The sequence below is a fragment of the Nocardia sp. NPDC051990 genome (genome assembly GCF_040680755.1).
GTDB lineage: Bacteria > Actinomycetota > Actinomycetes > Mycobacteriales > Mycobacteriaceae > Nocardia.
In genome coordinates this window covers 1-56,649 of sequence record NZ_JBFAXH010000028.1, presented here as the reverse complement: position 1 = coordinate 56,649, position 56,649 = coordinate 1, and the positions used below count along the sequence as shown (strand labels likewise).

Sequence of the window (56,649 nt, the reverse complement as noted above, 5' to 3'; positions counted from 1 at the left end):
GTGCGCGCCGTTTCTGTGCTTCGGCGCCGCGTTCGCGTGCTGTCGCGGCGATTTCGGGTCCGCGTTCTTTAGCGAGTTCGGCGAGTTCGGCGCCGCGGTGCTGGGCAATTTCGGCGAGGTGCGCGCCGCGTTCCCGTGCCATCGCGGCGATTTCGGGTCCGCGCTCTCTGGCGAGTTCGGCGAGTTCCGCGGTCTTCTCGGCCCACTTCGCACCACGCTCCCTGGCCAGCTCGGCCCATTCCGGCCCGTGTTCCTTGACCGTCTCCGCGATTTCGGAGCCCCGCTCCTGGGCGACCGCGAGCCGCACCGCCGCGACATCGCCGAGTTCGCGGGCCCGCACCGCGGCATCGAGTGCATGGCGTCGCAGTGCCTCGCTGGTGGCCGAATCCGTTGCGGTGAACGGCAATGCGGCCGAAACCGCCGCCGTGGCATTGCTGGCGGCCCGTCGACCACGCCAGCCGAGCGACGGTCTGCCTTCGGTATCCGCGCTGGCGATCATCAGACCGCCGAGCAGGCTCACATCCTTGAAGAAGGCGGTGCGTTTGGCCGCCTTGCGTTCCGGATCCTTTTCCGCCCAGAAATCCTGTTCGGTCACCGTCGCCGGAATCACCGTCGCGGCCAAGGTGAGCGAAGCCAGGCGCGGATACTTACCGAGGGCAAGCAGCACACCGGCCGAGACCTGGGTGAGCGCATTGATCCGCACGAACGTTCCCGGCTCTGCTGGCAACTTGGCGGCAATATTGTCGGGCAGCGCTTGCTTACCCTGCTGAACCAGGGCCGATGCCGCCTGGGCGCGCGGCTCGGGGTGGATCAGCGCGTCGACCCCATCGGCGACGAACGCGGTCGCCAGCAGTGGTCGGGCAAATCGGCGTAGCAACATGACGTCCCTTTCCTCGATGGTGAGGTTCAGGTAACCGCGTTCGGTGCCGTCAAACAACAAGATCAACACCCGGAATCAGGGTTTGACCGGGTGTTCTGTCGCGCCGAACGGCCGTACCTCCGGACTGGACAGAAAGGTGGTGATGATGTTCGTTACGGTCTCTGGATCCTCCACCATAGGCAGGTGACCGCATTCCGTGAGCTGAATTCGAGTGTGCGGATGCAGTGTCTCGTCGAGCCGGGCGCCGGCGCGGGCGGACAGGATGCGGTTCTGCTCGCCCAGATGGTGCAGATCGGCGGGAAACCGGGCCGGGTGTGAAAACATCGAGGTCGGCATGGGTCGGGAAGTCCTGCCCCAGGCCGTGCAGCGCCGGCAACCGGCCCATATCACCCCAGTGCGCCATAGTGCGGTGTGCGCCGCCGCCCGGCTCTCGCTGAGCTGGTCGGCGACGATCCGGGAGATGACCGCATCCCGTAGTGCCAACCAGCGGGCCACCGGAGCCGGCGGGAGCCTGGCATCGACCCAGGCCAGTCCGGACTTGCGTCCGCCGCGCATGGTGTTCCAGATCAGCGGGCGGACGGTACGGCCAAGTCAGGTACCCGCCCGGAGGAAGCGACCCGTGCGGCGGGTGCCGAGGACCGGAGCCGCCACCCCCGCGCCGAAGACGTACTCACCGGCGACGAGTACCGCGACCACCGTGGCGTCATTGCGGTTGACCATGCGTGCGAGATTGTCGAATATGGCGATCGGGGCCTCGGCATACTCCTCGACGGACTCGTCCAGATGTGCTGGATCGATGACGACCACATCCGCGCGGTCGCCGGGACGCAGGTGCCCCGCGTCGATGCCGTACCAGTCGGCGAGTTCACCGGTGATGCGATGCACCGCACGTTCGAGTGACAGGAACGGACGGTCCGCGCGTTCGGCGTCGTGCACCCGGCGCAGGAACCGCAGCCCGAAGTTGTAGAAGGCCATATTGCGCAGATGCGCGCCCGCATCCGAGAAGCCGAGCTGCACACCGGGATCGGCGGCGAACTTGTCCAGTACCCGCGGTCGGTGATTGGAAATGGTTGTGCGCCAACGCACTTTGCCACCGTATTCGACGACAAGGTCCAGGAATGCGTCCACCGGATGCAGGCCACCGCGATCCAGCCCGACCTGACCGAAGGTCTTCCCGATCACCGAAGCGTCCGGACACTCCACGATTTCGGCGTCGAAGAAATCGCGATGCCACACTCGCGGCCCGAACTTCTTGTCGTAATCCTTGCGGAATCGGCGTCGATAGCCTTCGTCGCGCAGTAGCTCGCGGCGCTGCTCCAACTGATTGGACAGGTGCAATGCCGCCGCGCCCGAACCGAATTCCTCGAAGACCGGCAGATCGATACCGTCGGAGTAGACCTCGAACGGCACCGGCAGATGCTGCCAGCGGAAGTCACCGCCCAGCCGATTGAGTACCCGCGCGATCAACGGAAAGATCTGGGCGACAGCGGGAATGGCCTTGATATCGGCCGCAGACAGCAGGCTGACCTTGAGCGGCTTGCGGAAGATACCGAGGCTGCTCGCCGCCATCGCGACCAGACTCTGCGGCCGGGCCACGTCCGGACCGCCCTGCAATGCCCGGCCGCGGCGGCGCAGGATCGCATTGAGCCTGCGGCGTTCCCTGGTGGTCGCATAGGTCGATGGCAGGGTGCGTGACCGGCAGACTTCACCGTCGAGCTTGTCGAATAACAGCTGCTGGGAGGACATGCCGACGAAGCCCGCGTCCAATGCCTCATCGAGTTTGGCCGCCATGGCGGCCAATTCGGCATCGGTCGGGCGAATCTCCTTGCGGGTGGCGCGATCCAATCCCATCTCGGCAGCCCGAATATCGGAATGCCCGATGAAGGCGGCCAGGTTCGGTCCGAGCGGGAGTGCCTCGAGTGCCTCGACATATTCGTGTGCCGAAGTCCAGGACTTGGTTTCGGTCATCGCCGTGAGCACATGTTTGCGCGGAATGGCCTCCACTCGGCCGAACAGATCACCGGCGTCCGAGGCGTCGACATGCACCGTCGACAATGAGCACGATCCGAGCAGCACGGTGGTGATGCCGTGCCGAATGGATTCGGCCAGCGCCGGACTTTGCAGTACCTCGACGTCGTAGTGGGTGTGGATGTCGATCATGCCTGGTATCACCCACTTCCCGGCGGCATCGATGACGTGCGGGCAGTCGGATTCATCGAGGGGCTCGGCCGAGACGATGGCGATCCTGCCATCCCGGATACCGAGATGGCGGATGGCCGACGGCGAACCGGTGCCGTCGAACCACCGTCCGCCTTTCACAATCGTGTCGAACATGACTTCACTCCGATGCGGAATCGGTTAGGGCTTCGGCGATCCCGGCGCGCACGACCTTGCCGGTCGCATTCCGGGTGAGGGGTGTCGTGGTGATGCGCCACCGTGCGGGCACCTTGTAGTATGCGATGCGCTGCTTCGCAAACTCGGCCAGATCCTGTTCGGTTGTGGCGGAAGGACTTTCGACAACAACCAGGGCGCCGACCACTTGGCCGAGATCGGCGTCGGGCAGTCCGACAACGGCGGATTCGCGCACCGCGGGATGTTCGTCCAGGCACTGCTCGACCTCGGTCGGGTAGACATTCTCGCCACCGCGCAGAATGAGATCCGAACGCCTGCCGGACAATCGGAGTCGGCCCTGCTCGAGGACACCGATATCGCCGGTGCGCAACCAGCGGTCGGACGTGATGGCGGCGGCCGTGGCTGCCTGGTCCGCCCAGTAGCCGAGCATGACATAGGGGCTGCGCACCCAGATCTCACCCTCGACGCCCTCGCCGACGGGTTCGCCGAGCTCGTCGCGGAGCTGTAGTTCGACCCCGATGACCGGGCGGCCGACGGTATCCGGGAAAGCGGCGAGTTCGGCCGGTGCCGCAATGGTCGCCGCGGTACCGCATTCGGTCATGCCGTAGCTGGTCACCAACGCAGCCTCGGCGACCGGAAGTTGTTCGCGCAGTTGCTGTTGCAGTGCGGCCGACGACGGTGCCGAGTTGAGCGAGAAGGCCGCAAGCGAGGTCAGATCGTAGCTGGTCAAATCCACTTCGAGCAGGCGACTCGCCATGGTCGGCATCGCACCCCAATTGGTGATCCGCTCCCGTCCGATCAGCCGCAATATCCGATCGGCATCGAATGCGCCCTGGTAGATGACGGTGGTATCGCCGGTCGCCATGCGCGGTAGCACCAGATTGTGCAGGCTGGCGATGTGGAACAGCGGGGAGGTGAGCAGGAAGCGGCGGCCCTTCGGACTGCCGTCGTCGGTGCCGCCCTGGAAAATGGCGGCGAGTGCGTCGTTGAAACGATGATAATCGATGACCGCCACCAGGTTTCGATGCGAATGCACCGCACCCTTGGGGCGGCCACTGGTGCCACTCGTGTAGAGGATGACCGCGGGATCGTCCTCGTCCACCGGAGTATCCGGTAGCTCGCCGTCGCCGAATTCGGCGATCAGCGCGGGCACATCGTGCTCCATGGTGAGCACGGGAACCCGAATATCGAGCGCCGCCACCTGACCCGCGCGTTTCGCATCGACGATCAGGACCGCGGGGCTGGTGTGCTCCAGGCCGTAGGCGATTTCGCGCGGCATCCACCAGGCGTTGTATCCGACCGTGATCGCGCCGAGCGTCTGCGCCGCCCAGAACGCCACCACCCATTCGGGAGTGTTGGCCGCGAGAATGCCGATCCGATCGCCCTTTTCGACGCCGTATCGGTCTCGCAGCGCGCGAGCAAGCGCGCCGACGGTCGCCACATGCTCGGCATAGGACATGCGCCGGTCCTCGGTGACCAAGTAGTCGCGATCACCCAGGGTGGCCGAGGCCGCGAGCACCTCGCGCAATGAGTGGATCCGGTCCTTGACCACCGGAATCGGCGCGCCGAGTACATCTTCGACCGTCATCTCGAATGGTCCGCCGGGACCGGTCAGCCGCGCAACGGCCTGTGCGGCCACTGCCTGTGGATCGAAAGGCTTTGTCATGGAAGGTATTTCCTCATGGGTTCAGGGCACCAGGACGGCGCGGCCGGTAATGAGCCCGCGCTCCAGTCGGTCGAGGGCTGCGCGGCCGTCCGCCAAATCGAAGCGTTCGATTTCGACGGTGAGGCGGCCGGACTTGGCCAGGGCAACGGAGTTGATCAGATCGGATTTGGTGCCGCCATACGACTTTCGGATCGAAGCTCCCCACGGCCAGCCGGGACCGCCCGCCGGTCCAGCCGTTATTTCCGGTGCGCCGCCGCCGAGTCCGATCATGCGGTACGCGCCATTGGGGGCTACGGACTCAACCGCGAGTCTGGCGGTCGCATCCACACCGACGAAGTCGAAGACCGCATCGGCACCACGGCCATCGGTGCGGTCCAGGATTTCGCGCGCGGTATCGGCACCGGAGAGCAGGCCCTCGGCCGCACCGCAGCGGGCGGCCAAGGCGAGTTTGTCCGGGCTCACGTCGACGGCGATCACCCGCGTTGCGGTGGTCGCGGTGAGGATCTGCACCCCGACATGGCCGAGTCCGCCGATGCCGATGACCACCGCGACGGAACCGGGGTACAACTGTGCACGCGCGCCATTGATGGCGTGATAGCTGGACAGCGCCGCATCGGCCAGCGGCGCGGCCTGCAGAAAATCCAGCTCCCCGATGGGTACGAAGGAGCTTGCGGGGATGCGGATGTACTCGGCCATACCACCGTCCGGACCGAGGCCTGGACAGGGCGGCATGGCGGTGCGTCCGGCGGCGAGGCAGACATTCTCATTGCCGCTCACACATTCGCGGCAGACACCACAAGACCAGCACAGGTAGACAATGCCGCGCTCACCGACCACCCGACCGTCGACCGCACTGCCGACCGCCTCGATGGTGCCCGCGACCTCGTGCCCGAGCGTCAGCGGATCCTCGCGCATCTTGAACGGAATATGCAGCACATGCAGATCGGAATGGCAGATGCCCGCGGCACCGACGCGCAGCAGCAGATCCGTCGGTCCGATCGCGGGCACCGCGACCTCGCGCAGTTCGAGCACACCAGGTTCGGTGAGCTGTAGTGCCCGCATCATGCTCTCACCACCGAAAACACTGCGCGCAGATAGGCATTCGCACGATCGGAGCCGATGAGTCCCGGAGCCATTTTGTTCATGGTGTAGGCGAAGGTGACTCGATGATCGAGGTCGTTGACCACGATGGCACCGCCGAGTCCGGCCCACCAGCAGACCTTCCCGTCCGGCACCTCCGGCGCGGTCTGCGATTGCGGCAGGCCGTAGCCGAGGCCGAAGCGCAACGGCGCCAGCAGCGCCAGATCCGGACCGTCGGACTGCTGTTCGAAGATCAGATCGATTGTTTTCTCAGACAACAACCTTCGACCGTTCAGCTCGCCCCCGCAGGCGACCAGCGACTGTACCGCCGCCACCGAATGCGCGTTGCCGTGCCCGTTCACCGCACCGATTTCGGCCTCGCGCCACGTGGCACTATTGGCCTCCGGAAGATCGACCAGAGGACTGGTGAACGTCTTGACCAGGACGCTGTCGTGATCGAGTGTGGCCATATCGAATTGCAGCAGCGGCGGCGGGACGAGTGGTGCGATGCGGTGATGATTTTCGGGTGCGGTGCCGATATGGAAATCGGCATGCAGCGGTCCGGCGAGTTCCTCGGCGAAGAACTGGCCCAGGGTGCGGCCGGTAATTCGACGGATCACCTCGCCGATCAGATGTCCGTAATTCAACGCGTGATAGCCCGATGCGGTGCCCGGCTCCCACCACGGCGGCTGGGTCGCTAGCCGTGCGCTCGCCGCCTCGGTGTCGTAGATATCGGCCAGCTCGATCGGCCGCTCCCAACCGGAGACACCAGAGGTGTGCCCGAGCAGATGGCGAATCTCGATATCGCCCTTGCCATTCGCGGCGAATTCCGGCCAGTAGTGCGCGACCTTCTGCTGCACATCCAACTCACCGCGGTCCACCAGCAGCAGCGCCGACAGCGCGGTCATGGTCTTGCTGATGGAGAACACATTGACCAAGGTGTTCTCGGTCCATGGCACGGTCCGCTCGGGATCATGATGCCCGCCCCAGATATCGACGACCGGTTTGCCGTCGACGGTCACGCAGATCGCTGCGCCGAGCTCCGCGCCCGTAGCGATCTGCTCAGCCAATTCCGTTCGCACACCGGCGAATTCGTCCGCACAGAATCCTGATGTCGTCATGGTTGCCCCTCACGCATTCTCGAGTGTCCTGGCGGGCACCGGCAGCGCATTGCCGGCGGCGGCGGCTCGCTTTGCGCCTCTTGCCATTTCCCGGGTCATATCGCGCACGTAGGGCTCGAACTCGACCTGGATCGTGTGCCGGGGCGAGTTGTAAAACTGTTCGGCGCGGCGCTGTTCGACCGCTTCGATCTCGGCATTCATCTCCGCTGCCGACGGCGGCAGGTACTTGCCCGTCAGATAGGCCGCGACCAATTTGCTCTGCTGTTCGGCGAAATTCACCAGCGTCGGCAGCGATTGGGCCAGGCCGAGGTAGAACAGATTGTCCACACCCGGCTTCATCATCTGCTTGAACAGCGGAATGCGATTCTGCGTGTCCGGCACCAGCTTCGGATCCGAGAAGAACGGGAAGCTGATGTGATAGCCAGTGGCACAGACGATGACGTCCACCTCCTCGGTGCTGCCGTCGGCGAAGCGCACCCGCGAGCCCTCCAGCGCGGTAATAGCCGGTTTGAACGCGATATCGCCGCAGCCCGCGCGATATAGGAACTCCTCACTCGCCGACGGATGTGCCTCGAACGGTTTGTGATCCGGCTTCGGCAGCCCGTAGAACTCCATATCGCCGCGGAACTTGCGCACGAAGCGTTGCCTGAGCTTCAGGCCGACCTTACGCGGCATCCACGGCGGTATACTCCGTCTGTCGCCTACGGTGCCGTGCACATACTTCGGCAGCACCCAGACCCCGCGCCGCGCGGAAACGATGAGCTTCTCGGCGACGTAGCGCTGTGAGAGTTCCGAGGCGATATCCATGCCGGAGTTGCCCATGCCGACCACCACGACCTTCTTACCGCGCATATCCACCGGGTCGAACGGATCGTTATAGGCGTGGGCGTGCATCAGCACACCGTCGAATTCCCCCGGATAGTCCGGAATGTTCGGATCCCAGTGGTGGCCGTTGCAGACGAGCAGCGCGTCGTAGGCCCGGGTGCGGCCGTCGCTCGCGGTGATCAGCCAGCTGCCGTCGGCCTTGCGCTCGGCCGCGGTGACCTTGGTGTTGAACAGGATCTTGTCGCGGAAGCCGAAATGGTCGACGTAGTCCTTGAAGTACTGGAACAGCTGCGAATGGTGCGGGAAGTCCGGCCATTCCTCAGGCACCGGATAATCCTCGAAGGCGAGCCGGAACTTGCTGGTGTCGATATGCAGCGACTGGTAGCAGGCGGACATGCCATTGGGATTCTTGAAATACCAGTTGCCGCCTACCTCATCGCTCGCCTCGAAAACCTCGAAGGGAATATCGAAGTCCTGCAGGCGTTTTGCGGCGGTGATTCCGGAGGGGCCCGCGCCGATGACGCATACCCGGGGATGGTTGCTGTGAGTCAATTTCTGTAGTCCTCGTCCGAAGGATTGCCGTCATGTGGGCGGCACCGGATCCGGTGCGGCGAACCATCCCGCGCCGCCTGCGGCACGTGGAGTGACGTAGGCAACAAATTAGCACCGGCTAGACGTGCTGTCTAGTGAAATGACATGATGTCTACCATGCCGACCAAGTCGAACCCGACCGGACTGAGCCTGCGCGACGAGCAGAAACTGCAGACGCGCGCCAGACTGATGGACTGCGCCAAGGCGCTGTTCATCGAACGGGGCTATGCGGCGGTCCGGGTCGATGACATCGCCACCGCCGTCGGCTGCAGTCGCGCCACCTTCTACCTGCACTTCAGCGGCAAGTTGGAGATCCTGCGCGCCATCGCCGAACAGAGCACCTTGCCGACCGCACTGCACTTCTACGAGGATCTGGATCGGGTGCTCGACACCGGTTCCCGTGCCGAATTCGTGGACTGGGTCACCCGCGCCATCGCCTGGTTCCACGAATACAAGGACCTGCTACCCGCGTGGGATGAGGCCACGGCATTGGAGCCGGAATTCCGCGAAGTCGTCCGCCTCGGCATCCTCGCCCTGCCCAATGTCATGACCGCCTACATCGCCCGCTGGCCCGAAAACCGCCGCGACGAGGCTCGCCTACGGGTGGAACTCCTTGTCGCCCAACTGGAACGCTTCTTCACCCGCTGGGCCATGCAGGGCACCATCGATGTCTCCACCGACCAAGCCGCCGAAGTGCTCACCGATATCTGGTTTCCCGCCCTGCAAGCCCCCGACCGTACTTAGCGGCGACTACGGAAGGTGCGGCGCAGATCCTGGGTCCACAGGTCCGGGATTTCCCAGGGAATGAGCGGTACGCCGGCGACGTCGACGAGGTAGTTGTCATAGGCGTTGATCGCGGCCTCGGCCTTGCGCCAGTCGTATTCGTGCAGCCAGTACTCGACGAGTTCTTACAGGTAGCCGGGGTCGACGCCGTAGTACCCGTCGCCATTGCCCACATCGTCGGGCCAGCGCGTCAGCGCGAGCCGCTGGCGCAGATCGGTGAGCACCGCATCGGGTACGTGAATCGGTGTCTGCTGGAGCGGGAACGGGTCGGCGTGGCTCAAAGATCGTCTCCTGCAACCGCTTCGCGAATTTCGAATGTCCCGACCGTAACACTGGCGAAATCGCGAGCGGAAAGTCAACCCTCGGGAGGCGAATCCTCATGGGGCGTCTCGGCGCCCACCTTGGTCGGCACCGAGACCGGCCGCGACAACACCATACCGAGAATGAAGGTCGCAAACAGCGGTGCGTTGAAGAAACTGAACAGCGTCTGCAGATAATCCATCATATTGCTGAAATTGCCTACGATGAGCGCGGTTCCGGTGGCCGCGATCGTCGCGCCTACAGTGGCGAGCCGACCGACGCTCAGGTAGTACCCGTCCGGCCGATCCCGCCGCACATGCTGCCGCCACAGGTCATAGCTGCGGCACAGCGTCGTCCCTCCGGGAGGCGATGAAACCGGGCGTGCGCGTTCTACAGTGCGTGACTGTGCCGTATCCGCGCGGCACAATCGCGCACAAAGAGTGAACAGTTGCTCAAGCGATGCGGTGCGCACCCGCGCCGGGAACGACAACGAATGTGCGCGGTACCGCGAAACCCGATCGCGCGAACCGATTTCGCACCGCGTCCGCGACCGACGCGGTGGCGTCCCGATCGACCAGCGCGATTACGCTGCCGCCGAACCCTCCGCCGACCATGCGCGCGCCATACGCCCCGGCCTCGAGTGCGGCGGATACCGCGGCATCCAGCGCCGGTGTCGAAACCTCGAAATCATCGCGCAGCGATTCATGCGCCGCGGTCAGGATCGGTCCGATCTCGCGCGGATCCGCACCACTGCGCAACTTTTCGGCAACCGCGAGCACGCGCATATTCTCGGTCACCACATGCCGTGCTCGCCGCCATAGCACCGCATCGCCGATCCGGTCCACGGCCGCCACCGATTCGATGTCGCGCAGCGCGGGCACCCCGAGTGCCGCGGCGGCCGCCTCGCATTGCGCGCGCCGCCGCGCGTAACCACCATCGATCAGCGCGTGCGGCTGTCCGGTATCGATCACCAACAACTCCAGCCCGAACCGATCGAGATCGAACGGAATCTGTTCGTGCCCGACACCGTCATGCGCGCCCAGCCGACGCACATCGAGGAACAACGCATGCCCCGCGGTGCACAGAATCGATGCGGACTGATCGAGCAGTCCGGTCGGCACCCCGGCGTAGTCGTTCTCGGCCGCACGGGCCAGGTCGATCAACTCTCGATCGGTGACGGTGGGCGCGAACAGATCTCGCAGCGCGATACCCACCGCACACGACAGCGCCGCCGAGGACGACAGTCCGGCGCCGATCGGCACCGCACCGTCCAACTCCAGGTCGACGCCGTCACGCACATATCCGCGCCGGGCGAATTCGGACACAACGCCCAGCGGATACCGCGACCATCCGGGAACCCGATCCCGTTCGGCGGCAAGCTCGCTCACCGCGACCAGCACCGTCTCACCCGGCCGCTGCCGCGAGACCACCTGGACCCGGCCGTCGATTCGCGGCTCCGCCCGACACTCGACCACCAGAGGCAGTGCGATGGGCAGCACGAAACCGTCGTTGTAATCGGTGTGTTCACCGATGATGTTGACCCGCCCCGGCGCCACCCACTTCGGCACGAATTCCTCACTTCGTCGCAATGCCAGTGCACACATGTCATCCCAGCAACCCTGGGCACCACACCCTACGAGACACGCCGCCGGACCACGTCTTTCGGCCGACGCGGATGCGTGATCGATCGTCTTGACGCACAGTCGAATTTGACGCAATACCGGCCTAAAAAATCCGGCCGACGGCTTCGGGAGGGCATTATGATTCTGACAACCCAACGCGGCGGCCTGCTCGGGCTGCAGTGGATCGATCGACTGCTCCCGCCCATGGGCAGGCCGGACCGCGGCGATCAGCGTGACTCCGGAGCTCCACTGACGATCGAGATCGGCGCGGCGACGGGGGTCGGCCCGACGGCTATGTCGGCTTTCGATGCGGCACTGCGTGACCTGGGAGTAGGTGATGCCAACTTGATCCGCCTGTCCTCGGTCATCCCGCCGCGAGCCGTCCTGACCCGGACCGGTCGCGTCCGCAAGCCGATCCCCTGGGGTGATCGGCTCTATTGTGTCTACGCCGCGCAGCATGCGGACGCGGTGGGCGAGCGCGCGGGCGCTGGCATCGGCTGGGTGCTGCGCGACGACGGTTCCGGCGCTGGACTTTTCGTCGAGCACGAAGCCGAGACGGCCGCGCAGGTCGCGGCACTGATCCGCGCCAGCCTGACCGATATGACCCGCAACCGGCCGGAGCGATTCGGCCCGATTCACCTGTGCACCACCGAGGCCCGCTCCGATGGCACGCCGACCTGCGCGCTGGTGCTCGCGGCATATCACACGACACCATGGGGACGACAATGACGGCATTGCGCAGTGATTCGATGGGCAGCGGTGGTCGGGTGACCGGCGGGCCGCCCGAACTCACGGTCACCATCGAATCGACCATTCCGGACGACCGGATCGACATGTTCCACCTCCTGTACGAGGAGGCCTTCGGCCCCTTGCGCACCAAGGCCATTGCCAGGCAGGTCCTACACCGATCCGAATTCCGCGCGGAGATGATCGACCCGAGGGTAGTCAAACACGTCGCGCGCACCGCGACCGGCGACCCCATCGGCGTGACCACGCTGACCAAACATCTCGAGACCGTCCCGTGGATCAGTCCGGAGTATTTCGCCGCCCGCTATCCCGAATATGCGGCGCGCGACGCGATCTACTACGCGGGTTTCACGCTAGTTGCGCCAAGTGCGCGACAGGGGGCCGCATTCCATGCCATGATCAAATCAGTTGTCCAGGTATTGGTGGCCGAACGCGCTGCGGTCGGTTGGGACATCTGCTCGTACAACAACACTCGGTTGTCCTTCGCCGACAGCCTTCGAGCGGTGCTCGATGAGCAGGAGGCGCAGGTCGAAGTCGCGGTGGAAGATTCGCAGACCTACTACGCGGCGCGGTTCACTGGGGATGGAGCGACCAAGGGGGGCTGATGACCGTCCGGGAAGGGCAGCCGACGACCATTCGGTGCCGCCGCGAAATACGGTGGTGCACAGTACTTCTCGTACTCACCGCGATCGGTCTCACGGTACTGCTCTGCCTTGATGTCCGGCCGTTGTCGCTGTTGACCATGGCCGCCGTGGTGCTCGGCACGCTCACCATGATTTGCATCGGCCTGCGGCGATATCGTCCCGAGCGGCCGCTGCCTTGGTACCTGCTCTCGGTCTCGGCCGTCCTGTTCGCCGTGGGTACGGCCACCCGCGAGATCGACAGCCACGCACTGCACCCGATCGACGACCTGTTCACTCTTGCGGGCTATTTCGGCACGGGCGTGGCCGCGGCGCTGTGGTTGTGGCCACGCCAGGACAGGCCCAACTACGATCTGCTGCTCGACTCGGTGCTCATCGGACTCGGGGCACTGCTGGCCTCGTGGACCTTTCTGATCTCACCGATCCTGCAGTCGCACCGCACCATCGCGAATACCCTGGTGGCCGCGAGCTATCCGGTGCTCGACGCCCTGCTGCTGACCTTGGTCGCGCATTCGATGGCCACCGCGACCCGTTCGGAGACCTCGCTGCGCCTGCTGCACGTCGGGTTGATCGCCGTGCTGATCGGCGATCTCGGCTACAGCCTCGATACCGTCGGCCGCGCACCTTTCGCGCATGAGCTGCTGTTGGTGCCACTGCTGGTGGCCTATCCGATCGTCGGCGTCGCGGCGCTGCATCCGACCATGGCGAGTCTTGGTGCGCCACGGCGCATCCACCCGCACCATTCGCGGCAGCGGGCCAGCTTCATCGCGGTCGCGTTGATCGTGGCTTCGTTGATTCCGGTGGTCGGCTCCAGTCTGGATACTCTCGATCGGGTAGTGGTCTCGTCACTGTGCGCGCTGCTGCTCATCGGCGTGCTGGTGCGCAGCGAACGCGCCATCGTGCGCAGTGCGCGCAGTGAACGGCGCGCGCAATACCAGGCGGACCACGATATGCTCACCGGCTTGCTGAATCGGTCCGCGCTGCTGCACGCGTTGAATCGCAATCGTGAGCACTGGATCGAGCGGCCGCTGTGTCTGCTGTTCATCGATCTCGACGGCTTCAAGATGGTCAATGACAGCTACGGCCACGCGGTCGGTGACGAGCTGATCGCCAATGCGGCATCCCGGATCCGGCACCTCATCCGGCGCGATGATGTGGTGGCCCGCTACGGCGGCGACGAATTCGTAGTGCTCGCATCGCTCGACCGGGAGGAGGCAGCCACGCTCGCGGAGCGACTACTCGGCGCCTTCGTTCGGCCGTTCGAGCTGAGCGCGGGCGAAATTCCGATTACCGCAAGCGTCGGCCTGGCCTGCGGCAGCGCGCGCAACTCCGACGACACCATCTACGACCTCATTCGGGATGCGGATTCGGCGATGTACCACGCGAAGGAGTACTCGCTCGGCTACGCCTTCCATGACGATCTGCGCCACGGTGCGGAGCCACGGCACAGCACCGCCGACTCGGGACGCCGGATCTGGCGCCCGAGCGGCCGGTCCCATAACGCCAGCGGCAGATCCGCCAGCACCGCTGTCTAGTCCGAGAGCTCGTCGAGCAGGCGCCGCGCTTCTTCCAACTCCGCCTGCAACTGCTGCACCTTGGATTCCTGGACCACTCGGGCCGCCTCCAGGATTCCGGCCACCACCTCGGCCACCTCCGGATGCAGCACCTTGGCCGCCTGCGCCACCGCGGAACTGGTCACCGGCAGACCGCGCACGGTCTTCTTCTTGCCGCTGACCACCTCCACCGACCACTCGCCATCGGCGGTACCGGTGAGCGTCACCGTGACCTCAGGTGCCTTCGCCTTGGTCCGCGCGGCGGCCGTGGTCTTTGCCGCGGGCTTCGCGGCACCGGCGGGCGCCGCGGGCTTGGCCGGCTCCGTCGCTGGGGCAACGGGTTTCGGGGCCGCCGCGGTCGGGGTGGGGCTCGGGGCCGGCGGCGCGGGGCTCGTCAAGGTCGACGGCTGGGTCACAATGGCTTCCTTCCTGGTTGTCGACTTCGGCTGGGCAGAGCTTGCGGTTGCCGCCTTATCCCGCGGCGGCTTGGTCAACGTCACTTCGGTCGGAGAAAAGGACAGTACATCCTTCGACCCGGTCGGCTTGACCCGCAGGAAGTCACTCTCGGATCGATCACCGATCTCGACCACCTTGCCGGACCGTCCCTCCGGCACGCCCACCGCGGCCGCGGTGAACCACACCATCGGCGGGCGACCGCCAGCGATCTCCGTGGCGATCTGCTGAATCTCAGTGTCCGACAATGGTTGTAGCTTTGTTCGTGGGGACGACATGGTGGCACTCCGAGCGGTATTCGTGGATGGCTGCGTGCACAGATGATGCCGCACACCACCGACAGATTCACAAGCCGCCACCGAATTCGCCCGCTATCGGACCAGACCCCGAACCGCAGCGAACATTCAGCAACGCTCCAATCGCCCCTGGCTCACCCGTTAGCCGAGAATGTATTGGTGGCGCCGAATATCGACTTGGGTTCAGGGGTGGATGCAACAGGGTTGTCCGGCGAGTGAAATCTTCCCAGTGGTGGGGATATTCTCGACCCTCGAAGCCTTGCTATATGGACATATATTTGACGTGTCATTGGGTGGTCTGCCTGCTATAGCAGCCCCGAGCGACAAGATGGCACGGGCGGTCGATGTGCCGCGACCATGGCATGGGTGCGGACATTCGTTTCGAATGGCAGGTAATACAGCGATGAAAGTTGCGATCACCGGAGCTGGGGCTTCCGTCCCTCCGCTGATTATGACCAACGAGCGGTTGCTCGGCATGTTTCCTGGACCTCGGAAGATGCCGTGGACACCGGAAGAGTTCGAGAAGAAGACCGGAATTCGAGAGCGGCGTTTCAGCTTCGACTTCGATGACGCTGCCGGGCGCCCGGTGTTTCCCCCTGGATACGGTGATGCACCGGGTCCCGCTGGGCTGCTGGCGGAGGAGGCGCTTCGGGAGTCGCTGCTGGTGGCCGGTCTCGACGCGAGAGACCTCGATGGTCTTGTGGTCGGCTGTAGTACCCCGGACAGGCTCGGCTTCGGCAGTGACGCGCAGTTACTCCATCACCGGGTCGGAATGCGCCCGGACGCCGCTGTGCTTCAGGTCGACGCCGGCTGCGGAGGCTCGGTCTTCTGCCTGCAGTGGGCCAAGGAAATGATTCTCAGCGGTGTGCGCAAGAAGGTTGCCGTTGTGATGGTTCAATTGGTGTCGCCGCTGCTGAGTCGCGACCTTTACACCGGGAGTGTCGTCTACGCGGGTAAGGAGAACGAGGCATTCCTGACCGCGCTGCTCTTCGGCGACGGTGCCGGCGCCGTGATCCTCCAGGCTGTCGATGACGACAGTGAGTCTCGAATAGAGTCGTCCGCGACGATCAACGAGTACCACGAAATCGTAGTTCGGCCGGCTGGTGGAAACCTGCGTCCACCTGGAATGCCGGGCATCGCCCTGTCGGATCATGCACATCACGTGATCGGAAGAAGGGTTGCGGATGCCTATGCACCCACCATGAAAAAGATGATAGACCATGTCCTCGCCGATGCCCGCATGGATATCGGCGACATCGAACGGTTCTATCCGCACCAATCGAATCTCCGACTCATCGAGCAACTGATGGATATCGCCGGTCTCCCAGAAGACCGGACGGCGATAAATGTCGAGCGCTACGGAAATACTTCGGGTGCGAGCGTGTTCATCCTACTCGCCGAGGACATCCGCAATCAGAAGGTAACTCTCGGCAGTGGGGATCCGGTCGTGATTGCGGCGATCGGCGCCAATCTCCAATACGGAGCTCACGTGGTCCGGCTGTAGCAGTCGGCAGGTCGGGCAGTCCCGAGCCGCCTCCGTCGACACCGAAGGCCCTGGTGCCGGAACAGCCTGAGCTGCACCGAAACCAGGGCCTGATGCGACTGGAATCACAGATCGAAAATCTGGCGATCACGACAGAAATTCATCTGTTCTCGCAGGTCGGATTACTTCCCCTGGAAAGGCGAATTGACGGTGGTGAGGTATTGGATCGAGGCGCCGATCGCGACCGGGGCGGTCACGAGGATCTGGCCCGCTAGTACGCCTAGTGCACCGACAGCGACGATGCCGCCGAGGCAGCCGATGGCGGCGGCGGGAATGAACGGACCGAAGAGGCCGACGATGGTGGCCGAGGCGACCGTCGCACCCGCGATACCGCCGAGCACGCAGCCGATGGCGCCGCCGCCGATGCCGCCGACCAAGGTGCCGATGGTAGCGCCCATGCTGATGGTGCTGGTCATGCGGGACCAGGCGGCTTGTTCGCGATCGTATTCGGTCTTCCAGGGGGCCTTGTCCTCATACGGCAGTGCGGCCGGCTTATAGGTCGCATGTGCGATATCGAACTGTGGCGTGAGAGTTGCGGTGTTATCGGCGATTTCGGCCGCGAGCGGGAATTCGAAGTCGTCGACGCGGAAGGTGAGCGGGGTGCCCGCCACGGTTGTTCCGTTGGCGGCCTTGATCTTCAGCGCGCCGTCCTCGACGACCATCGATCCGGAATCGGTGGTGATGATCGACTGGGTGTCGGTGGCCTGGGCGGTGAAGTTGATCGGGGCGGCGGCCTCGATCGGTTCGGCAGAGCTCGCACCGGCGGCAATCCCCATCGCGGTCGCCATGCACGCGGCGGCGAGGGCGAACTTATTGATCTTCATGAGATTGGTGAATCCTGTCTTTTCGGGGCATGGCGATACAACGGCCATACCTTTGACGTTCGTTGGGGCGAATTGGTAAGCGCCGGAGCCCCTCACGCCCCGGCGGTTTCAATTGGCAACTAGGCCGTGGCGCGCTTGCGTGTCACCAGGCCGACGATGACGTCGACGACGAGAAACGCGAGCAGGCTCAGCCCGACCAGCGGCACGAACCAGCCGACAACCAGCGCGGCCGCCACCATCGGCACCGCCAGCCACAGTGAGGTCTGGCGCAATGCACCGCGACGTGGTGCGCGTCCGACGGCGAACCGCGAAGCACCACGGGTCGGCCGCCGCTGCCACCACATCAGGTAGCCGAGCACGAGCACGATGATCAGTCCGATCATCACCACGAGCAGCAGCAACTGGTTGAGCAGCCCGAACATCAGGCCCATGTGGAATTGGATGCCCCAGTTGGAGAGCTTGGCCATGATCGGCCAGTCGGCGTAGGCGAGCTTGTCGGTGACCCTGCCGGTCGCGCCGTCGACGGCGACCGCATCGACGGTGTAGGTGCCGGACATGCGCCGTTCCTTCACCGCGAATGCGACACCGGGCTTGGCCGGAATGGCGATTTCCGAGCCCTGGGTAATGCCATTGGCGCGGGCTGCCGCATAAACCCCGTCGAGCTGCGCGATCCGGGTCGGGATGTCGACCGGCGCGGGCGCACGATCGCTGCCACCATGGTGTTCGCCCCCGGAGTGTTCCGGCGTGGTCGCCCCGGGCAGTGCGGTGCTCACCGCGGGTGTGGTCCAGCTGAGCTGTTCGCGCAGTTCGGTGATGTTCTCGCCCGCATAGGTCGACCAGGTCATCCCGGTCGCCGCCATCATCAGGATCACCGGCATGATCCAAACGCCAACGGCACCATGCCAATTCATCGAACGACCGCGTCCCTGCCAGGAACCATCCGGTGCCAGCAGCCAGGCTGCGGAGTTGCGGTTGCGCCGCCCACGCACCCGACGGATCCACAGCATGAGACCGGCCAGCGCCACGACCCACAGCCACGACGCCGCGAGCTCGCTGTATATGCGACCCGGTTCGCCCAGGTGCAGATCCCGGTGCAGGCGATCGATCCACGTGCGCATCGGGAGCGCACCCGAACTGCCGTAGACCACATCGCTGCCGACCGGCTGCGCGGTATACGGATTCACGAAGACCGCACGCCGTTCGGACTCACCGAGGGACGGGTCGTCGAACAGCACGCGGGTGGTGTCATCGGCTCCAGGGGCCGGCGCTACCGCGACCGGCTGCAGATTCGGCTGGGTGGCGACGGCCGCGGTGACCTGTTCGGACAGCGGCCGCATTCCGCCATTCGCCTCGACCGTCAACAGGTCGTGCGAGGTAATCGATTCCAAGGTCGGGGAAATGGCGTAGAGCGCTCCCGTGACCGCGGCGATCAGAACGAACGGTGCGACGAAGATGCCCGCATAGAAATGCAACCGCATCACGAGGGGATAGCCGCCGTTGCGCGACCGTATCCTCGTTTCCTTTGTCGGAGCCGATGATTCGGCATCCGGCGGACTGGTGTCCGTAATACTCATGATTGTTCGTTTCTGGAGTTCGGAAGAACCCGGAAGATCGTCGGCCGTCCGTAATCGGCGAGTGCTCGTCGAAATCCGCTGGACGCCCGTCATCGCGACTACGCCGAACAGCGGATCCCGGCGTTCGCCGGGCGAGCAGAGCTCCGCGCAAAGATGTTGCACGGCAACGACGACGCACGAGCACGGCCCGTGCGCCGGGTAATGAATATCAGTGACCGAACACCAGCGGCGGACCGCGCGTGCGCAGCGATTCCGTGGCGAATATCCGCAGCACTACCCGATCGCGGTGGGTCAGGCGCAGTGGCACCGGCCCGGGTATCGCGGGCGGGTGATACCGCATCGGCAGCACTCGCGACAGCACCGCACAACCGATCCGATACGTGGCCTCCGCACCCTGGATAACCACCGCCGCGAGCCCAGCAGCGACGACGTGTGCGGTAGCCATACCGGGCGTGAGCTGGGCATCGCCGTGATGCATCTGCCCTGAACTCCAGCCCATGGTGACGTGTCCGAGCAGCTGTCCTGCGACGAGCGCCGAGATCAGCCCGATCGAGGTGTCGCGCAGCGGTGCGAGCCCGGCTACCAGTGCGCCGACAACGGCGGAAGCGGCGGCGAGGAGCACGAGCGAGGAACTGTCCGGCGGCATTCCCGCGGACGCCCACCCATGTGCCGCAACGGATATGGCACCGGAGATCGAGCCGGCACATGCGCCGCGCACCCGCGCGACGGCGCTGCGTTGCCCCGCAGCGGCCGGGCCGAACTCGATACTCACGCGCTGATGATAGCTGATGAATTACCCGCCGTTCTCACCCCGAGCGGGCGGCCAGAATTCATGGGATGCATCGGGTTTCCGAATGGAAGACCTGCGGCCCGGCCGGAAATCAGTCCGCGTCGCTTTCCATCTCGATCAACGGCTTGCGCAGCAACTTCCCGGTCGCATTGCGCGGCAGCTCATCGAGGAAGATCACCTCGCGGGGTACCTTGTACCGCGCCAGATTCGCCTTGACGTAATCCTTGATCTCCTGTGCATCGCGCTTGGACTCCGGTCCGGGAACGACGAAGGCGCGCAGCCGCTTTCCGAATTCGCGGTCATCGATGCCGACAACGGCGGCCTCGAAGATATCGTCGCGGCCCGCGATCAGGTTCTCCACCTCGAGCGGGAAGACGTTCTCGCCGCCGGAGACGATCATGTCGTCGTCGCGGCCGTCGATGTAGAGCAGGCCCTCGGCGTCGAAATGCCCGACGTCACCGCTGGACATCATGCCGTCCACGATCTCCTTGGTGCGGCCGTCGGTGTAGCCGGTGAAGGCGAAACCGTTGTCCACGAAGATGGTGCCGGTGATACTCGGCTCGGTGATCGGCTTGTGGTTCTTGTCCAGCAGCACGATCCGGATGCCGACCGGCGCCTTGCCCGCGGTGGTCGGGGCCTTGCGCAGTTCCTCCGGGGTCGCGACGGTCATGACCGCGCATTCGGTCGAGCCGTACAGGTTGTAGAGGCTGTCGCCGAAGTAGTCGAGGGTGCGGGTGACAACATCGGGTGCGATGGCCGAACCCGCGGCGAAGATCACCTCGAGGCTGCTCGGGTCGTACTTGGCCAACACCTCGTCGCCGAGATCAAGGATGCGCTGCAACATGGTCGGCACCACGATCAGCGAATCCGCCTGGTAGCGCTGAATATTCGCGAGCGTCTTCTCCGGATCGAACCGGCGCTGCTGGAAGATCACCCGGTTGCCGAGGGCAAGACCCAAGGTGAACTGGGAAAGTCCGGTGGCGTGGAAGATCGGCGCGGCCATGATCATGGTCCCGTTATTGGGCAGCGGCACCCGGTCCAGGAACTGGGCCGAGGCGAACGGGCTGACCCGGTCGCGCGGCGCACCCTTCGGCGTGCCGGTGGTGCCACTGGTCAGGATGACCATGCCGCCGGGCTTGGTGGGTGGGGGCACCGGTGCGGTCGAGCGGCCCTCGATCAGCGATTCGATGGTCGGGACCGACGGATCGGAATCGTCCTTCTCATCCACCCAGGTGAGCACCCGGGGAATCTCGGCCGGGATCGCGCTCATCAGGTCGAGGAATTCGCTGTCATGCAGTACGGCCTTGATGTTCTCGCGCGCGGCCACATCGGCGAACTGCGGTTTCGCGAAGCCGGTATTCATCAGCACCGTGCGCACGCCGAGCTTGCCGGTCGCGAGCAGGCTCAGCACCATGCCACGATGGTCGCGCGCCAGCAGCGCGACCACATCACCGGGCTGCAAGCCCTGCGCCTCGAGCCCACGGGCCAGGGCGCTGGACTGCTCATCGAGCTGGCCGAAGCTGACCTCACCGCGCTCGTCGACGATGGCTGCCGCATCCGGTCTGGTTTGCGCCGCGTGCATGACGACACCGGCGAACGGGCCGAACTTGAGCACATTGAATGCGGACCGCACCGCGTGATCGGGTCGGAGCGGATTGAACAAGCGCCGCTTGACCATGACATTCACGCCTTGGGCGAAATCGCCCGCTTTCCGGATGGAGTCGTTCAGCGCAGGTAGGGATAGAGACATTCGACAACGCCTTCCGTGATCCACCCACCGGGACCGGGGGTGGTGTGGACCGCAACTTCGAGATCCAGTACTGCAGCAAACAGTAGCAAGCGTCTGTAACTCGCTGTTTCATGTATCTCAGTGGTCCAATGGCTGCCCGGATCTCTGCGTGACTTCGTACTCGACGAGCACCCGGCGCAGCAGTTTCCCGGTGGGGTTGCGCGGGAGATCGTCGAGGAAGACGACCTCGCGCGGCACCTTGTAGCGGGCCAGATTCTCCTTGACGTAGGCCTTGATCTCCTCGCTGCCGGGACAGTGACCGGTCTCGGGGACCACGAAGGCACGCAGACGCTTGCCGAATTCCGCATCGTCGACGCCGACGACGGCCGCGTCGAACACATCCGGCCGCTCCAGCAGCAGGTTCTCGACCTCCTGCGGGAAGACGTTCTCACCGCCGGACACGATCATGTCGTCATCGCGGCCGTCCACCATCAGCAGGCCGTGCTCGTCGAAGTGGCCGACATCGCCGCTGGACATATAGCCGTCGATGATCTGCTTATGTCTGCCGTCGGTGTAGCCCTCGAACGGCGCACCGCTGCGGATGAAAATGCGCGCGGTGGTGTTGATCGCGCTGACCTGCCTGTCGTTCTCGTCGTAGAGCCGGACCTCGCAGGTGATCGGCGCCCGGCCGACTGTGCCGGGTGCGATGGCGAGATCGTCCGGATTCGCGACGGTGGCGACGGCGCATTCGGTAGAGCCGTAGAGGTTGTACAGCACCGGGCCGAAGATCTGTGTGGCCTTGACACACAATTCCGGCGACAGCGCCGAACCCGCCACCAGAATGCATTTCAGCGACGTGGTGTCATATTTGGCACGGATCTCCGGCGCCAATTCGGTCATCCGGTGCAGCATGGTCGGCACCGCGACCAGCATTTCGGCCTTGTGATCGGCCACCATCTGCAGCGTGGCTTCCGCGTCGAAGCGGCGGCGCACCACCACCTTATTGCTCATCGCCGAGGCGACCAGGTAGGTGCCCAGGCCGGTGCTGTGGAAGATCGGCGACACGATGACCTGCGTTCCCCGGACCGGGAACGGAATTCGGTCCACCATCTGCGCGGTGGCCAACGGGGTCACCTTGCTGCGCGGTGCGCCCTTCGGCAGGCCGGTGGTGCCGCTGGTGAGAATGACGAACCCGCCCGGCTTGGACGGTGCGGGCAGGTCGACGGGGGAGTTGGCGGCGATGAGATCGTCGAGAGTCTGTGCGCCGTCGGGCAATTCGGTGCCCTCGTCGACCCAGGTGAGGTAGCGCGGCAGACTCGGCGGCAGCGCGTCGAGCAGGCCGAGGAATTCGCTGTCGTGCAGGACGGCCTTGACCTTCTCGCGCTCGCAGACCTCGGCGAACTGTGGTTTGGCGAAGCCGGTATTCATCAGCGCGACCCGCACGCCGAGCTTGCCCGCCGCGGCCATGGCCAGGATGAGGCCCCGATGGTCGCGGGCCAGCACACCGACCACGGAACCCTCGGTCAGATTCGCCGGCCGCAACCCGCGCGCGATCGCGGTCGACTGCTCGTCGAGTTGCCGGTAGGTCAGTTCGCCGCGCTCGTCCACCAGCCCCGGGGCATCGGGCGCGACTCGGGCCGAATGCCGGATCAAGGTCGCCTGCGGCCCATAGACCTGCGATTCCTTCGCCGTCCGCAACGTTTCCAGCGGCTTCTTGGGATCACTGACCCCGCGCGCCCGTAGTACCCCGAATGCCTTCACAACCTCGAGCGCATGCGCCAACTTCATCGTCGATCACCTCTACCAGGAACTCGCATCGGCACTCGACCTAGCGATCTCGAACCACTATCTCTGTCGCACCAACCGTATCAGCGCTATGACCTACATCACACTCACCGGCGCGCGGTTGCCAGCGCGACCAGCAATGGGACGACCCGATTCGGAGGTACTTCGAAGCGGCCGCGGCCCACGGTGTGCAGCCAGCCGGTTGCCGCCAGTTGGCGCAGGTGGTGGTAGATCTGGCCGGAGGTGCCCACCTCGTCGAGGTCGGTGAGTTCGGCGGCGGTTCGGCTGCCGCGGATGATCTCGCGCAGAATGCGCAGGCGCACCGGACTGCCGAGGGCGGCAAGGCATTCGGCGGCATCGTCCCAGTCGTAGGCGACGATGTCATCGGTGCTGAACCGGACCTGCCAGTCGAACTGTTCGGCACTCGGTAGCCGACCGGAACCGGCGAACATCACCCCGCCATTGCGCTCGTCCGCGGCCGTGAATTCCGCTCGCAGTTGCCGCAGCGCCCACCCATCCGGCGGAGCGGATCCGTTCGCTCGACCGTTGCCGAGCTGACCGAGTTCCATTGCTGCGAGTCGGTGTTCGAGCTCCGCCAGTCGTTCTTCCAGCCTCATGAGCCCAATCTACGGAATTACGTAATTACCGGCGTAATCCAGCATCGTTGACGCAAAACCCGGCACGGGAATCCGTGCCGGGCTCGCATGCCGGATGGTCAGTTGTAGACCGACCCGAAGGACGGGACCGAGATGGTTGCGAGTCGGTACTGGTAGCCGTCCGGGTTGGCGTCGCTGACCGGGACAGGCCAGCGGTGCAACAGGGTGCCGTAGACCGCGCCGACGATGACACCGGCACCGGTGTTGATCGGGCGGGTGCGGATGGTGGTGTCGGCCGCGACATCGTTGTGCTCGGAGATCACCTCGGTGCCGCTGCGGCCGTTGGACAGATTGATCCACAGGACCTCGAGCCTGGCCCCAGCCTGATTCGGTGCGATCATGCCCGGTCCGCCGAAGAACCCGAATCGGAAGCCGTCGTAGCCGAGCGCGATGCCGGACCCGTAGACGCCGGGCCCGTCTCCGCGCCCGATATCGGATTGCGCCGGGATCTGGAACGGCTGTGCGGGCATTGCCACCCGGGTGGCGACCTGCCCGGACGTCAGCAGGCGGTCCACGGCCTGTTCGGCGGCGGGATTGCCGTTGGCGGCCTTGCGCAATTGCTGTGTGGCCGTACTCCAGTCGATCGTCGTCGGCTCGGCCGCGGCATGACCCGCGAAGACGACAACGAATGCGGTGGTGGCCGCGACCGCGGCGGTGAAGCGACGTATCAAACCCAGCCTGTGCATAACCAGTCTCCTGTTGGGGTTCTTGGTACAGCTCGATGGAATTCGTCCGCTGATTCTCAGCAGGCAAGATACCGTGCGGCACTGCACCGGTTTCGGCGGGTGTCACGAACCGCGATGAATTTCGGTGACCGCCGTCGCGCGTACTGACGACAGCGGCCCCGAGATGATCTCGGGCTGTTCGTCTTCCGCAGAGATGTGTGGCCTTTTCGAACCGCGCCGCAAGTGGCACTACCGGGAGCCTGCCGAGGAAACTCGACCTAGATCGACAAGCTGCGGGGCGAAATGGGCTTCGTGCTGTCGAACCCCCGGAAAGCGGGGGGCACCAGAAGATCGGGGTTGTCCGGCGGGTGGTGCGTTACCAGAGTCAGTCTCGATATTGTTGCAAGAACAGGAGATTCGACCATGCCCCCTACGTACCCTGAAACCAATCCCGCCGCCCTGATCACCTACCTGCTGGCGCTGCTTACCAGCGCACTCACATCCGGCAGCGCCCGCACCTACTGACCGGCTACACGGAACCGGTTCCGAACAAAAGGCGCTGGACCACCTAGCTTCTGGATGTGGATCCGAAAACAGGCACACCGAGATCGCCGGGACCCTTGTGGCCTGGATCTGACTCTGGCAGTAACTCTGCGGGTGTATACGCATCTGTTGACCTCCAGCCACGAGCGTGCGCGGCAGACCGTCGATGATGTGTCGGCTGCGTGGTCTCTTGCCGATGACGGCCTGAGACGGGTAGAGCTTGATATACAGCGACAACGTGAACAAAAAACCGGTGTCGGCCCTCGAATGGGCTCGACACCGGTTTCCGTTGTACGACTTGCTATTTCAGCTCGGCGCTCGTCTTGCCGAGGACGCGGCGGGCCACGATGAGCTGCTGGATCTGCTGGGTGCCCTCGAAGATATCGAGGATCTTGGAGTCGCGGCCCCACTTTTCGAGAAGGGTGCGCTGGGAGTAGCCGATGGTGCCCGCGAGTTCGACGGCCTTGAGCGTGATGTCGGTGCTGGTGCGGCCCGCCTTGGCCTTGGACATCGAGGCTTCCAAGGAGTTCGGCTTCTTATTGTCGGCCATCCACGCGGCGCGCAGCGACAGCAGGTACGCGGCCTCGTAATCGGCCTCCATCCGCAGGAATTCGGCGGCGGCCGCTGGCTGGTTGTTGGCCGGGATGTCGTAGGACGGCTCGATGCCCGCATCCTTCAGGATGGCCCGCAACTCCTCCAGCGCCGCCCGCGCGACACCGACCGCCATCGCGGCCACCAGGGGACGGGTGTTGTCGAAGGTCTGCATGACCCCGGCAAAACCCTTCTCCACATTGACTTCCGGGCTGCCGAGGATGTTGTCCTTCGGAATCCGGCAGTCCTGCAACAGCAGTACGGCGGTATCGGAGGCCTTGATGCCGAGCTTGTGCTCGAGCCGGGCCACCGAAAGTCCGGGAGCGTCCCGCGGCACGACGAACGACTTGATCGCCGCGCGGCCCAGGCTGCGGTCGACCGAGGCCCACACCACGATGTGGGTGGAGCGCTGGCCCGCGGTCACGAAGATCTTCTCGCCGTTGAGCACCCACTCATCGCCGTCCAGTACGGCGGTGGTGGTGACGGCGGCCGAGTCGGAGCCGAAGGACGGTTCGGTGATGGCCATCGAGGCCCACACCTTGCCGAAGCGCTTCAGCTGCTCATCGGTGGCGACGGCCGCGATGGCCGCATTGCCCAGCCCCTGGTAAGGGATCGATAGCATCAGGCCGACGTCGCCCCAGGAGGTCTCCAGCGCGTTCAGCAGCGCGGACATATTGCCGCCGTTGGAGTTTCCGAGCAGTTCGGTGGCGTGGGAGTCCGCATCGGAACGACCACCGGCCGCGCCGCCGATCTTCTGGGTGCCGGAGTCGGCGAGGCCCTCGACCATGGCGGCCATGGCGTCCAGTTCGACCGGGTACTCGTGTTCGCCGAGGTCGTATTTGCGCGAGATCGGCCGGAAGATCTCCTGGGCGACCTGATGGGCTTGGTTGGCGCTGGCCCGCAGCTTCTTGGGGAGTTCGAGATTGATCATGGTGATGTCTCCTGGAAGTTAAGGAACCAGCCGGTCAGACGAGCACGACACCTTCGGCGACGCCGATGGCCCGCAGATCGCGGTACCAGCGCTCGACCGGGTGTTCCTTGGTGAAGCCGTGGCCGCCGAGCAACTGCACGCCGTCGAGGCCGATCTGCATGCCCTTGTCGGTGGCGAGTTTGCGGGCCAATGCCGCCTCGCGGGCGTAGGAAAGTCCCTGCTCCGCGCGCGAGGCACCCCGCAGGGTCACCAGGCGCAGGCCGTCCAGCTCGATTGCCATATTCGCGACCATGAACGCGACCGCCTGGCGGTGCGAGATCGGCTCGCCGAATGCCTCGCGCTCGTTCACATAAGGAATCACGTAATCGAGCACGGCCTGTCCGGTACCGATGGCCAGCGAGGCCCAGCCGAGGCGGGCCAGGCGCACCGCGTCGGCGTACTCCTCGGCGCGGGTCATAGCATCGCTGTCGCCGAGGATGGCGTCCGTGCCGACCGCGACATCGTTGAGCAGCAGGCGACCGAGGCCGGCGGCGCGCAGACCCATGCTCGGATCGGCCTCAACGACCAGCCCCTGGCTGTCGGACGGCACGATGAACAGGGCGGGGCGGCCGTCGAGTTCGGCGGCGACGATGAATAGTTCGGCATCACCCGCGGCTGGGACCAGGCTCTTCACACCGTTGAGGCGGTAGCCGCTGGGGACGCGGGTCGCCTTGGTCTGCAGCGCGAATGGGTCGAACAGGGCGCGCGGCTCGCTGATCACGACCGAGGCCTGCGGCACATTCTCGCCGGTGAAGGCGGGCAGGTAGGTCTGCTGCTGCGCATTGGTACCCCATTGGGACAGGGCGATCGCGACACCACTCGGCGCCAGAATCGGCAGCGCCAGCCCCATATCACCGTGTGCGAGCGCCTCCGCGACCAGCGAATTGGTGACCGCGCCGCGCTCGGCCGCCGCGCCTTCCAGCTCCTCGGGCACATTGATCACGGTGATGCCGAGTTCGGCGGCGCGCTCGAGCAGGTCGCGCGGGGCCTTGGCGGCGTTATCGGCCTCATAGGCGGCCGGGCGCAGAATCTCGGCGGCGAATTCCTTCACCGTCTCGACGATCATCTGCTGCTCATCGCTCGGGGTCAGGTCGAAGTAGTCCTTGTTCTTGGACTCGTTGTCGGCCAGGCGTTTCGGCGCACCGCCGCCGGCGACCTTGCCGAATACGCGAGTGGCGGCGCCGAGGGTGCGGAAACCGGACTTGGTGCCCTCGTAGGTGACTCGCTCGATCGGCTTGCGCAGGTTGTACTTCTCGGCGAGCTCCGACCCGGTGATGGTCGTCACCACCCGCATTGCCGCGCCCATCCAGTCCCGTTTGGGGTGGTTCAGGCCGACCGCGGACGTGTCTGGATGTCGCTTCGTCGCGCTGTCTCGAGTGCTCATCATCACCTGGTTTTCTCGGGTGGGTACGTGCGGTCTTATCCCAGCTATCTTACTCCTGAGTAAGACTATCTTACTTTAGAGTAAGAAGTGCGTCGAGGTGCAGCATACGCTGCCGAACTGTGTCAGGCTGGACGAGTGCCCACAGTCGCGGGACGACCGCTGTCCGTCGTCGCTGCGCTGTTCGCCGCACTACTCGCCGCATTCGCCAGGCGCTACGGCTACCACCGGGACGAGCTGTACTTTCTGGCGGCGGGCCGGCATCTGGATTGGGGCTACCCGGATCAGCCGGTATTGACTCCGCTACTGGCCAACGCGATGTCGGCAATCGATGCCGATTCGTTACTGCTGCTGCGGCTTTCGAACCCGCCGGTCACATCGACAACGGCCTCGGCATCGACAACGACGAGCGGGGCCGACCGCTGTTCATCTGCCGCGAACCGCGAGCATCCCTGGCCGAAATATGGCCCGCGGCGAAACATCTGAGCTGAACCATCCGAATTGAAGCCATCCACGCGCCCGTCGGCAACGAAGACCGATCGATGCCTATCTACATAGGTGCCATTCACAGCGCTTGGCGGATCTATCCGGCGAGGCTGAATCCCGCAGTACCAGTAAGGCCCGCAGTACTAGTAAGGATTGAATCCCCCAGTACTAGAAAGGAGATGTCATGGTTCTTCGCGTTGTCGATCAGCTCGTCTCCGGGGTCGTCAATATGATCGCCACATTGTTCGTTCCGTGAGTCGAGTCGCCCGGGGCGGCCGGTCCGTCCCGGGCGACATTCCAGCGCGGCTGTCATGTTGTGCCGCATGGCAAGGGTTCCGCTCGACGATCTCGATAAACCCGACCGTGGTCGCCAATGCTCCCGATCTGGTCGCGCTGCTCGATGATATGGCAGCGACCCGAGCGGGCCAGCTCTTCGTCGCCGATCACGTCCAAGGCGCGGACTACCAGATCGACCCGGCCGCCGGTGCAGGCTGCCCGATCATTACCGGCCTGATCAAGCCCGGTCCGATGCGCAACCCATCGGACGGTGCCACCTCCGTACGGATCGCTCGAGACGGTGCCGGGTGGGCGCTGTTCGGCACGAGCATGGTCGGGACGCACCGATAGCGATTCTCGAGGCTCAGGTCAGGTGGGTGAGCACAGCGTCGTGGAGTAGGGAGTTGGTGGCGATGGCGTCGCCGCCGTGGGGGCCGGGGGTGCCGGCAAGGGAGGTGAAGCGGCCGCCGGCTTCGCGGACGAGGATGTCGAGGGCGGCCAGGTCCCACAGGGAGACTTCGGGTTCGGTGGCGATATCGACCGCGCCCTCGGCGAGCAGACAGTATGTGAAGAAGTCGCCGTAGCCACGGACTCGCCATACCGCGTCGGTGAGGTCGAGGAACTTCTCGCGCAGACCGCGCTCGCGCCACCCTGACAGGCTGGAGAAGGCCAGGCTGGCCGAGCCGAGCTCGCCGACCGCGGAGACCGAAATCGGTTTCGCCGCAGCGGAATCGACGCTGGCCCAGGCGCCGGAACCGGCTGCCGCCCACCACCGCCGCGTCAACGCGGGCGCACTCACCACGCCGACCACCGGAACGCCGTCCTCGAGCAGCGAGATCAATGTCGCCCAAATCGGCACCCGCCGCACGAAGTTCTTGGTGCCATCGATCGGATCGATCACCCACTGCCGTCCGGTGAACTCGACGTCACCGCCGAACTCCTCACCGAGCACCGAATCCCCTGGGCGCTCCTGCCCCAGCACCTGGCGTATCGCCTTCTCCACCGCCAGATCCGCATCCGAGACCGGCGTCAGATCCGGCTTCGCATCGACCCGCAGATCCAACGCCCCGAACCGCCCCCGGGTAATCCCATCGGCCTCGTCGGCCAACCGAAGCGCAAGTTCCAGATCGGAGGAGTAATCAGCCACCCCCGAACCCTATCGCCCACCCCCGGTCCCGCCGGACCCATCCCCGCTGCCGCATAGGAGTGCCCACCTCGCAATCCCGAGGCAGGTCACCTGCGCCTCACCTACGAACCCCTCGAACTCTCCGTCGCCGACGACCAGCAGCTCATCGTCTACCTCCCCGCCGACGATGCCACCGCCACCGCCCTCGACGCCCTGGCCGGTCGCCGCCCACGCGGGTTGCGAGCTGTCTCCGGCTGAGGTACCACCGCGTGTTTCACCGTCTTCACCGCGCCCAGTAGGCTTGAGCATCGTGCATCCTGACCTTTCCGCTGACCTCGCCGAACTCGACGCCACGCTCAAGACCGTCGAATCGGTCCTCGATGTCGAGGAGCTGCGTCGACGGATCGATGAGCTCGAGCACCAGGCCGCCGATCCCGATCTGTGGAACAACCAGGAGCACGCGCAGCAGGTCACCAGTGAACTGTCGCATGCCCAGAGCGAGTTGCGTCGGGTCGAGGAGCTGCGTCAGCGTCTCGACGATCTGTCCGTGCTGTACGAACTAGCCGAGGAAGAGGAGGGCGAGGCCAGGGCGGCCGCGCTCGCCGATGCCGATGCCGAGCGGGCCGCGCTGCACAGTGATGTGGAGGCCATGGAGGTTCGCACCCTGCTCTCTGGCGAGTACGACAAGCGTGAGGCGCTGGTCAATATCCGCTCCGGCGCCGGTGGTGTGGATGCCGCCGACTGGGCCGAGATGCTGATGCGCATGTATATCCGCTGGGCGGACCGGCACAAGTACTCCGTCGAGGTCTACGACACCTCCTACGCCGAAGAGGCGGGCATCAAGAGCGCGACGTTCGCGGTGAAATCGCCGTATGCCTACGGCACCCTGTCGGTGGAGATGGGCACGCACCGCCTGGTTCGGATCAGTCCGTTCGACAATCAGGGCCGCCGCCAGACCTCCTTCGCCGAGGTCGAGGTGCTACCCGTGGTCGAGACCACCGACCACATCGAAATTCCCGAGGGCGAGGTCCGCGTCGACGTGTACCGTTCGTCGGGACCCGGCGGCCAGAGCGTCAACACCACCGACTCGGCGGTGCGTCTCACGCATATCCCAACCGGCATCGTGGTCACCTGTCAGAACGAGAAATCCCAGCTGCAGAACAAGATTTCGGCGATGCGGGTGTTGCAGGCAAAGCTGCTAGAGCGCAAGCGGCAGGAGGAGCGCGCCGAGATGGATGCGCTCAAGACCAATGAGGGTGCGTCCTGGGGCAATCAGATGCGCTCCTACGTGTTGCATCCGTATCAGATGGTCAAGGATCTGCGCACCAACTACGAAGTCAACAATCCGACTGCCGTGCTCGACGGCGATATCGATGGTTTCATCGAATCCGGAATTCGTTGGCGAATGCGAGAGCAGGCGAGCTAGTTGGACGTACCCCAGGCTTTCTCCACGTCCTCCGACATCACCACCTGGCTGCGGTCCTCCGGATTAGAGATCGTCCTGCTGATCGTCGGCGCGGTGCTGTTCAGCCGCTTCGCCACCTTTGTCCGAGATCGGATCACCCGCAAGATCGACGCCGGGTTCCGCAGCAGCGACGCACTGGTGCGCTCCGAGGCGGCCAAACATCGGCACGCCCTGGCGCAGGTGGTCACCTGGGTGCTGCTGACCGTCGTATACGTCCTCGTCGGCATGGAAGTGCTGCGGCGGCTGGGTTTCGAGGTCACCGGTCTGGTCGCGCCCGCGGCGGTGCTCGGTGCTGCGCTCGGCTTCGGCGCACAGCGGATCGTGCAGGACATCCTTGCCGGATTTTTCCTGATTACCGAGCGGCAGTACGGATTTGGTGATGTGGTTCGCATCGCGGTCACCGGATCCGCGGAGCAGGCCGAGGGTACCGTCGAGGACGTCACGCTGCGGATCACCACATTGCGCAATGCCGATGGTGAGGTGATCACCGTGCCCAATGGGCAGATCGTCAAAGTGACGAATCTGTCGAAGGATTGGGCGCGCGCCGCGATCGATGTTCCGGTCGCGGCCAGCGTCGATATCATGAGGATCAACGAGATCCTGCACGAGGTCGGTACAAAGGCGTACGAGGACCGCAGATTGAGGCCGCTGCTGCTCGACAAGCCCACCGTGATGGGCGTCGAAGATCTGACAGTGGACCAGATGAATATTCGGATGGTTGCCCGCACATTGCCAGGCAAGCAGTTCGAGGTCGGTCGCGAGTTGCGGGTGCGAGTCGCCGCGGCATTGCGCCGGGAGGGAATCAGTGAGACCGCGTAGATCCACGGCGATCCTGATGGCATCATGGATCGCCACCTTCGTGCTGTATCTGTTCGTCAGGCCCGATCAACCGACTTCGACATCGCCCGAGAAATTCAACATCGTTTCCGCAGTGGTGAATACGGCTACGCCCGGCCAATAGCGATTGCCTGCGAGTCGCTCATAGGGCCGGGTCGACCATGCTATAGCTACTGGCCGCAAACGGTTGCTGGTTACACTGGCTAGCCGTGATCGCTATGCGGAACGTGACCAAGTCGTATCAGACCTCGACGCGACCCGCGCTGGACAACATCACCGTCGATGTGAGCAAGGGCGAATTCGTCTTCATCATCGGCCCGTCCGGTTCGGGCAAGTCGACCTTCATGCGACTGCTGCTCAAAGAGGAGGCCCCGACCGCGGGCGAGATCCGAGTCGCCGACTTCCAGGTCGACCGGCTCCCCGGGCGGAAGGTGCCGAAGTTGCGTCAGCGCATGGGTTGCGTCTTCCAGGACTTCCGGCTGCTGCAGCAGAAGACCGTCGCCGAAAATGTGGCGTTCGCCCTGGAGGTGATCGGCAAGCGGCGCCAGTTCATCGACCGGACGGTGCCCGAGGTGCTGGATATGGTCGGGCTCGGCGGTAAGGCCGATCGGCTGCCGCATGAATTGTCCGGTGGTGAGCAGCAGCGTGTCGCGATCGCGCGGGCGTTTGTGAACCGGCCGCTGGTCCTGCTCGCCGACGAGCCGACGGGCAATCTTGATCCCGACACCAGCGGCGACATCATGCTGCTGCTGGAGCGGATCAACCGCATCGGTACCACCGTGGTGATGGCCACACACGACAATCACATCGTCGACGCGATGCGTAAGCGAGTAGTGGAGCTGCACCAGGGCCGACTGATCCGCGACGAGGCGATCGGCGTCTACGGGGTGGGCCGGTAATGCGCGCTGGATTCCTGCTCAACGAGGTCGTCACCGGCCTGCGTCGCAATGTCACCATGACCATCGCGATGATCCTGACCACCGCGGTATCGCTGACGATGCTCGGCGGCGGTCTGCTCGCGCTGCGGATCGCGGATAAGACCCAGAACTACTTCATGGATCGGGTCGAGATCCGGCTCTACCTCACCGACCTGGTTTCGGCGAACGATCGGGACTGTTCGCTGAATCCATGTCAGCAGCTGATGTCGGATCTGAAGAAGACCGACGGTGTGGTCTCGGTCCAGTTCGTCAACAGTGACGAGGCGATGAAGGAAGCCACCGAGGTGACCTTCAAGGATCAGCCGGAAATGCTGGACCTGATCAAGGACACCCGGCTGCCCGCGTCGTTGCGCGTGAAGATGACCGATGCCGATCAGTATCCGCGGATCTACGAGTCGTTCAACGGAAAGGACGGAATCCAGAGCGTACTCAACGACAAGGACACTGTGGACCGTCTGGTCGGGGTGTTCGACGGCCTGCGGAACGCGGCGTTCGGGTTAGCGGCATTGCAGGCATTGGCCGCACTGCTGTTGATCGCGAATATGGTGCAGATCGCGGCGTTCAGCCGACGCGAGGAAGTCGGCATCATGCGGATGGTCGGTGCGACGCGCTGGTACACGCAGTTGCCATTCCTACTGGAAGCCGTGGTCGCGGCCCTGGCCGGGTCGATTCTGGCCGTTCTCGGTTTGTTCCTCGCACAACCGTTGGTAGTGAATCGCGGCCTCGGCGCACTGTTCAACAGCAACGTCTTTCCCCGCCTCACCGGCGAGGACATCGCTCTGGTCTCCTTGACCATCGCGCCCCTCGGCATCGTCTTCGCCGCGATCACCGCCTACGGCACCCTGCGCTACTACGTCCGCGACTGACCGGACGTAGACCGCATGACGGCCTCGCACACGATATAGCACGGTATGGCTTGTCCGAGGCCGTCAGTGGTGTGCGACGACCTCGCGGAAATTCTTTGTCCACATGTGAGCAAGTTGGTGGGTCGCCTGGGAGGCCGCGCCGATGTAGGGGTTCCGTTGTCCGACCACGCTCGTAGGATGGGCCGCGTGGTATCCCTCGATGTTTCCGTGGCTGTAGTGACCGACAGCCCCCCGGTCGCCGAATCCGATGCGGCACAAGAGGTTCTACGCCGCGTGTTCGGCTATGACGGCTTCCGCGGTGATCAGCGGGAGATCGTCGAGCATGTGGTCGGCGGCGGAGACGCGCTGGTGCTCATGCCGACCGGCGGCGGTAAGTCGCTGTGCTATCAGGTGCCCGCGCTGGTACGACCGGGCGTCGGTGTGGTGGTGTCACCGCTGATCGCATTGATGCAGGATCAGGTGGACGCGCTCAGCGCGCTCGGCGTGCGTGCCGGATTCCTCAACTCGACGCAATTTCCCGATGAGCGGCGGATGGTCGAGGCGCAGTTCGTCGCGGGGGAGTTGGATCTGCTGTATCTCGCGCCCGAGCGGCTGCGCCTGGAGTCGACCGCCGCCCTGCTGAATCGCGGCAAGGTGGCGTTGTTCGCTATCGACGAGGCACATTGCGTATCCCAGTGGGGCCACGACTTCCGGCCCGACTATCTGGCCCTGTCGATGCTGCACGAGCGCTGGCCGGAGGTGCCGCGCATCGCGCTCACCGCGACCGCGACCGCGAAGACCCGCGACGAGATCATCGAGCGCCTCGACCTCGGCTCGGCCCGGCGTTTCGTCGCTAGTTTCGACCGGCCGAATATCCAGTACCGGATCGAACCCAAGAATCGGCCGGATCGGCAGCTGCTGGAGTTCATCAAGACCGAGCATGCCGGGGATGCGGGCATCGTTTACTGTCTGTCGCGCAATTCCGTGGAGAAGACCGCGGCCTTCCTCACCGAGAACGGTGTCGAGGCGGTTCCGTATCACGCGGGTCTGGATTCGCGGACCCGTGCCGCCAACCAGGCGCGGTTCCTGCGAGAGGACGGCCTCGTCGTGGTCGCGACCATCGCCTTCGGCATGGGTATCGATAAGCCCGACGTGCGCTTCGTCGCCCACCTCGATCTACCCAAATCGGTGGAGGGCTACTACCAGGAGACCGGGCGGGCGGGCCGCGATGGGCTGCCGTCGACCGCATGGATGGTCTATGGACTCGCCGATGTGGTCCAGCAACGCAAAATGATCGACTCCTCCGACGGTGACGCCACCCACCGCAGGCAACTGCAATTGCATCTGGACGCGATGCTCGCGCTGTGTGAAACGGTATCCTGCAGGCGAACTCAGCTACTGGCCTACTTCGGACAGTCGGGAAAGCCGTGCGGCAACTGCGACACCTGCCTGACCGTGCCGGAATCCTGGGATGGCACGGTGCCAGCGCAGAAGGTGCTCTCCACGGTGCTGCGACTGAAACGTGAACGCGGACAGAGCTTCGGCGCGGGCCATATCGTCGATATCTTGCTCGGCAAATCGAATCCCAAAGTGCTGCAACATGATCACCACGAGCTGAAGGTTTTCGGCATCGGCACCGATCTGCGTGATGTCGAATGGCGCGGTGTCATAAGGCAATTGCTCGCACAGGGACTTCTCGCCGTGCACGGCGACTACGGCGTGCTCATCCTCACCGAGGCCAGCAACGAGGTGTTGTTCGACGGTCGGGAAGTGCTGCTGCGCCGCGAACCGGAGCGCGCGGTCAAAACGGCCAGGACACCCAAGGCGGCCAAGGGCAAGTCCCCGGCTGCCGATCTGGCTCCCTCGGACGTACCCGTTTTCGAGAGGCTGCGGGAATGGCGGGCAGCGACGGCCAAGGAGCAGGGCGTACCCGCCTACGTCGTATTCCACGACGCGACGCTGCGGGAGATCGCCGCATGCAAGCCCACGAGCCTGTCCGAACTCGGGACGGTCGGCGGTATCGGTGAGAACAAATTGGCCAAATACGGCGCAGGAGTACTCGCAGTCCTGGCCGGAGAAGTGAGCAACGCCTGAAGGACAGCCCATCGGGCGGCGTGGGTTCCTGGCCGGCGCGGTCACCGCCGCGTCCGGTGCATCGCTGGTCGGACTGTCGCCCGCCGAAGCGGTTCCGGTCGCGAGCGGCATCACCACATTCGACTTCCCGACCGACCGCATTGTGTGGGTGCTCGTCACCGGTGATGCGGGCATCCGCACCCGGTGAGCCGGTGCCGATGCCATGCGGGATTACCGTCGCCGCCAACCGTTTTCACTCGCCCTCGGCCTCGGCGACAATATCTACGAGAGCGGCCCGACGGCGCGGCCGATATTCACTTCGCGGACAAATTCGAAAACCCCGATGCGGGACTGGATTTCCCGTGGCTGATGGTGCTCAGCAATCATGACGACGGCTCGGTCCTCGGCGGCGGCCGGTTGCTACGGGAACAACAGTGAGGTCGAACACCACGCGAATTCGCCGCGCTGATGGATGCCGAGCCGGTACTACTCATGTGCGAGCCCCCGAGCAGCGGCCGGTGGTCGATCTCGCGACCGGAGGTACCGACACGGCGTTCGCGCGCCGATTTGCCTGAATCGCAATGGAATTGCTCGGCGTTGAACCCGTTCGGCGACTAAAGTGCACACTATGGCATCCGGTGACGACCCCACCGACGACGGGCTCGACCTCGGCGACTTCCCGGCGAGCGATCCCGACGAACCGCCGCCGTATCGGCGCAGCCCGCACGACCCTGTTGCGGAATCGGTCTGGCTCGGCCATCGTTCGCCGCCACGTCCGCGCGGTTTGCCGCGCCTAGCCACCGTCTTGCTGGTCGCGGCCTTCATCGCGGTGCTCGTGCTGTATCTCGCGGTCCGGCCGGGCGGCTAGTGGAACAGGCGCGGAATAAACCGTTTGCCGAGTCACTTAAAGTTGACCGTTATGAAGGAGAAAGGGCGCAAGGTCATCGCGACCAACCGCCGGGCGCGGCACAACTACACGATCCTGGACATCTACGAGGCCGGGATCGCGCTGGTCGGTACCGAGGTCAAGAGTCTGCGCGAGGGTAAGGCCTCGCTGGTGGACGCCTTCGCGACCGTCGACAACGGCGAGGTGTGGCTGCGGGGTCTGCACATTCCCGAGTTCAGCCACGGCACCTGGACCAATCATTCGCCGCGTCGGGTGCGCAAGCTATTGCTGCACAAGCGCGAGATCGAACGGCTGGTCGGCAAATCGCGCGAGGGCAACCAGACATTGGTGCCGCTGTCGATGTACTTCTCCGACGGCAAGGTCAAGGTCGAATTGGCGCTTGCCAAGGGTAAGCAGGACTACGACAAGCGACAGGATATGGCCAGGCGCACTGCCGAGCGCGAGGTCACCCGGGAACTGGGGCGGCGGATCAAAGGCATGCGTTGACCGCTGTGCTACTGGCGCTGATGGTCGCGGTCGGCTGGACACCATCGCGAATGCCGCACTGCTGTACGCCTTCCACGGTTCGATGCTCTCGCTGGTCAGCGTGATCGGCGCGCTGTACCCGGCCGCGACCGTCCTGCTGGCATGAGCCTGCTCGGTGAACGGGTCGGTCGACAGCAGCGGGATGGCATTGGCGCTCGCCTCGGTCGGGGTGATCGCGGCGGCCTGATCGGTTCGCTGGGGTCCTCAGCGCAGTATTCAGGAGCGACTGATGGGGCTGGATGTGCGGCAGTGACATCGCGGCGCGGTCCACCCGATACTGTTTCCGCACAGGTCAGAGGCCTGAAATCAGGTACAGAAATAATGGAATGCACCCAAGCGTCGCCGAGTGTTAACATGACTAGCCCGACAAGGTGTCGGGACGTACGGGGCTGAACGGTTTCGACTGCGTACGCAGATTTAGGGGAAGCGTGTCGGTGCAGGCAAGAGACCACCGTAAGCGTCGTTGCAACCAATTAAGCGCCGATTCCAATCAGCGCGAGTACGCCCTCGCTGCCTAAGTAGCAGGCGTCTCTGTCAGTCCGGGTTCGTCCCTCGACCCGGGTACTGGCATCAGCTAGAGGGAATTACCGTCCGACTCGGTCGCGGAGCCGGACGGGACATCCAACAGCGACTGGGATCGTCATCCGAGCTTGTTCGCGAGACCCGGAGATCCAAGCAGAGACCTAGCGAACTGCACACGGAGAAGCCCTGAAGAAGCGGCGGAGGACCCGGGTTCGATTCCCGGCAGCTCCACTTCACTAGCGAACGGCTCATGCTTATGGAGAGCATGAGCCGTTCTCGTTTCGTCGTGTTTTGTGGGGGTGCAACCCCCACATCCCGCCCAGCGGCTTCGCCCCCGGACCCCCAAGCTGTGGTTGCGTTCGGTGACGCTGGTTCGAGGAAGTTCCCGCAAGGCCCACTCGAGGGCCAAGGCCGCACAGGCCGGGCCTTTTGCGTGCGATAATCGGGCAGATGGTGCGAAATCCGGTCAGATGTGATGCAAACAACTACGCCTGCTTGCAAATCGTATCGAAGATACCGATAGGTTCTTCTGGATAGCACCACACGGGCGGGACCGGCCCTGGATTGATGGAGGGAACGTTTCATGCCCATCCTGCACGAAAAACTACATGAGATCTACGACGAGGTCTTACGCCGTAATGCCGGTGAGACCGAGTTCCACCAGGCAGTACACGAAGTACTGGACAGCCTCGGTCCGGTGGTGGCCAAACATCCCGACTATACCGATGCCGCGGTGATGCGACGCCTGTGCGAGCCGGAGCGGCAGATCATCTTCCGGGTGGCCTGGGTCGACGATGCGGGCCAGGTGCAGATCAACCGGGGATTCCGGGTGGAGTTCAACTCCGCGCTCGGGCCGTACAAAGGCGGGCTGCGTTTCCATCCGAGCGTGAATCTCGGCATCGTCAAATTCCTGGGTTTCGAACAAACCTTCAAGAATTCACTGACCGGTATGCCGATCGGTGGCGGAAAAGGTGGGTCCGATTTCGACCCGAAGGGCCGGTCCGACGGTGAGGTGATGCGTTTCTGCCAGGCGTTCATGACCGAGCTCTACCGGCATATCGGCGAACACACCGATGTCCCGGCGGGAGATATCGGTGTCAGCGGTCGGGAGATCGGCTACCTGTTCGGCCAGTACAAGCGCATCACCAACCGCTTCGAATCCGGTGTGCTCACCGGTAAGGGAATTGCCTGGGGCGGATCGCAAGTCCGCACCGAAGCCACCGGTTACGGTGTGGTCTTCTTCGTCGACGAGATCCTGCGGGCCAACGCCGACAGCTTCGACGGCAAGAAGGTCGTCATCTCCGGTTCCGGCAATGTCGCCATTTATGCGATCGAGAAGGTGGAAAAACTCGGTGGCACGGTGATCGCCTGTTCCGACTCCAGCGGCTATATCGTCGATGAGGCAGGTATCGACCTGGAGTTGCTCAAAGAGATCAAGGAGCGGCGCCGGGATCGGATCTCCTGCTACGCCGACGAACGTGGCCCCTCGGCGCGTTTCATCGAGGACAGTGCGGTGTGGGAGGTGCCGTGCGATATCGCACTGCCCTGCGCCACCCAGAACGAACTCAACGGCCGTGATGCGGCCGTGCTGGCGAAGAACGGGTGCACGATAGTCGCCGAAGGGGCGAATATGCCGTGCACCCCGGAGGCAGTGCGGGTGTTCACCGAAGCGGGGGTCGTGTTCGCCCCTGGTAAGGCCGCGAACGCGGGTGGCGTCGCGACCAGTGCATTGGAGATGCAGCAGAATGCGTCGCGAGATTCGTGGTCGTTCGAGCACACCGAGGCACGTCTCGCCGAGATCATGCGCGGCGTCCACGACCGGTCGCTGGCGACAGCCGACGAGTACGGTTCCCCTGGCAACTATGTCGTCGGCGCGAATATCGCCGGATTCATCCAGGTCGCGGACGCGATGCTTGCACTTGGTGTCATCTGAGTCCCGGGCTGGGGTTCCGTAACTCGCAACACGGCGTCTCGAATCCGAGACCCACTGCGAGCGCGTCATGCACATGCCAGCCAGATCCGACATGGCTGGCGGTCCCGTACGCGCCTCGCCGCTCTGGGAGCGACTGAAAGGCGGCTGTCGGCACCCTTGGCCGAGTGCGACGGGCTTGTCACCAGTGGCGAGATCATTCCGAGAAGCAGGCCGGGCGGTTGGTGAAAGATGCCGTCTGACCTGCTTCTTCTCTGTGGGCCTAATACGGCTGAACGCGAACCTGCCAGAGCATGGTGGCCGGTGAGCAACCCCGTTCCCCCGCGTCCAGCACGCAAAGGTCGAACATGAGTGCTCAGGCCGCTTCGCGGCGTGGGCCTGCGCGGACTACACGCAGATGCCGCGGAGGTCTACTGCGGTGACGTTGGTGTATCCGGCTGCCGGTTGGTAGTCGGGCAAACCGTCGTAGTAGACGGCGCTGACGATGTGCTGGCCCGCGACGTCGGGAATCCAGAGGACGCTCGCGGTGCCGTTGACGACCGGCACGGTTCCGACGATGTTTCCGCCGAGGCCGGGCAGGCGGCTCGTGAATTCGACGACACCGCTCTGCACCGGGGTGCCGTCGGGGCGCTGCACCGTCGCCTGCGCAGTCCGCCCACAGCCGACCGCCGCAACACTGTTCGCACCGAGTGACAAGCCGCTCACCGTCACCGACAGGGTCGGGGCGATCGTCGCATGCGCTTGGGGTGCCAAGGTTATCGGTGCTGTCAGAAACGCCGCCGCCAGCGCAACACCGGCCGCGCCGCGCGAGAGTCCGCCCATCATGCCCGCCTTTCGCTGTGCCGACCGAGCCTCGCATGACCCGGTGTGGGTCGTCGCACGCTACCTGAGACGCGCATCACATCTGTGCAGGCCGCGCCGATAGTCCCGAAGTCCGATGGTTTGCCCGGAGTTGGCTCGTTTGGGTGACCCCTTCATATACATGAATCAACTGGAAACCGCGTGAGCTGGAATTTACGCGCCGCCGACTCGGCTCGGAAGATTATGCGACGTAGCGGGCACGCAAGGAGGAAGCCGTGCGGTATCGGACCGGGCTGGAGGGCGAGGCGACGTTGCGAGTCGCCATCGAGTTCACCGATTCCGCGCGCCGGTTGCTCGGCATTACGTGGTCGGCGGCCAATGCATCGGCTGCCCGCAAGAAGTTCGAGTACGCGCGGATCTTTCTGGTGGCGTTGGGTGGCGAGCCTCAACGGGTGTACTTGGAGCTCGTGGACCGACGGCCGTCGGCGTCGGTGCAACTGCCAGCCGAATTGGCCGACGGCGAGTACGCCGTCGAAGTCGATGCCTATGGCGGCGCGAGCTGGGGCGATGGACGGCTCGATGCACGCGGGCGCAGTGCCTCGTTCATGGTCGGGCCGGGTGGATCAGGCTAGTAGGTCGGTGATTCCCGCCCGGCTGCGGCCAGGCGTCCGAACCGGACGACATCCACATCGATGGGATCGATGACCAGCCGATAACCGGGCGCCAGTTCCTCGACCCGCGCCGAGCCGACTGCGTACTGGATCCGAGACACAAATGCCTGCAACATATTCGCGCCATTATCCGACGGGCGTCCGCCCTGGATCGCAGCGGCGAGCACCACCCGGCGGGGTTCTATGGCGAGCTGGGCGCGCACCTTGATACCGGCGATCCGGAGCGGTTGGTCCTCGTTCATCGCGGACCTCGAAGGGGCCGAGCAGCAGCACACGCACTAAGCCCGCCGTATCGCGCAGCGGAGTCGACGTGCTGGTGGATCGGCTAACGACTGTGCGGAAGGATGCCGAGGGTGACGACCAGTCCGGCCGCGATGCATCCGGCGGCGGCCGCGGTGGTCGGGAGGGAACGGGTGATGGTGGCGATGCCGGCTACGAAGATCACGCAGGTTAACGAGGCCAGCAGCGCGGTTCCGCGATCGACACCGGCGGGCCGGTGAAATCGCTTGTGCGTCACTGTCATGTTCAGGGGCTACCCGATCTGCGAGTTATGAAACTGTTACCGACGCGACAGGCCGAATTTCATTCAGTGACAACTGCCGTCTCCGGCGTGCCGCGAGTGGTAGTACTGGCAGATGGGCAATGACGAGACGGACCCGGACCTGATCGAACTCGCCACCAAGATCTTCGATCTAGCTCGGCACGGCGATGCCGAGCAGCTCACGGCGTACCTCGATGCCGGTGTCCCGGTGAACCTCACCAACAACAATGGCGACACACTGCTCATGCTGGCCGCTTACCACGGTCATCAAGACGTCGTCCAGGTGCTGCTCGCACGCGATGCGGACCCGAATCGGGCCAACGACAAGGGCCAGACACCGCTGGCCGGTGCCGTCTTCAAGGGCGAGACCGAGATCCTGCGGGCCCTGCTCGCCGTGGGTGCGGACCCGGATGCCGGAACCCCGTCCGCGCGTGCCGCGGCTGCCATGTTCGGCAAGAGCGATGTGCTGAACTTGTTCGAGGCGTCCTGAGCGTTGTCCGTTGTCGTGAGCGCGAGCGCCGATTCGGCGGCGTTCGCGCGGGTCGGTATAGTCGCCGCGGATGAGTAGTGTCACCACCCCAGATAGGTCGAAGCCCGCGAACCGACGATTCGGGCACGCGGTGTGGCTGGTGCCGGTGCTGCTCGTCGCCTTCGTCATCTGGTGTCTGACGGCGCCGCTGTGGCCCTTCCATCGGATCACCGGTGGGTTCATCGACCTACAGGTGTACCGGCTCGGTATCGAGGCGCTGCGCGACGGCGCGGATATGTACGGTCAGCTGCCGCAGACCACCATCGGTATCGGCCTTCCGTTCATCTATCCGCCGTTCGCCGCCCTGGTGCTGAGCCCATTCGCGCTGCTGCCATGGGACGCCGCGGCTTTCACCTTCTTCATCTCCTCGACGCTCGCGCTGGCCGTGACGCTGTATCTGGTCGCGCGGCGGCGCTGGCCCGAGCACAGTGCGTTGCGGCTCGCGCTGCTCGCCACCTCCTGTGCGACTCCGCTGGCCATGCTGCTGGAGCCGGTCCGCTCCACGCTGGACTTCGGGCAGGTGAATCTGCTGCTCATGGTGCTGGTCGCCGCGGACGCGCTGACCGCGAAGCCGAAGTGGCGGCGCGGCATGCTGATCGGCGTGGCCGCCGCGATCAAGCTGACTCCGGCCGCGTTCGTGCTCTACTTCCTGGTGCGCCGGGATTATCGCGCCGCGGTCACGGCCGCGATCACCGGTGCGGTGGCGACCGCGCTGAGCTTCGCGATCCTGCCCAAGGAATCGGTCACCTACTGGTTCGGCGGACTCGGCAATGTCTCCGGACTCAGTGGCTCGTCCTTCCACACCAACCAGTCGATCCAGGCTGTGCTCGCCCGATTCGACGTGGAGAAGCCGCTGTTCACCGTGCTGTGGCTGCTGCTGAGTGCAGCGCTGCTTGCGCTGGTGGTCCCGGCCATGCGCCAGGCCGCCGAGGTGCCCGCGCTCGCGCTGTCGATCAACGCCGTTTTCACGTTGCTGGTATCGCCGATCTCCTGGTCGCATCACTGGGTGATGATCGCGCCGGCGGTATTCGCGATGGTCTGCTACGCGACCACACTGCCGCGCGCGCGGGCGATCGGCTGGTACGTGGCAATCGTTCTCACCACGGCGGCATTCGTCTATGGGCCGCAGAACTGGCTGCCGGGCGATAATCGACGCGAATTGGCTTGGACGCCTTGGCAACACCTGTGGGGCAACACCTATGTCTGGTTGAGTGTGTTGCTGGTCGTTGTGTATCTGGTCGCCAGCAGACGGGCGAAGTCGCAAGCGCGCGAAGCCGATTCCGCGTCGAAGGATATCGATCTCGTCGATCTGGCAGGTCCTCGCCCGGCGGCCTGACTCTTTCTGGAATGCTGGGTTTTTGGATGGAGGGCGCCGCGTGGTCGCGATCGATATCGAACGGAATCCGAAGTCACCGTGGCCGCTGACGGCTGTGCGCGCGGTGCACGCGCGCGGGCTCGGCGGGGTGCCGCCGACGGCATTGGTACTGATCGGAATCATCAGCGTGCAGGTCGGCGCGGCGCTGGCCAAACAGCTCTTCACCGCCACCGGTGCCGCCGGTGCGGTCACGCTGCGACTGTTCTTCGCCGGGGTAGTGCTGTTGGTCGTATGGCGGTCCGCGCTGCGGATCGAGCGGCGCGCACTACCGGTCGTGCTCGGCTACGGCACTGTGCTCGCCGCCATGAATCTGTGTATCTATCAGGCCATCGACCGGATTCCACTGGGTATGGCGGTCACCCTGGAATTCTTGGGGCCGCTCACCCTGGCGCTGGCGGGCTCGCGGCGCTGGACCGATCCGATGTGGGCCGTGCTCGCCGGTGGCGGCGTGCTGCTGCTGACCAAGGCGGGCGGCGATGTCGGCTGGTCTGGCGTGCTGTTCGCCCTGGCCGCGGGAGCCCTGTGGGCCAGCTACATTCTGCTCAGCGCCGCACTCGGTGACCGGACCAGCGGCGGCGGGGGACTGGCCATCGCGATGGCCTTCGGTGGTGTGCTCATGGTCCCGGTCGGCATTGCCGAGGCGGGCGCCGCACTGTTCCAGCCATCGGTCCTCGCCGCGGGTTTCGTGGTCGCGATGCTGTCGTCGGTACTGCCGTATTCCGTGGAACTCGAAGCGCTGCGGCGCATTCCACCGCGGATCTTCGGCATACTGATGAGCCTGGAACCGGCGGCCGCCGCACTCGCCGGACTGATCGTCCTCGGCCAGATCATGCACGCGGCGCAATGGGCGGGCGTCATCTGTGTGGTGGCGGCGTCCATCGGAGCAACCCGAACGGGGCGGCGGAAATAGTCAGCAGCCGCACTACCGGGGCGGGGATCGGGATTTGGCACCACCACGGCTTGATCACCGGCGCGAGATAGCCGCCGATTCCGTCTCGGATTCTTGCCGAAGTTGGCGCTGCCTACCGCCCGGTGAGACTGGGACCGGGCGGGGCAGCCACTGATCATTCAACAGAACGGTTCTGAGACCAGAGGTGGGGGTTCGATGAGACTCTCCTGAGAAAATCCGCCGGCGCGCCCCGTAGGCTGAAGCGATCCGGGCGATTGCGTTCTACGAATTCGGTGGTCCGGATGTACTGCGGGTTTCGACATCCCGATCCCGAAACCTGGTCCGGCCGGACCTTCCTGCTCGAGCGGGCGATGGCCGCACCGGAGAAGAGCGAAAGAGAGTGTAGCCCAGGCAAAATCGTGCTGAACGTGAGTTGCCCCGCGTCCTGAAACGCCTTGTTGCGAACGACAACCGGCGTACCATCTTTCCGTGCCGGGTGCCGATGCGAGCCGCGGCAAGGAGGAGGACGGGCGCGATGGCCGCTAGCCCATCGGCTGGACCGGGCCGCGGTGTGCTCGACGCGGGTTTCCAGATCCTGGAGGCCGTTTCGGCGGCACCAGAGGGCTGTGGACTCTCGCAACTGGCCCGCGCCACCGGCTTGGCCAAGGCCACCGCATATCGGTTGGCCGAGCAGTTGGTGGCGCTCGGTGCCGTGCAACGGGTGGAGCAGCGATATTTCGTCGGCGAGCGGATGGCGGAGCTGGGGCGGCACTGGCAGGCCGCGCCGACCCTGAGCCGGGCCGTGCAACGGCCGTCCCGGATATTGGCCGCAGTGACGAATTCGACTGTCGCGGTGTGCATTCTGGATGCGGGTGAGGTTCGGCTGGTCTCCGGGCTCAAGGGGGCCGAATTCTTCCTCGGTACCATCGCGGATCCGGAGCTGATCTATCGCACCGCGCTGGCGCAGGTACTGTTCGCGGGACGGGCCGACAACACCGTGCCGCCACCGACCTATTCGGCCACCGAATGGCAGCGTGTGTACTCCGGAATCGTGGATGCCGGAATGGTTTCGGTCGATCATCACAAGCTGATCGCCGGGATCTGTTGTGCCGCAGCCGCGATCCGTCAACCGGGTACATGCGATGCGGCCGCTATCGGCTGTGTCTCACTGTCACAACAGTTTCCGCCGAATCTGCCCGGTCTGGTCGCACATGCTGCCCGCGAAATCGAGAAGAATCTTCGCTGATCGGTTCGTTCAGTGGACCGGGCGGTTCTGCCCGCTCGGCGCGGGAATCAGGATATATGGGCTGTCGAACGCTGCAAGTAAGGGCCGATCCACCGATGCAAGACTCCGATCTCTGGGGCCACCGCTACGTCTCCTCATCCGTCACCGAAGATGGGCTACCACGATTTCTGGTCCGCGGCACCCGAATCACCCTGTGGTTCGTCGACGAGACCCGGCGCCTGTCCGCCCATGCGGGCGCCAATACCGTGATGTTCGAGGTGGATCCCGACAGCGGCGTCTTGAAGACCCGATCGCCGTTCGCCACCGTCCTGTCCTACCCGCCGGAATTCACCGACCAGGACACCTGGCTCAAAGAATTCCTGCTCCTCGCCCCCGCGTGGACCACCAGCAACGGCACGCTCGTCCTCAGCGACGACCGAATCAGGATCGAGCTGCAACAGACCGCCGACTGCCCCTGATCGCTATGTCACGGGGATGAGGAAACTCTCGACGACTCGACGGACCTCGGGCACGGCATCGGCTTCGCCGAGGCGTAGTGCGGCTCCGGGGTGATCGCAAGCCAGCGCTGGAATCGAGCTGACCGAGATCATCATTGAATCCGATTGCTGCGCAATCTGTCTCGAGTTGAGCCGCTATTATCTGGCTAGGCGCTTACCAGCGTCGCAGATATCAGAAGAGGGGTACGACTGTGAGCATGATTCTCGCCGCGGCACATGACACGTATGGAGCAGTCCTTGCCCAACTCGGCAACCCGACACCTGAGGCGCCGCCCCTCGCGGACAAGATCCTGCAGATGGTCCGCTATTTCACCTGGTTCATCCTGCTGGCGGGCATTACCGCCATCACCTACGCGGGCGGTCGGTTCGCCTGGGAGAAGTGGTCCGGTGGTGGCCTGCAGTCGCCGAAGATGGTGGCGGGAGCCATGATCGGCGGTGTCGTCGCCACTAGCGCCGGCACCATCATGAATGCGGTAATCGGCACCTAGGCACGCCATTTGATGGAGCAGCCCATGCTCGGCCGATGCGGCTCGGGCACGGGTGCTCCGGTGAGTACCGCCTCGACCGCGGCGCGTAATTCACTGCCGGTCACCGGTTTACCGTTGCCCGGGGTCGATGCGTCGAATGCGCCGCGGTAGGCGAGTTCCAGCTGTGCGTCGTAGAGGAAGAAGTCCGGCGTGCATGCGGCTCGGAAGGCTCGGCCCACCTGCTGGGTTTCGTCGATCAGGTAGGGGAACCGCCAACCGGCGCGATCGGCCTGGGCCCGCAGGTGCTCCGGCGCGTCATCCGAGTAGGCGTCGGCATCATTGGTGCAGATCGCCACCGTCGGGATCGTCAGCGTGTCGAGCACCTCGCCGAGCTTCGACTCGAGGTGCCGCACGTATGGACAGTGGTTGCAGGCGAAGATGACCAGTAGCCCCGGCCCGTCCGCGTAGTCGGCGCGGGTGTGGCGGTGACCATCGAGGTCGGGCAGGGCGAAGTCCGGCGCGGGCGTTCCGATCGGGACCATCAGGGATTGGACCGACATAGGGTGCCTCCATCCGAGTCGATATCGAGCGTAGTACGCCCGGGCCGATTCACCGCGCCAGATCCGCTGGATCGGTATTGGCCCCGCACAGGACGACGCAGACCCGCTCACCGGGTTCGGGACGATAGACACGGGTGGTCAGCGCCGCGACAGCTGTCGCGGCTGCGTGTTCCACGGCCAAGCGGCGATCCTGCCACAGCGCCATCCGGGCCGCGATGATATCGGTGTCGGGGACGAGCACCGAGCTCACGTCGTAGTTCTGGGCCGCGTGCAGTGCCAGTTCGGTGGCGCGGCGGGCGCCGAGGGAATCGGCGGCGATCGAATCGACCGGCACGTCCACGGTCCGTCCGGCCTGGATCGCATCATGCAGCGCCCGGCAGCGTTCCGGTTCCACCGCGATCGTTCGGACGCCGTAGTGGTCCGCGGCCGTGGCGACCCCGGCGAACAGACCACCGCCGCCGACAGCGACGACGACCGTGTCCAGCTGGGGGAGCAACTGGTGTATCTCCACCATCAGGGTGCCCGCACCTGCCGCGATATAGGGGTTGTCGTAGGCATGTGAGGGCAAAGCGCCACTGGTATCGGCGAATTCGAGACAGGCGGCGAGTGCGTCGGCGTATTCGGTGCCGACCAGGCGGACCTCCGCGCCGTATCCGCGCAACCGCTCGACTTTCACCAGCGGCGCGGTGGTCGGTAGGAATACCGTCGCCGGTACGTCCTGTTCGCGAGCCGCCCACGCACACGCGAGTCCGGCGTTTCCGCCGGATGCGATGGTCACGCCCGCATCCGGCAGGGTTCCGTCGTCCTGGTGTGCCTGGATGAAGTTTCGCGCACCACGGGCCTTGAACGAGCCGGTGTGCTGCATGAATTCCAGTGCCAGCCACAGCTCGCCGGTCGGCGCGACCTGGTCCCCGGGTGCGATGGCGACCGGCCGCACGTGTCCGGCAATCCGATCGGCGGCAGCCTTCACATCGCCGTAGCTCAACTCCATGCTCACTCCTGTCATCGGTCCTACCGATCATCTTGCCGCGCTGGGGAACGCCCGGCACAGGACACCGAGCAGATCGGTGAGGTGGCGGTCGTAGGCCACCTGATCGAAGACCGGGGTGTCGCGCATGGTGAAGCCGTCGCGGGTATTCGGATAGACCACCGAGGTGTGGTGGACCTGCGCCGTGCGTCGAGGGCCTTTTCCAAACGGGGTGATCTGCTCGCGCGGCATCGAATCATCTTGGCTCGCATGCGCGATCAACAATTCGGCGGAAATGCCCGCAGCGGTGTGCTGCGGACTGTCGGGTTGCTCGTCGACCGCCAGGCGGCCGCTATGGAAACTGGCGGCTTTTCGATATCCGCCGAGTCCTCTTATTTGTGAACGAATTGCCGATTTTCCCGCCATGTACTCTGCCTCCATCTGGAAGTTGTTGTCATGCTCTGTCGAAGAGAGGTTGACCGGTGAAACTGATCTGGATGATGGTGACGGCCGCACTTGCCGTTGCCGTGGCGGGATGCTCCGATGACAAGTCGACGACGGCCGTGCCGAGCTCATCCGCGCCAGCGGAAACGAGTTCGGTGAATGTGACGCCGGCCGAAAACGAGGAGCCGGGCGGCGGTGTGCGAATTCCGCTGGGGGAGAACAAGGAAGTACCGATTCCCGCCGATGCGGTGATGGATATCAAGGTGCCCGTCGACTGGGCGTCCGCGAGTGCGAGCCTGCACTGCACGGTAACCGACAGCACCGGCCGCAACGAAGATCTCCGTTCCACCAATACGAAAAAACAGGAAACAATCGGCGGAAAGGAGTGGATGACGCTGTGGACCTTTTCCTCGCCCGCCGGCGCCGAGGTCACCGTGGGATGTATGGATCCGGAGTCGAAGATCGCCGCCGGCGATGATCGTATGATCCGGGTCGTCCCGCGTGGCGTCACCCCGCGCTGAATCGCGGTGACGCAGTCGTCGCGAGAATTCATCGGCGACTGGACGTCACCGACGGTCGATAACCGACCCCAGTAGGCGCAAGGGGATTCGAGCGCAACGTCTCGTTGCACTAGGTACCGCACTTCGCGCGGCACTGCCGCATGATCCGGCTGTGCGTGCCCATCCGGCACCTCAACGGTGCCTACGACAGCTCTCCGACGGTGTGCTGGACAGCTCGATTACGCCGACGCCGTGCGCCTGGAACGGATCCCGGACTGCGGCCACATCGTGCCGGAACAGCCGCCACAGTGGCTGGCCGACCGGCTGCTGACCTTCCCGACTGAGCCGTGCGACGACACGGGTAGCCTCGGATTCGTGCCAGAGGCAGTGCTGGGGTATCGGGAGCGGCCGTCGCGGTTCCCGGGTGCCGTGGTGTGGACGAATACCAGTGCCACCGGGGCCGCGGCGTTACCGGTGTTGCCGGATGGCTGTATGGATCTGCTGTGGGGTAATGGCAGGTTGCTGGTTGCCGGTCCGGACACACGGGCGTATATGGCCGATGGTGCGGCGGGAACTCGATGGGTCGGGATTCGATTCGCACCGGGGAGCGCGCCCGCACTGCTCGGGGTGCCCGCACACGAGTTGCGCGATCAACGGGTGGAATTGGCGGACCTGTGGCCCGCCGCGACGGCTCGGCGGCTCGCGGAACAGATTGGAGCGCAAGCTGATCAGCCCGCCGCGCTGGAGGCGATCGCAGTGCGTCGGGCCTACGACACCGAACCACCCGACCCGGTGCTGCGGCGGATCGTCGCCACGCTGGACTCCGGATGGTCGGTCGCGGCGACGGCCGAGGCCGCTGGTCTCGGTCCGCGGATATTGCACCGACGCTCGCTCGCCGCTTTCGGCTACGGACCCAAGACATTGGCCCGCATCCTGCGGCTGCAGCGGGCGCTCGCGGTGGCCCGGAGCGGAGTACCGCTCGCGGACACCGCATTCCGCACTGGATTCGCCGATCAGGCCCACCTCGCGCGCGATGTGCGCGAACTCGCTGGAATGCCGTTGAGCGAGTTGCTCACCCGCTCCCGGTGACGGCTCAATCGGACAGCGGGGCGTACAGATCGACGCTATTACCGTCCGGGTCCAGGATCGTCGCGTAGCGCTGGCCCCAGAAGGCGTCCCATGGCTTCAGTTCGCTGTGGTATCCGGCATCGACGAGTTCGCTGTAGACCGCGTCGACCTCGGCGGGGTTCGCGCACTGGAATGCCAGCGCTAGCCGGCCCGCGGCCTTCGGCGGCTGCCAGCCGGGGTGGAACGACTGGATCACGGCCTCGGTATCCAGCGTCAGGCGCATGCCGCCGGGCAGAGCGGCCTCGAGATGCCCGTTATCGTCCGCGTCAGGGAACTCGAGGCCCAGGCGACGGTAGAAGGCGACCGAGGCGGCCATATCGCTGACGACAATGCCGATGACATTGAGTTGTGGAGTCATATCCGCAGCCTATGCCGCACTTCGGCAGGCTTCTTGAACAAATCGGACTCAGCAGGCGGTGGCCGGGATCAGTTCCGCGATCAGGTTCTCCACCAGGATGCGGATCCGGTCGCGGATCGAGCGCACGATGGCGATGTCCTCCCCGGTCGCATCGGGCAGCATCCAATCGCGGTAGCTGATGCCGGGGAAGAACGGACACGCGTCACCACAGCCCATGGTGACGACCACATCGGACATGGCGACCGCGTCCACGGTCAGCAGCTTCGGCGCCTGCGCCGAAATATCGATATCGAGTTCGGCCATGACCGCAACGGCGGCCGGATTGATGGCGGCGGCGGGCGTGCTACCAGCGGAGTGCACATCAATGCGGTCACCGGCGAGCGCATCGAGGAGTCCGGCGGCCATTTGCGACCGGCCCGCATTGTGGACACAGACGAACAGCACGCTGGGCTTGTGAGCCATGTGCGGGAATACCTTTCATGCTGGTGAATCGGAGCGGTGCCGTAGTTGAGATGTCTGGGCGAAATGTCGGGATTGTCGGGTAACGGCTGCACCTAGTCTGCGTCGTAGGCTGCGTGATACGTATACCAGGGCGGGTGGAGTATGTTTCGCGACGAGGGGGCGACTTTGCCCGCCAAGGCATCTCGAGGCCTGTCGTGCGAGAGTTGTTGCCGCACGCGGGATATCGACCAATAAGAAACCGGTCGGTCAGGAAATCGGCATTTTGCCTGGATGCGACGCGGCCCGCGGCGCCGAAACGGCGACCGCAGGAGGTGGACGGGCGCAGTAGACCTCACATGGGACGCAGATCGATGACCTTACGCAGCCGCGCGCGATCGCGCTCGGGCCGCCGCGCCGCGTACGCGATCGGAAAGTAGCGCACCCGCTCCGGCAGCAGCGGCACCGTGCGAGCGATGAACCAACCCGATGCCTTCAGCTTGCGTTCGTCGGACTCCGACCACGTCAGGCCGAGCTTGCGCCGACTGCGGAGTGGTGCCGACGGTGACGAAGTACTGCAGCCCCCTAGGCTGATTCGATATGACGACCGATTGGCGCGGACGTGACGGGCGGATCGGCGTGCTCACCGGCGCCGGCATCTCCACCGATTCCGGCATTCCCGACTTCCGTGGCCCCCGTGGTGTGTGGACGAAAGATCCCATCGCCGAACTGTTGTCGACCTACGAGGCCTACCTGGCCGATCCGGAGCTACGTAAACGCTCCTGGCTGGCCCGCCGCGACAATCCGGTGTGGCAGGCCGAACCCAATGCCGCGCATACCGCGCTGGCCGATCTGGAGCGGGCCGGACGTACCATCACGATCATTACTCAAAACATCGATCGGCTGCACCAGCGCGCTGGGTCTTCACCCGGTCGGGTGATCGAAATCCACGGCAATATGTTCGAGGTCGTCTGTGTCGGTTGCGAATACCAGACGAGCATGGCCGCCACCCTGGCTCGGGTGGCGGCGGGTGAGGCGGATCCGCCGTGTCCGGCCTGCGGCGGCATCCTGAAGTCCGCGACCATCATGTTCGGCCAGCAGATGGATCGCCGCACCATGACCAAGGCCGCGCTGACCGCCGAGGCCAGCGATGTCTTCCTGGCGATCGGTTCCTCGTTGCAGGTGGAACCGGCCGCATCGATGTGCGCGATCGCGGTCGACAGCGGCGCGGATCTGGTCATCGTCAATGCCGAACCGACGCCCTACGACAGCATCGCCACCGAGGTGATCCGCGAACCCATCGGTACCGCCCTGCCGCGTCTGGTCGCCGAGATATTGTCCAGCTGACCAGGCGACACAACCACGACGGAGCGAGTCTTACGAGCGATGTTCGCGGCCCGTCTCGCATCCGAGTCGTAGAAGCGCATGCGACGAAGTCGTGAGTCTCGACGGCGCCGCTAGCGACTGCTTGCAGGTCGCTCGAAAGGGTCGGCGCTGAGACGCCAGGGGGCCGTGAACACGCAGCGCCGCACGCGCTGCAGATCAGACACGACCGAGCACCCGCTCGACATAGGCGTTGGCGAAGCGACCTTTGGGATCGAAGCGGCGGCGCACCTCGGTGAAATGATCCCAGTCCGGGTAGCGCGGCCGCAGCGTCTCGGCGGTCTGGAAGTGCCGTTTGCCCCAGTGCGGGCGGCCGTTGTACCTGTCGAAAACCGCCTCGCAGGCGCGGAAATACGGTTCGTAGGCCATGCCGCGGTACTGGTGTACGGCGATGTAGCAGGTGTCGCGGCCGTTCGCGGGGGAGAGGAACGCGTCATCGGGGGCGACCCAGCGCACCTCGATGGGCATCGGCGTATCGAATCGCGTCGCGAGTTCCTTGATCTCGCGGATGGCGGCGACGGAATGTTCGCGCGGGATCGCGTATTCCATCTCGGTGAAGCGAATCAGTCGGGGTGAGGCGAAGACTCGATACGAGCGGTCGACCTGGCGACGGTAGCTGCCCGCATATGCCGCCCCGCGATGGATCCACGGCACCAGTCGGGGCCGGCGCTTGCCGAGTCGGCACAGCGCGTCGAAGGCGTAGTTGGACATCAGGATGTCGGCAAACCAGTCGGCGGCCTTACCGCGCGGCTGTTCCGGCAGGTCGACGGGGTTATTGCGCTTGGTCATCGCCAGCGGACTGTGCCCGAACATGTAGAACTCGAAATGCTGGTTGCCCTCGACGTAGGAGTCCAGATCCGCGAGGACGTCCTCGACCGGCACCGGCCGTTCGATTCCCTCCAATACGAACGATGGCACCAGCTGCAGGGTGACTGCGCTGACCACGCCGAGCGCCCCGATGCTCACCCGCGCCGCGCGCCAGCCGTCCGGATCGGACGCCTCGTTCAACTCGACCCGGCTGCCATCGGCGAGTACCAGTTCGATGGATTGCAGTGCGGCCGAGAGGTTTTGCAGCGTCGCGCCAGTGCCGTGGGTGGCCGTCGCTGTCGCACCCGCAATGGTCTGCACGTCGATATCGCCCAGATTGGGGAAGGCCAGGCCGAGCGGATGCAGCGCGTTGCTGGCGGCATTGAGGGTGATGCCCGCCTCGACTCGAACGTGGCCGGTCTCCCGATCCACGGTATGGATGCGGTTCAGTTTCGCGAGGTCGAGCAGTATGCCGTCGGTGAGTACGGCATCGGTGAACGAATGGCCCGCACCGGCGACGCGCACGGTCTGTCCGGTGGTGGCGGCGCGGCCGATGATCTCGGCCAATTCTTCGGTACTGCGCGGGGTGGCGATGGCGGCGGGCGCGCACTGTTGATCCCCGGTCCAGTTCCCCCACGAATTGGTCATGTGTCCAACTGTAAGGGCTGACTCAGATCAGCGCTAGATATGTTCGGTTTTTGGCGCTAGCGCCTGCGGCCCGCGCAGACGAACGACTTGGCCTGTTCGACTTCCTCGTCCGTCAAGGGGGGGACTGCAAGCGGCCGCCGCGGCGTGTCATCGCTGCGTACGCCGTTGAGTGCGATGGCCATATAGCGCCGCCAGGTATTCGGATTCACCGACTTGGAGAACTCGGCGTGCGCGTCGACCATATGGATCAGCGCGAAGAAGTCCGAGGGCGCGACATCGGGCTGCAGTGCGCCGGCCTTGCGTGCGCGATCGATGATCGCGGCGACGGTCGGCTTGATCTGGTCGCGCAACTGGGCGAAGCGGTCCGGGTCCTCTTCGAGTTCGAGCATGACCTCGCTGAAGCCGCGATTGGTAGCCAGGTGCGTACAGGCGTACTCGAAGAACTGCACCAACCCCAACCAGGGGTCGGGATGTTCGGCCGCGGCCTTGGCCGCGACGGCGAATTCACAGACGTTCTGTTCGAAGACCTCGGCGATCAGTTCCTTCTTGTTGGCGAAGCGTCGGTAGACGGTGCCGACACCGACCCCGGCGCGTTCGGCCACGTCATCAAGGGTGATCTCCAGGCCGTGATCGGCGAAGAGCTGACGAGCTGCCTCGACGATGCGCTGCTGATTGCGGGCAGCGTCGGCGCGTAGGCGCCGAGGTGGAGGCACGGTAGTGGCGGGATTCACATACACATCCTAGCAATACGCGGGATTAAGCGGAGGAGTTGTCTCCGTTATCGTGATAGCTTAATTCGGTAAGCGGAGGTGGCTCCTCCGGATCAAGCTTCGAGACGAAGGGGACACATGACTACCACGTTCGACCGTGGGGCACCCGCCTCCGCGAAAACCGACTCGGGCCGCCGCGGCTCGCATGCCCTGCGCTGGTGGGTGCTCGCCGTACTCGGCGTGGCTCAGCTCATGGTTGTGCTCGACGCGACCGTCGTGAATATCGCGCTGCCCGCGGCGCAACAGGACCTCGGTTTCAGCGATGGCGACCGGCAGTGGGTCGTCACCGGCTACGCCCTCGCCTTCGGCAGCCTGCTGCTACTCGGTGGCCGACTCAGCGACCTGTTCGGCCGACGTAGCACCTTCATTATCGGCCTGATCGGATTCGCCGTCGCCTCCGCGGTCGGCGGCGCGGCCACCAGCTTCGAAATGCTGATCGCGGCCCGCGTCGGACAGGGCGTCTTCGGGGCGCTGCTCGCGCCGGCCGCGCTGTCGCTGCTCACGGTGACCTTCACCGAACCCAGCGAGCGCGCCAAGGCCTTCGGCATCTTCGGTGCGGTCGCCGGCGCCGGTGGCGCCATCGGCCTGCTGCTCGGCGGCATGCTCACCGAATGGGCCTCGTGGCGCTGGGTGATGTTCGTGAACCTCGGCTTCGCCGCCGTCGCGCTGGTCGGTGCGGTGCTGCTGCTGGCCAAGCATGTGGTCACCGAGCGGCCCAAGCTCGATATTCCGGGCACCGTCGTGGTGACCGCCGCACTGTTCGGCATCGTCTACGGCTTCTCGCACGCCGAGTCGACCAGCTGGGGCAACCCGGTCACCCTTGGGTTCCTGATCGGCGGCGCGGCCCTGCTCGTGATGTTCGTGTGGATCGAGGCCCGAGTCGCGAATCCGCTGTTGCCGCTGCGCATCCTGCTGGACCGGACCCGCGGCGGTTCGTTCCTGACGGTATTCGTCATGGGCATCGGAATGTTCGCGATCTTCCTGTTCCTGACCTACTACATGCAGCTGAGCATGGGGTACTCACCGATCAAGACCGGTCTGGCGTTCCTGCCGATGGTGGCGGGTATGGTCGTCTCCTCGACCACGGTGCCCTCGCTGCTGCTGCCGAAGGTCGGTCCGAAGGTGGTGGTCGCCGGTGGTTTCCTGGTCGCCGCGGTCGGCATGGCCTGGCTGACCCAGATCGGGCTGGACAGCAGCTACGTCGCGAATATCCTGCCCGCCCTGATCCTGATGGGTCTCGGTCTCGGTGGCGCGATGTCGACCGCCTTCCAGGGCGCGACGGCCGGTGTGCACCATGAGGATGCCGGTGTCGCCTCGGCGACGATCAATACCAGCCAGCAGGTCGGCGGCTCGATCGGCACGGCGCTGCTGAGCACCATCGCCGCCTCGGCCGCGACGGACTATCTGTCATCGCATACGCCGGGGCCGCTAGCCGTGGCACAGGCCCAGATCGAGAGCTACACGACCAGCTTCTGGTGGGCCACCGCGATTTTCGTCGCCGGTGCGGTGATCACCGGATTCCTGATGCCGAATACGGTTCCGGCGCCGTCGGAAGGTGAACCGGTAATCGTGCACTGAGTTTTTGGCCGCGCGGGCGCGGCGGGTTCGCGGCCCCCTGCTGTCTCGCGTCCGAGCCGTCGGTCGGGAAACGGTAACAACGGTTCCGACGGCGGCGGATCCGGCGGCGGCGGTGGCCAGTCCGGATCCGGCGGTTCTGGCGGCGGCGGTGGCGACGGTGG

58 protein-coding genes, 1 other RNA gene and 1 pseudogene (1 of these 60 only partly in view) are annotated in these 56,649 nt (G+C 64.9%); 27 read left to right on the top strand and 33 right to left on the bottom strand.

From position 1 onward, the window contains the following. The 7 genes in view from AB0L63_RS31230 to AB0L63_RS31200 are tightly spaced (at most 36 nt apart) and all read right to left on the bottom strand, a layout consistent with a single transcriptional unit that may run on beyond the window. On the bottom strand, positions 1-940 hold the 5' portion of the coding sequence (locus AB0L63_RS31230; RefSeq protein ID WP_364508268.1) for a DoxX family membrane protein. It extends 368 nt beyond the left edge of the window; 940 of the gene's 1,308 nt are visible here — the first part of the coding sequence; the start codon lies at positions 938-940; its stop codon lies off the left edge, out of view. Between the two features lie 15 nt (positions 941-955). Next, the gene (locus tag AB0L63_RS31225; protein ID WP_364508266.1) at positions 956-1,435 is read right to left on the bottom strand and encodes a hypothetical protein; all 480 of its coding nucleotides are present in this window, start codon (positions 1,433-1,435) and stop codon (positions 956-958) included. A 36-nt stretch (positions 1,436-1,471) separates the two neighbouring features. Then, on the bottom strand, positions 1,472-3,214 hold the full coding sequence (locus AB0L63_RS31220) for an amidohydrolase family protein (protein ID WP_364508263.1): 1,743 nt from the start codon (positions 3,212-3,214) through the stop codon (positions 1,472-1,474). Positions 3,215-3,218: 4 nt separating this feature from the next. Then, positions 3,219-4,898 (bottom strand): class I adenylate-forming enzyme family protein, encoded by a 1,680-nt coding sequence (locus AB0L63_RS31215; protein WP_364508260.1) that lies wholly within the window; start codon positions 4,896-4,898, stop codon positions 3,219-3,221. A gap of 21 nt (positions 4,899-4,919) precedes the next feature. Then, entirely contained in the window at positions 4,920-5,960 is a 1,041-nt protein-coding gene (locus AB0L63_RS31210) for an NAD(P)-dependent alcohol dehydrogenase (protein ID WP_364508295.1), read from the bottom strand. Then, positions 5,960-7,099 carry a serine hydrolase domain-containing protein gene (locus AB0L63_RS31205; RefSeq protein WP_364508257.1) on the bottom strand — a complete coding sequence of 380 codons (1,140 nt, stop codon included), beginning with the start codon at positions 7,097-7,099 and terminating at the stop codon, positions 5,960-5,962. The genes AB0L63_RS31210 and AB0L63_RS31205 overlap by 1 nt, the downstream gene beginning before the upstream one ends. Positions 7,100-7,108: 9 nt before the next feature. Beyond that, a complete protein-coding gene (locus AB0L63_RS31200) occupies positions 7,109-8,476 on the bottom strand; it encodes an NAD(P)-binding domain-containing protein (RefSeq protein ID WP_364508254.1) in 1,368 nt (455 codons plus the stop codon). Between the two features lie 156 nt (positions 8,477-8,632). Here AB0L63_RS31200 and AB0L63_RS31195 point away from each other — a divergent pair, with 156 nt between their 5' ends. Continuing rightward, positions 8,633-9,259, top strand: coding sequence for a TetR/AcrR family transcriptional regulator (locus tag AB0L63_RS31195; protein ID WP_364508251.1), 627 nt, complete (start codon positions 8,633-8,635; stop codon positions 9,257-9,259). Here the strand turns inward: AB0L63_RS31195 and AB0L63_RS31190 are convergent. From AB0L63_RS31190 to galK, 4 genes and pseudogenes are all read right to left on the bottom strand, one after another. Next, positions 9,256-9,405 carry a hypothetical protein gene (locus AB0L63_RS31190; RefSeq protein WP_364508292.1) on the bottom strand — a complete coding sequence of 50 codons (150 nt, stop codon included), beginning with the start codon at positions 9,403-9,405 and terminating at the stop codon, positions 9,256-9,258. The two genes, AB0L63_RS31195 and AB0L63_RS31190, sit on opposite strands and share 4 nt — an antisense overlap. 18 nt (positions 9,406-9,423) lie before the next feature. Next, positions 9,424-9,579 (bottom strand): epoxide hydrolase N-terminal domain-containing protein, encoded by a 156-nt coding sequence (locus tag AB0L63_RS31185; protein ID WP_364508248.1) that lies wholly within the window; start codon positions 9,577-9,579, stop codon positions 9,424-9,426. A gap of 152 nt (positions 9,580-9,731) precedes the next feature. Then, positions 9,732-9,938: pseudogene (locus AB0L63_RS31180) on the bottom strand (Na+/galactose cotransporter); the annotation flags it as partial. Between the two features lie 112 nt (positions 9,939-10,050). Further along, positions 10,051-11,166 (bottom strand): galactokinase, encoded by a 1,116-nt coding sequence (gene galK / locus AB0L63_RS31175; protein ID WP_364508246.1) that lies wholly within the window; start codon positions 11,164-11,166, stop codon positions 10,051-10,053. A 192-nt stretch (positions 11,167-11,358) separates the two neighbouring features. On the opposite strand from galK, the gene AB0L63_RS31170 reads away from it, so the two are divergent. Genes AB0L63_RS31170 through AB0L63_RS31160 form a run of 3 tightly spaced genes read left to right on the top strand, consistent with a single transcriptional unit; the run spans position 11,359 to position 14,143 of the window. Continuing rightward, positions 11,359-11,949: a pyruvoyl-dependent arginine decarboxylase gene (locus AB0L63_RS31170; protein ID WP_364508243.1), complete on the top strand. Its 591-nt coding sequence runs from the start codon at positions 11,359-11,361 to the stop codon at positions 11,947-11,949. Next, on the top strand, positions 11,946-12,572 hold the full coding sequence (locus AB0L63_RS31165; RefSeq protein ID WP_364508240.1) for a hypothetical protein: 627 nt from the start codon (positions 11,946-11,948) through the stop codon (positions 12,570-12,572). The genes AB0L63_RS31170 and AB0L63_RS31165 overlap by 4 nt, the downstream gene beginning before the upstream one ends. Then, positions 12,572-14,143, top strand: a complete 1,572-nt coding sequence (locus AB0L63_RS31160) for a GGDEF domain-containing protein (RefSeq protein ID WP_364508237.1) — start codon at positions 12,572-12,574, stop codon at positions 14,141-14,143. The genes AB0L63_RS31165 and AB0L63_RS31160 overlap by 1 nt, the downstream gene beginning before the upstream one ends. Here AB0L63_RS31160 and AB0L63_RS31155 read toward each other — a convergent pair. After that, positions 14,140-14,862: a DUF6319 family protein gene (locus AB0L63_RS31155; RefSeq protein WP_364508234.1), complete on the bottom strand. Its 723-nt coding sequence runs from the start codon at positions 14,860-14,862 to the stop codon at positions 14,140-14,142. The two genes, AB0L63_RS31160 and AB0L63_RS31155, sit on opposite strands and share 4 nt — an antisense overlap. Positions 14,863-15,238: 376 nt before the next feature. Between AB0L63_RS31155 and AB0L63_RS31150 the strand changes: the two genes are divergently transcribed. After that, positions 15,239-16,414: a 3-oxoacyl-[acyl-carrier-protein] synthase III C-terminal domain-containing protein gene (locus tag AB0L63_RS31150; RefSeq protein WP_364508232.1), complete on the top strand. Its 1,176-nt coding sequence runs from the start codon at positions 15,239-15,241 to the stop codon at positions 16,412-16,414. Between the two features lie 161 nt (positions 16,415-16,575). Here AB0L63_RS31150 and AB0L63_RS31145 read toward each other — a convergent pair whose 3' ends face one another. The 9 genes from AB0L63_RS31145 to AB0L63_RS31105 form a co-directional block, all read right to left on the bottom strand. Continuing rightward, positions 16,576-17,277: a hypothetical protein gene (locus AB0L63_RS31145; protein WP_364508229.1), complete on the bottom strand. Its 702-nt coding sequence runs from the start codon at positions 17,275-17,277 to the stop codon at positions 16,576-16,578. Between the two features lie 119 nt (positions 17,278-17,396). Beyond that, positions 17,397-18,851, bottom strand: coding sequence for a PepSY domain-containing protein (locus AB0L63_RS31140; RefSeq protein ID WP_364508227.1), 1,455 nt, complete (start codon positions 18,849-18,851; stop codon positions 17,397-17,399). Between the two features lie 208 nt (positions 18,852-19,059). Then, entirely contained in the window at positions 19,060-19,623 is a 564-nt protein-coding gene (locus tag AB0L63_RS31135; RefSeq protein WP_364508223.1) for a hypothetical protein, read from the bottom strand. Between the two features lie 109 nt (positions 19,624-19,732). After that, complete coding sequence (locus AB0L63_RS31130; RefSeq protein WP_364508220.1) at positions 19,733-21,391, bottom strand: acyl-CoA synthetase; 1,659 nt, start codon at positions 21,389-21,391, stop codon at positions 19,733-19,735. A gap of 117 nt (positions 21,392-21,508) precedes the next feature. Further along, entirely contained in the window at positions 21,509-23,158 is a 1,650-nt protein-coding gene (locus tag AB0L63_RS31125; RefSeq protein WP_364508218.1) for an acyl-CoA synthetase, read from the bottom strand. A 104-nt stretch (positions 23,159-23,262) separates the two neighbouring features. Next, entirely contained in the window at positions 23,263-23,772 is a 510-nt protein-coding gene (locus AB0L63_RS31120) for a winged helix-turn-helix domain-containing protein (protein ID WP_364508216.1), read from the bottom strand. A 98-nt stretch (positions 23,773-23,870) separates the two neighbouring features. Then, positions 23,871-24,497, bottom strand: a complete 627-nt coding sequence (locus AB0L63_RS31115; RefSeq protein ID WP_364508214.1) for a hypothetical protein — start codon at positions 24,495-24,497, stop codon at positions 23,871-23,873. Positions 24,498-25,320: 823 nt separating this feature from the next. After that, entirely contained in the window at positions 25,321-26,541 is a 1,221-nt protein-coding gene (locus tag AB0L63_RS31110; protein ID WP_364508212.1) for an acyl-CoA dehydrogenase family protein, read from the bottom strand. 34 nt (positions 26,542-26,575) lie between these two features. Next, positions 26,576-27,967 carry an acyl-CoA dehydrogenase family protein gene (locus AB0L63_RS31105; protein ID WP_364508208.1) on the bottom strand — a complete coding sequence of 464 codons (1,392 nt, stop codon included), beginning with the start codon at positions 27,965-27,967 and terminating at the stop codon, positions 26,576-26,578. 132 nt (positions 27,968-28,099) lie between these two features. Between AB0L63_RS31105 and AB0L63_RS31100 the strand changes: the two genes are divergently transcribed. Then, on the top strand, positions 28,100-28,447 hold the full coding sequence (locus AB0L63_RS31100) for a hypothetical protein (protein WP_364508205.1): 348 nt from the start codon (positions 28,100-28,102) through the stop codon (positions 28,445-28,447). A gap of 363 nt (positions 28,448-28,810) precedes the next feature. Then, positions 28,811-29,074, top strand: a complete 264-nt coding sequence (locus tag AB0L63_RS31095) for a hypothetical protein (protein WP_364508202.1) — start codon at positions 28,811-28,813, stop codon at positions 29,072-29,074. A gap of 13 nt (positions 29,075-29,087) precedes the next feature. Here the strand turns inward: AB0L63_RS31095 and hisN are convergent, their stop codons facing one another. Both hisN and AB0L63_RS31085 read right to left on the bottom strand, forming a co-directional pair. Next, positions 29,088-29,870 carry a histidinol-phosphatase gene (gene hisN / locus AB0L63_RS31090; protein WP_364508199.1) on the bottom strand — a complete coding sequence of 261 codons (783 nt, stop codon included), beginning with the start codon at positions 29,868-29,870 and terminating at the stop codon, positions 29,088-29,090. Between the two features lie 9 nt (positions 29,871-29,879). Next, positions 29,880-30,158: a hypothetical protein gene (locus tag AB0L63_RS31085; RefSeq protein WP_364508196.1), complete on the bottom strand. Its 279-nt coding sequence runs from the start codon at positions 30,156-30,158 to the stop codon at positions 29,880-29,882. Position 30,159: 1 nt separating this feature from the next. Here AB0L63_RS31085 and prfB point away from each other — a divergent pair, with 1 nt between their 5' ends. The 9 genes from prfB to gdhA all read left to right on the top strand — a co-directional run bounded on the left by prfB (position 30,160) and on the right by gdhA (position 39,894). Further along, positions 30,160-31,275, top strand: coding sequence for a peptide chain release factor 2 (gene prfB, locus AB0L63_RS31080; protein ID WP_364508193.1), 1,116 nt, complete (start codon positions 30,160-30,162; stop codon positions 31,273-31,275). After that, entirely contained in the window at positions 31,276-32,133 is an 858-nt protein-coding gene (locus tag AB0L63_RS31075) for a mechanosensitive ion channel family protein (RefSeq protein WP_364508190.1), read from the top strand. It begins immediately after the preceding gene. 227 nt (positions 32,134-32,360) lie between these two features. Further along, on the top strand, positions 32,361-33,050 hold the full coding sequence (ftsE, locus tag AB0L63_RS31070) for a cell division ATP-binding protein FtsE (protein ID WP_364508188.1): 690 nt from the start codon (positions 32,361-32,363) through the stop codon (positions 33,048-33,050). Continuing rightward, on the top strand, positions 33,050-33,955 hold the full coding sequence (gene ftsX, locus AB0L63_RS31065) for a permease-like cell division protein FtsX (RefSeq protein ID WP_364508185.1): 906 nt from the start codon (positions 33,050-33,052) through the stop codon (positions 33,953-33,955). Before ftsE ends, ftsX begins: the two co-directional genes overlap by 1 nt. Positions 33,956-34,162: 207 nt before the next feature. Next, positions 34,163-36,028: a DNA helicase RecQ gene (gene recQ / locus AB0L63_RS31060; RefSeq protein WP_364508182.1), complete on the top strand. Its 1,866-nt coding sequence runs from the start codon at positions 34,163-34,165 to the stop codon at positions 36,026-36,028. A gap of 607 nt (positions 36,029-36,635) precedes the next feature. Beyond that, complete coding sequence (locus tag AB0L63_RS31055; RefSeq protein WP_364508179.1) at positions 36,636-36,875, top strand: hypothetical protein; 240 nt, start codon at positions 36,636-36,638, stop codon at positions 36,873-36,875. 51 nt (positions 36,876-36,926) lie between these two features. Continuing rightward, a complete protein-coding gene (gene smpB / locus AB0L63_RS31050) occupies positions 36,927-37,400 on the top strand; it encodes an SsrA-binding protein SmpB (protein ID WP_364508176.1) in 474 nt (157 codons plus the stop codon). Positions 37,401-37,824: 424 nt separating this feature from the next. After that, positions 37,825-38,195, top strand: a transfer-messenger RNA (tmRNA) gene (gene ssrA, locus AB0L63_RS31045). 349 nt (positions 38,196-38,544) lie between these two features. Then, complete coding sequence (gdhA, locus tag AB0L63_RS31040; protein WP_364508173.1) at positions 38,545-39,894, top strand: NADP-specific glutamate dehydrogenase; 1,350 nt, start codon at positions 38,545-38,547, stop codon at positions 39,892-39,894. A gap of 384 nt (positions 39,895-40,278) precedes the next feature. On the opposite strand, the gene AB0L63_RS31035 is transcribed toward gdhA, so the two are convergent. Then, a complete protein-coding gene (locus AB0L63_RS31035) occupies positions 40,279-40,713 on the bottom strand; it encodes a hypothetical protein (protein WP_364508172.1) in 435 nt (144 codons plus the stop codon). A gap of 254 nt (positions 40,714-40,967) precedes the next feature. On the opposite strand from AB0L63_RS31035, the gene AB0L63_RS31030 reads away from it, so the two are divergent. Next, a complete protein-coding gene (locus tag AB0L63_RS31030) occupies positions 40,968-41,324 on the top strand; it encodes a hypothetical protein (RefSeq protein ID WP_364508170.1) in 357 nt (118 codons plus the stop codon). Here AB0L63_RS31030 and AB0L63_RS31025 read toward each other — a convergent pair. After that, complete coding sequence (locus AB0L63_RS31025; protein ID WP_364508168.1) at positions 41,321-41,605, bottom strand: hypothetical protein; 285 nt, start codon at positions 41,603-41,605, stop codon at positions 41,321-41,323. The genes AB0L63_RS31030 and AB0L63_RS31025 overlap by 4 nt on opposite strands. Before the next feature lie 83 nt (positions 41,606-41,688). Further along, positions 41,689-41,886: a hypothetical protein gene (locus tag AB0L63_RS31020; RefSeq protein WP_364508165.1), complete on the bottom strand. Its 198-nt coding sequence runs from the start codon at positions 41,884-41,886 to the stop codon at positions 41,689-41,691. A 112-nt stretch (positions 41,887-41,998) separates the two neighbouring features. Between AB0L63_RS31020 and AB0L63_RS31015 the strand changes: the two genes are divergently transcribed. The 6 genes from AB0L63_RS31015 to AB0L63_RS30990 all read left to right on the top strand — a co-directional run bounded on the left by AB0L63_RS31015 (position 41,999) and on the right by AB0L63_RS30990 (position 46,928). Beyond that, positions 41,999-42,394, top strand: coding sequence for an ankyrin repeat domain-containing protein (locus AB0L63_RS31015; RefSeq protein WP_364508162.1), 396 nt, complete (start codon positions 41,999-42,001; stop codon positions 42,392-42,394). Between the two features lie 70 nt (positions 42,395-42,464). Further along, a complete protein-coding gene (locus AB0L63_RS31010) occupies positions 42,465-43,769 on the top strand; it encodes a glycosyltransferase 87 family protein (protein ID WP_364508159.1) in 1,305 nt (434 codons plus the stop codon). A 22-nt stretch (positions 43,770-43,791) separates the two neighbouring features. After that, positions 43,792-44,718 (top strand): EamA family transporter, encoded by a 927-nt coding sequence (locus tag AB0L63_RS31005; protein WP_364508156.1) that lies wholly within the window; start codon positions 43,792-43,794, stop codon positions 44,716-44,718. Positions 44,719-45,232: 514 nt separating this feature from the next. Continuing rightward, positions 45,233-45,943, top strand: coding sequence for a helix-turn-helix domain-containing protein (locus AB0L63_RS31000; RefSeq protein ID WP_364508154.1), 711 nt, complete (start codon positions 45,233-45,235; stop codon positions 45,941-45,943). A 95-nt stretch (positions 45,944-46,038) separates the two neighbouring features. Then, a complete protein-coding gene (locus AB0L63_RS30995) occupies positions 46,039-46,401 on the top strand; it encodes a hypothetical protein (RefSeq protein WP_364508151.1) in 363 nt (120 codons plus the stop codon). A gap of 236 nt (positions 46,402-46,637) precedes the next feature. Then, positions 46,638-46,928, top strand: a complete 291-nt coding sequence (locus tag AB0L63_RS30990; protein WP_174415132.1) for a hypothetical protein — start codon at positions 46,638-46,640, stop codon at positions 46,926-46,928. On the opposite strand, the gene AB0L63_RS30985 is transcribed toward AB0L63_RS30990, so the two are convergent. The 3 genes from AB0L63_RS30985 to AB0L63_RS30975 are packed head-to-tail and all read right to left on the bottom strand — an operon-like array spanning position 46,925 to position 48,860. After that, positions 46,925-47,467, bottom strand: a complete 543-nt coding sequence (locus AB0L63_RS30985; RefSeq protein WP_364508148.1) for a thioredoxin family protein — start codon at positions 47,465-47,467, stop codon at positions 46,925-46,927. The genes AB0L63_RS30990 and AB0L63_RS30985 overlap by 4 nt on opposite strands. A gap of 49 nt (positions 47,468-47,516) precedes the next feature. Then, positions 47,517-48,473 (bottom strand): threonine/serine dehydratase, encoded by a 957-nt coding sequence (locus AB0L63_RS30980; RefSeq protein ID WP_364508145.1) that lies wholly within the window; start codon positions 48,471-48,473, stop codon positions 47,517-47,519. Positions 48,474-48,485: 12 nt separating this feature from the next. After that, entirely contained in the window at positions 48,486-48,860 is a 375-nt protein-coding gene (locus tag AB0L63_RS30975) for a dienelactone hydrolase family protein (protein ID WP_364508142.1), read from the bottom strand. 56 nt (positions 48,861-48,916) lie between these two features. Here AB0L63_RS30975 and AB0L63_RS30970 point away from each other — a divergent pair, with 56 nt between their 5' ends. Then, entirely contained in the window at positions 48,917-49,399 is a 483-nt protein-coding gene (locus AB0L63_RS30970; protein ID WP_364508139.1) for a hypothetical protein, read from the top strand. 231 nt (positions 49,400-49,630) lie between these two features. Next, positions 49,631-50,467, top strand: a complete 837-nt coding sequence (locus AB0L63_RS30965) for a helix-turn-helix transcriptional regulator (protein WP_364508137.1) — start codon at positions 49,631-49,633, stop codon at positions 50,465-50,467. 4 nt (positions 50,468-50,471) lie between these two features. On the opposite strand, the gene AB0L63_RS30960 is transcribed toward AB0L63_RS30965, so the two are convergent. Together AB0L63_RS30960 and AB0L63_RS30955 are read right to left on the bottom strand one after the other, a co-directional pair. Continuing rightward, positions 50,472-50,864: a VOC family protein gene (locus tag AB0L63_RS30960; protein WP_364508134.1), complete on the bottom strand. Its 393-nt coding sequence runs from the start codon at positions 50,862-50,864 to the stop codon at positions 50,472-50,474. 48 nt (positions 50,865-50,912) lie between these two features. Further along, positions 50,913-51,326 carry a heat-shock protein HtpX gene (locus AB0L63_RS30955; RefSeq protein ID WP_364508132.1) on the bottom strand — a complete coding sequence of 138 codons (414 nt, stop codon included), beginning with the start codon at positions 51,324-51,326 and terminating at the stop codon, positions 50,913-50,915. A 576-nt stretch (positions 51,327-51,902) separates the two neighbouring features. Here AB0L63_RS30955 and AB0L63_RS30950 point away from each other — a divergent pair. Next, entirely contained in the window at positions 51,903-52,649 is a 747-nt protein-coding gene (locus tag AB0L63_RS30950) for a Sir2 family NAD-dependent protein deacetylase (RefSeq protein ID WP_364508130.1), read from the top strand. 195 nt (positions 52,650-52,844) lie between these two features. Here the strand turns inward: AB0L63_RS30950 and AB0L63_RS30945 are convergent, their stop codons facing one another. Together AB0L63_RS30945 and AB0L63_RS30940 are read right to left on the bottom strand one after the other, a co-directional pair. Further along, positions 52,845-54,140 carry a D-arabinono-1,4-lactone oxidase gene (locus AB0L63_RS30945; RefSeq protein ID WP_364508127.1) on the bottom strand — a complete coding sequence of 432 codons (1,296 nt, stop codon included), beginning with the start codon at positions 54,138-54,140 and terminating at the stop codon, positions 52,845-52,847. A 56-nt stretch (positions 54,141-54,196) separates the two neighbouring features. Further along, the gene (locus AB0L63_RS30940) at positions 54,197-54,871 is read right to left on the bottom strand and encodes a TetR/AcrR family transcriptional regulator (RefSeq protein WP_364508124.1); all 675 of its coding nucleotides are present in this window, start codon (positions 54,869-54,871) and stop codon (positions 54,197-54,199) included. 117 nt (positions 54,872-54,988) lie between these two features. On the opposite strand from AB0L63_RS30940, the gene AB0L63_RS30935 reads away from it, so the two are divergent. Then, positions 54,989-56,488: an MFS transporter gene (locus AB0L63_RS30935; RefSeq protein ID WP_364508121.1), complete on the top strand. Its 1,500-nt coding sequence runs from the start codon at positions 54,989-54,991 to the stop codon at positions 56,486-56,488. Positions 56,489-56,649 lie beyond the last annotated feature (161 nt).

Excerpts from the sequence above, each read along its gene's own strand:
- AB0L63_RS31035 (WP_364508172.1), bottom strand. The coding sequence starts at position 40,713 with ATGGGCGGACTCTCGCGCGGCGCGGCCGGTGTTGCGCTGGCGGCGGCG.
- AB0L63_RS31085 (WP_364508196.1), bottom strand. The coding sequence starts at position 30,158 with ATGCTCAAGCCTACTGGGCGCGGTGAAGACGGTGAAACACGCGGTGGT.
- AB0L63_RS30945 (WP_364508127.1), bottom strand. The coding sequence starts at position 54,140 with ATGACCAATTCGTGGGGGAACTGGACCGGGGATCAACAGTGCGCGCCC.
- AB0L63_RS30995 (WP_364508151.1), top strand. The coding sequence starts at position 46,039 with ATGCAAGACTCCGATCTCTGGGGCCACCGCTACGTCTCCTCATCCGTC.
- smpB (WP_364508176.1), top strand. The coding sequence starts at position 36,927 with ATGAAGGAGAAAGGGCGCAAGGTCATCGCGACCAACCGCCGGGCGCGG.
- AB0L63_RS31020 (WP_364508165.1), bottom strand. The coding sequence starts at position 41,886 with ATGACAGTGACGCACAAGCGATTTCACCGGCCCGCCGGTGTCGATCGC.
- AB0L63_RS31160 (WP_364508237.1), top strand. The coding sequence starts at position 12,572 with ATGACCGTCCGGGAAGGGCAGCCGACGACCATTCGGTGCCGCCGCGAA.
- gdhA (WP_364508173.1), top strand. The coding sequence starts at position 38,545 with ATGCCCATCCTGCACGAAAAACTACATGAGATCTACGACGAGGTCTTA.
- AB0L63_RS31140 (WP_364508227.1), bottom strand. The coding sequence starts at position 18,851 with ATGAGTATTACGGACACCAGTCCGCCGGATGCCGAATCATCGGCTCCG.
- AB0L63_RS30990 (WP_174415132.1), top strand. The coding sequence starts at position 46,638 with ATGATTCTCGCCGCGGCACATGACACGTATGGAGCAGTCCTTGCCCAA.
- AB0L63_RS31220 (WP_364508263.1), bottom strand. The coding sequence starts at position 3,214 with ATGTTCGACACGATTGTGAAAGGCGGACGGTGGTTCGACGGCACCGGT.
- AB0L63_RS31025 (WP_364508168.1), bottom strand. The coding sequence starts at position 41,605 with ATGAACGAGGACCAACCGCTCCGGATCGCCGGTATCAAGGTGCGCGCC.
- AB0L63_RS31195 (WP_364508251.1), top strand. The coding sequence starts at position 8,633 with ATGCCGACCAAGTCGAACCCGACCGGACTGAGCCTGCGCGACGAGCAG.
- AB0L63_RS30975 (WP_364508142.1), bottom strand. The coding sequence starts at position 48,860 with ATGGCGGGAAAATCGGCAATTCGTTCACAAATAAGAGGACTCGGCGGA.
- AB0L63_RS31120 (WP_364508216.1), bottom strand. The coding sequence starts at position 23,772 with ATGAGGCTGGAAGAACGACTGGCGGAGCTCGAACACCGACTCGCAGCA.
- AB0L63_RS31010 (WP_364508159.1), top strand. The coding sequence starts at position 42,465 with ATGAGTAGTGTCACCACCCCAGATAGGTCGAAGCCCGCGAACCGACGA.
- ftsX (WP_364508185.1), top strand. The coding sequence starts at position 33,050 with ATGCGCGCTGGATTCCTGCTCAACGAGGTCGTCACCGGCCTGCGTCGC.
- AB0L63_RS31000 (WP_364508154.1), top strand. The coding sequence starts at position 45,233 with ATGGCCGCTAGCCCATCGGCTGGACCGGGCCGCGGTGTGCTCGACGCG.
- AB0L63_RS31055 (WP_364508179.1), top strand. The coding sequence starts at position 36,636 with ATGGCATCCGGTGACGACCCCACCGACGACGGGCTCGACCTCGGCGAC.
- AB0L63_RS31115 (WP_364508214.1), bottom strand. The coding sequence starts at position 24,497 with ATGCACAGGCTGGGTTTGATACGTCGCTTCACCGCCGCGGTCGCGGCC.
- AB0L63_RS30950 (WP_364508130.1), top strand. The coding sequence starts at position 51,903 with ATGACGACCGATTGGCGCGGACGTGACGGGCGGATCGGCGTGCTCACC.
- AB0L63_RS30935 (WP_364508121.1), top strand. The coding sequence starts at position 54,989 with ATGACTACCACGTTCGACCGTGGGGCACCCGCCTCCGCGAAAACCGAC.
- AB0L63_RS31225 (WP_364508266.1), bottom strand. The coding sequence starts at position 1,435 with ATGCGCGGCGGACGCAAGTCCGGACTGGCCTGGGTCGATGCCAGGCTC.
- AB0L63_RS31210 (WP_364508295.1), bottom strand. The coding sequence starts at position 5,960 with ATGCGGGCACTACAGCTCACCGAACCTGGTGTGCTCGAACTGCGCGAG.
- AB0L63_RS30980 (WP_364508145.1), bottom strand. The coding sequence starts at position 48,473 with ATGACAGGAGTGAGCATGGAGTTGAGCTACGGCGATGTGAAGGCTGCC.
- AB0L63_RS31145 (WP_364508229.1), bottom strand. The coding sequence starts at position 17,277 with ATGAAGATCAATAAGTTCGCCCTCGCCGCCGCGTGCATGGCGACCGCG.
- AB0L63_RS31125 (WP_364508218.1), bottom strand. The coding sequence starts at position 23,158 with ATGAAGTTGGCGCATGCGCTCGAGGTTGTGAAGGCATTCGGGGTACTA.
- AB0L63_RS31165 (WP_364508240.1), top strand. The coding sequence starts at position 11,946 with ATGACGGCATTGCGCAGTGATTCGATGGGCAGCGGTGGTCGGGTGACC.
- AB0L63_RS30955 (WP_364508132.1), bottom strand. The coding sequence starts at position 51,326 with ATGGCTCACAAGCCCAGCGTGCTGTTCGTCTGTGTCCACAATGCGGGC.
- AB0L63_RS31015 (WP_364508162.1), top strand. The coding sequence starts at position 41,999 with ATGGGCAATGACGAGACGGACCCGGACCTGATCGAACTCGCCACCAAG.
- AB0L63_RS31105 (WP_364508208.1), bottom strand. The coding sequence starts at position 27,967 with ATGATGAGCACTCGAGACAGCGCGACGAAGCGACATCCAGACACGTCC.
- AB0L63_RS30960 (WP_364508134.1), bottom strand. The coding sequence starts at position 50,864 with ATGACTCCACAACTCAATGTCATCGGCATTGTCGTCAGCGATATGGCC.
- AB0L63_RS30985 (WP_364508148.1), bottom strand. The coding sequence starts at position 47,467 with ATGTCGGTCCAATCCCTGATGGTCCCGATCGGAACGCCCGCGCCGGAC.
- AB0L63_RS31150 (WP_364508232.1), top strand. The coding sequence starts at position 15,239 with ATGGCACGGGCGGTCGATGTGCCGCGACCATGGCATGGGTGCGGACAT.
- AB0L63_RS31215 (WP_364508260.1), bottom strand. The coding sequence starts at position 4,898 with ATGACAAAGCCTTTCGATCCACAGGCAGTGGCCGCACAGGCCGTTGCG.
- AB0L63_RS31170 (WP_364508243.1), top strand. The coding sequence starts at position 11,359 with ATGATTCTGACAACCCAACGCGGCGGCCTGCTCGGGCTGCAGTGGATC.
- AB0L63_RS31110 (WP_364508212.1), bottom strand. The coding sequence starts at position 26,541 with ATGATCAATCTCGAACTCCCCAAGAAGCTGCGGGCCAGCGCCAACCAA.
- AB0L63_RS31130 (WP_364508220.1), bottom strand. The coding sequence starts at position 21,391 with ATGTCTCTATCCCTACCTGCGCTGAACGACTCCATCCGGAAAGCGGGC.
- AB0L63_RS31205 (WP_364508257.1), bottom strand. The coding sequence starts at position 7,099 with ATGACGACATCAGGATTCTGTGCGGACGAATTCGCCGGTGTGCGAACG.